Source organism: Flavobacterium aureirubrum (assembly GCF_038739835.1).
Classification (GTDB): Bacteria; Bacteroidota; Bacteroidia; order Flavobacteriales; family Flavobacteriaceae; genus Flavobacterium; species Flavobacterium aureirubrum.
Genome location: NZ_JBCGDO010000021.1, coordinates 1 through 55,242 on the forward strand (window position 1 = coordinate 1; position 55,242 = coordinate 55,242).

Below are 55,242 nucleotides of genomic sequence, written 5' to 3' on the forward strand. Positions count from 1 at the left end.
GGGTTTTAAAACTAGAATTTTAGCAAAAATAACAGCATTAACATTGGTTCAATATATCAATAAATTTATCTTTGACAGACCAATAAATAACATCAAAAATCAATTAATTTAATTTCACCCAACGGGTAACTTAGATAGTATATTTTTATTTTCTATAAATAATGAGCGATATGTTGTGGCAATATATTTTAGTTTTTGTTGGTGCATTTTTATTTGATGTAGTTCCTTTTCCTTTTCCGCCTGCATTCACTATAATGGTTTTTTTACAAATAGTATTCAAGCTAAATGTATGGATTGTTATTTTAGTTGGTGTGGCAGGATCAATATTAGGCCGCTATGTGCTCACACTTTATATTCCGAAAATTGCGGGAAATATTTTTAATCCCGATAAAAATGAAGATGTACACTATTTAGGAACTATTTTAAAAGAAAAGGGCTGGAAAAGTCAGTTAGTCATTATAGCTTATTCGTTATTACCATTGCCAACTACACCATTATTCATTGCTGCAGGAATGGCTAAACTGCGACCGATTTATATTATTCCAGCATTTTTTGTTGGAAAATTTACGAGTGATACAGTCTTGGTTTTTTTAGGGAAATACGGAACAGAAAACACTGAAAAAATGTTACAAGGTGCTTTTTCGTGGCAATCTTTTATCAGTTTGGCTATTGGAATACTACTTTTAAGTGCATTACTTTTTATTGATTGGCGTTCGCTTATTCAAAAAAAAGAATTTAGTTTGAATTTCAGGATTTGGAAATAGACGATTTAAAAATCAAAAATCATTTACTCTATACTTTATTGAGTTTACTATTTCGATAACCATAGATAAAGTAAAATACCAAACCAATTGCTAGCCATAATCCAAACCATTGCCAATTAGAAATTGCCATTCCAGTTAATAAATAACAACAAGAGATAAGACCGAGTAAAGGAATTAAAGACAGGTTTTTAAGAAAAGACAAAATTGCCATAACAATACAGAATATGATAAAAATCAACATTTGTATGTTGGTCGTAAAAAAGTCATCAGAATAACTAAAAGTATCAGAGAAAAAAGTAGGTAAATAATATTGAACCATACCATATGCTCCTAAGCAAAGCAGTGGAAATATATACTTAGAATTGATGTAAGGAATTCTGAATTTTCCTTTGGTTGCACGTTCAGCCAATTCACTTTCACTTTGAGGTGAAAGCATTAAAACACCGCCGCAAACTAGCACAAAAGCAAACAAAGTTCCAATACTGGTAAAGTCTAAGACAAAGTTTTCATCCGTGAAGAAAATGGGTAAGCCAACAACTAATCCGGTAACGATAGTGGCGAAACCTGGTGTTTTGTGTTTTTTATGTATTTCTGAAAACTTCTTTGGCATTAAACCATCACGGCTCATGGTCATCCAAATTCGTGGTTGTCCCATTTGGAAAACTAATAGTACACTAGTCATAGCAACAACCGCAGCGATAGATACAATAAATAACATCCATTTTACACCTTTTAATGCAAAAATTTCTGCTAATGGATCACTAACGCCAAGTTGCGTGTAAGAAACCATTCCCGTGATAACCAAAGCTAAAATAATGTAAATTATTGTGCATATCACCAATGAATAGATCATTCCTTTAGGTAAGTCGCGTTGCGGGTTTTTACTTTCTTCTGCTAAAGTTGAAACGGCATCAAAGCCAATGTATGCAAAAAACACTGCCGAAACACCACCCATAACACCACCAAAACCGTTTGGCATAAACGGTGTCCAATTATCAATGTCGATATAAAAAGCACCAACTACAATAACTAAAACAATGATCGCTAATTTAATGTAAACCATTATGTTACTGAAGTTTCTTGATTCCTTTGTACCGCGATAAACTAAGTAGGTGATCAAAATGTTTATCATTACAGCAGGTAAATCAAAAATAATACGCAATCCACTAATTACTGGCGCAGTGTTCCAAGCCGTAAAACCTTCGCCAACTTGATTGGCTACAATTGCATCGTGGGCAGATTGGTAATTAATTGTCAGCCATGCAGGCAAATGAATACCAAAGGTTTCCAATAAGTTTGTAAAATATCCACTCCATGAAAATGCAATATAAATGTTTCCAATAGAATATTCCATGATCAATGCCCAACCAATAATCCAAGCAAATAATTCTCCAAAGGAAACATAAGCATAAGTGTAAGCACTTCCAGAAACTGGCACACGCGAAGCGAATTCAGCATAACACATTGCCGTAAATCCGCAAGCAATAGCACAAATTATGTACAAAAGTATTACGCCTGGTCCACCAGAATAGCATGCATTTCCAATAGCACTAAAAGTACCACCACCAATTATGGCTGCAATTCCAAAAAAGGTTAAATCTTTAACCGTTAAAACTTTGCTTAATCCCGAATGTTCTCCATCACCGCCATCATGCAATAGGGTAGTTTTCGATTTTTTTCTGAAAAGATTGGTTAGTAACATGGTTTAGGTTTTAGTTTAGTTGGAAACAAATATATAAAACCAATCGGAATTTACTCGAATTGTGTTGGTTTTTACTACCGATTCAGATTTTGTTTAACTTTTTTACAAAATAGATAAACACTATGATGAAATAGGAAAATAGAATGAAATTTTCGCACCAAAACAAGTAGTATTAGACTACTTTTGCACAAAAATTAACTTAAAATAGAAACTATGTCATTAGTAGGAAAAAAATTCCCAAACATTACTGTAGATGCTATCTCTTTTATGGGAGATAATTTAAAAATTAACGTATTAGATGAGGCTGTTAAAAATGAGAAAAAGGTTATTCTGTTTTGGTATCCAAAAGATTTTACTTTTGTTTGCCCAACTGAATTACACGCTTTTCAAGCGGCTTTACAAGATTTTGAAAACAGAAATACTATGGTTATCGGCGCATCATGTGACACCAATGAAGTGCATTTTGCATGGTTAAACACACCGAAAGATAACGGCGGAATAGAAGGTGTTACTTATCCAATTCTTGCTGACACAACAAGAAATCTATCAACAACATTAGGTATTTTAGACTCAGAATGGGTTTATGACGAAGCTTTAAATGACGAGATTTTGGAAGGATCAAACGTTACTTACAGAGCCACGTATTTAATTGATGAAACAGGTAAAATATTTCACGAAAGCGTTAATGATATGCCTTTAGGTAGAAATGTAAATGAGTTTTTGCGTTTGATTGATGCTTATACTCATGTGCAAATTAAAGGAGAAGTTTGCCCTGCCAATTGGGAAGAAGGAAAAGAAGCGATGACCGCTGATAGAAATAGTACTGCTTCTTATTTGGCTTCACACTAAAATTTATTTTATATGTTTCAAGAATTAGGTCAAGATAATTTAGCCGAAATAATTAAGCAAAACGAAAAAGTAGTAGTACAATATTCTGCATCATGGTGTGGAAACTGTAGAATTATGAAACCAAAATTTAAACTATTTTCTTCTCAAAATGAAAATATACCTTTTATAATGGTTGATGCGGAGCAGTTTCCAGAGTCACGAAAATTAGCTAAAGTGGATAACTTACCCACTTTTGCAACTTTTAAAAATGGTGTTTTATTAAATCAAACCCAAACTAACAAAACCGAAGTATTGGCACAGTTAGTAAATGAAATACTATAACTATGAAATTGCCAGTTATAAAACAGTTAACTCAATTTATTGAAGAAAATGATTCCGATTATATCACAGAAACCATCGAAGTTTTGGAAGCACTTACAGAAGTTCCATCGCTCAAAGATGAAGAGCTCGATGTGATTGGCGAATTAATTTCAAATATGTATGGCGCGCTTGAAGTGCATAAAATGGTGAAAGAAGGGAAAGATAAAAAAGAAGCACTGAACGATTTTATGAAGCGAGTATTGGGCGCAATTGATAAATAATTCTATTCATAAATGAAAAATCCCAAAAAGCAGCCAGCTTTTTGGGATTTTTTTTTACACTTTTTTTACTTCCTTAAATACTTTTTGTAAATAAAAAGTGCTGCAAGTAATAGCAATATAATGGACCATAGTTGTAGCGCAAATGCAATTATAGTTTCAAAGATAAACCAACCTGTTTTCAGACTGTCTAGTATTTGTAAACCAATATGAGGTCGATACCTATTTATACTTTTTTCATTGGTAACTAATTCTTGCTTAATGGCTTCTCTTTGATACAAATACAACGTAACAGTACTGAAATTGACTTGATCTTCTAGGGTTAAATTGTTAATCACTGAATTATCACTCTCGGTTTCCTTGTTTAAAAGATTGTCTTCAGCTTCAGTAATTTCTTTTAACTTTCTACCTTTGGTGTCAATATCTTTTTCTAAACGTTTTTGATGGTTGTTAAGCCGCTTTTGAGCTAGTTTATTGGACAATAATTGCAACGCAACATCATCTGCTTTTATCAATCGACTATCTAAAAAATCAATTTCCTTTGTCAATAATTTTAAAACAGTATCTAATTGTGTGTTCGGTACACGAAGCGTAATGGTATTATCAACCGTGTAATGTGTGGTTTCCAAGATATTATCTTGACTTACTTGAGTTTCATCATGTTGATTGACGTTACTTTTTAAATCAGTAAAGGCAATAAAACCTCCATTTTTACTCACTATGTTTTCAATAGCGTAAGTTGATTTGGCTACGTTCTTTACTTTAAATTTTAAATCGGCGGTTCGCACAAACTTCCGATTGTTCACTTTTTTTTCAGTTGTGGCATTTGAGGAAATAATTTCAGTACTAGTAGTGTCACTAGTTGATAATGCATTGACTTCTTCTGAAGCTTCAGCTTGTTTACATGCAAAGGCAATTCCAAGTAGGAGTAATGCCAAACCCAATTTTGATACTAGTTTCATTTTACATTCATTTTAAATAGTTAGTAATAGATTACAATTCTGGTATTTATTTTATTCTTAATAAGTACAGCGTAATTTTCTATCAATACTATTCAAATGAATTTTGGGTTACATGCTTTCTTTCCTCGTATTAAAAAGCGTGCCAAAATTTTCAGCTTTCTTCTTTCGTAGTTAGAGTTATTTTTGTCGTAATTTTGAATACCAAAAAAATCAACTACTTGAGAACTATTATTTCTAAAAAATTAGAAAATCCTGAACAGATTAAAAACCAATTATTACATTGGTCGCAACAGTTTCGCGAAGTAGTTTTACTCGATTCTAATAATTATCCGTCAAAGTACTCAAGCTTTGATTTTATTGTTGCTATAGACGCGTTTACAGCCATTAAAACTGATTTCCATAATGCTTTTGAGGATTTACAACAATACCAGCAGCAAACCAAGGATTGGTTATTTGGCTATTTGTCTTATGATTTAAAAAATGATACCGAAGATTTACAATCATCTAATTTCGATGGTTTAGGTTTCCCTGATTTATTTTTTTTCCAACCTAAAAAGTTATTTTTATTAAAAGGAAACGAACTCGAAATCCACTACTTATTTTTATGTGATGATGAGCTCGAAACTGATTTTCTTGATATTCAGAATAATTGTAATCCTGAAAGCAGTCACGAAAAACCACAAATTCAGCAAAGAATTTCCAGAGATGATTATCTTGCAAAAACGCACACAATGCTCGAACACATTCATCGTGGCGATATCTATGAAGCCAATTTTTGTATGGAATTTTATGCTGAAAATGCTAGTATAAATCCGATAGATATTTACCAAAAATTAAACAATATTTCCAAACCACCTTTGGCAACTTTCTTTAAAAACAATCACCATTATCTGCTTTGCGCTTCTCCCGAACGTTATTTAAGAAAAGAAGGAAATAAGGTGATTTCTCAACCAATAAAAGGAACAGCCAAGCGTTACTCAGATGCTATTTTGGATGAAAACTCCAAAAAGGAATTAGCAGCAAACCCAAAAGAACGTTCAGAAAACATTATGATTGTAGATTTAGTTCGTAATGATTTATCGCACACTGCTTTGAAAGGTTCTGTGGAAGTAGAAGAGTTATGTGAAATTTTTTCTTTTGAACAAGTGCATCAAATGATTTCGACTGTAACTTCTAAAGTAGAAAACTCAACTTCTCCAATAGAAATTATCAGAACCACTTTCCCAATGGGAAGCATGACTGGCGCGCCAAAAATTTCGGCAATGAAGATTATTGAAGAGTTAGAAGAAACCAAGCGAGGATTGTATAGCGGAGCTGTGGGCTATTTTACACCCGTTGGAGATTTCGATTTCAATGTGGTTATCCGAAGTATTTTGTATAATGCTCAAAATCAATATCTATCATTTTCTGTTGGAAGCGCTATTACATCCGAAGCTATTCCCGAACAGGAATATGAAGAGTGCTTGTTGAAAGCAAAAGCCATGTTTGAGGTTTTGAATTAAAGGGAAAAGGGATAAGTAAAAAGTATTAAGTTTAAAATTATTAAATATGACAAGTTATAGAGATTTAATTGTTTGGCAAAAGTCAATGAGTTTAGTTGCTTTTGTTTACAAAATGACTATGCAGTTTCCAACAGATGAAAAATTTGGATTAATTTCACAAATTAGAAGAAGTGCAATTTCAATTCCATCCAATATTGCAGAAGGTTATGGTAGAAATTATAGAAAAGATTATTCAAGATTTTTACAAATAGCAAGAGGTTCATTATTTGAAAACCAAACGCAGTTAGAAATAGCAGTAAACTTAGAATATATTAAAGTTGAAAATTTAGAAGAAATAAAAGAACTTTCTATTGAAGTCGAAAAAATGTTAAATTCGTTGATTAAAAAGCTAGAGGAATAACTAATCCCTTTTCACTTTTCCCTTTTGACTTAAAATATGACTTCAAAATTCCAAAATCATATCAACACTAACCTTCCTTTTCTCAAAGAAAAGAAACTGCTTCTTGCTGTTAGCGGCGGAATTGACAGTATGGTTTTAGTGCATTTGTGTCATCAATTACAATTAGATTTTGTAGTTGCACATTGCAATTTTCAGTTGCGCGGCGATGAAAGTGAGGAAGATGAAAACTTCGTCAAATCTCAAATGGAAATATTACAAATCCCCATTTTCGTCCAAAAATTCGATACAATAGCATTTGCCAAACAACAAAAACTTCCAATTCAAGTAGTGGCAAGAAACCTGCGTTATGAATGGTTTAACTCGCTGCTATCAAATCATAGTTTTGATTATATCTTGACAGCACATCATCTCGACGATAGTTTGGAAACTTTTTTAATCAATTTTACACGCGGTTCAGGAATTGAAGGCTTAACCGGAATTCCAGCGCAAAACGGAACTGTTATTCGCCCGTTATTGCCTTTTTCACGATATGAAATCGAAACGTTTGCCAATGAAAATTCAATCGCATGGAGAGAAGACAGTAGTAATACTTCAGATAAATATTTGAGAAATAAGCTACGACACCATGTTATTCCGGTGTTAAAAGAGCTCAATCGTAGTTTGCTTACTTCGTTTGAAAGTACGATAAGCCATTTGAAACAGACTGAATCATTAGCGATTGATGCTTCTAAAAGTTTGTATTCAAAAGTGGTAAGTGAAGACGAAAATCATACTGCGATTGACTTAGTGAAGTTACTTGAATATCAAAATTCTCAAGCCTATTTGTATCATTGGCTACAACCTTTTGGCTTTTCTGATTGGACAGCAGTTGCTGATTTAATCCATGCACAATCGGGGAAACAAGTCTTTTCTGAAACTCATATTCTTTTAAAAAACCGTGATACTTTACTCTTATTTGCAAAACAACAACCATTTCATGAAGCAATTTTTTGGATAGAAAAGGAGCAAAGTGAAGTTAAATTTCCCTTAAAACTATCGTTTTGTAACGCAGGTTACATTTCAAATCCTTCAAGTCACACTATATTTGTCGACGAAGATAAATTGCAGTTTCCGTTAACTATTCGTCGTTGGAGTGAAGGCGATTTTTTTTATCCTTTGGGGATGAATGGTAAGAAGAAATTAAGTAAGTTTTTTAAAGATGAAAAATTTTCATTACTTGATAAATCAACTGTTTGGTTACTCTGTTCTAATGAAAAAATAGTCTGGATTATCGGTAAACGCCAAGATGATAGATTTAAAGTAGCGGAGAATACCGCTAAAATTTTAAAAATAAATTATACAACATAATGAGAAAAGCACTTTTTTTTCTTTGCACTATTTTGGCTTTCGCCAATGTTAATGCACAGATTATAAAACCAGTAAAATGGTCAACCAAGATAGAGCAACTTTCTGAAACAGAATTTTATCTAATTATGGAAGGAAAGATTGACGAAGGTTGGCACGTTTATTCTCAATTTACTCCCGAAAATGGGCCATTACCAGCGGTTTTTAGTTTTGAAAATACCAAAGGAAACTACGAATTAGTGGGTAAAACAAAAGAAAGTCCGTATAAAAAACAATACAACGATATTTTTGAAGTTGACGAATATTACTTTGAAAAGAAAGTAACGTTTACCCAAAAGGTAAAGATTACTAATCCAAGTTTAACGGTTATAAAAGCCAAATTGGATTACCAAGTATGTTTAAATTCTTGTATTAACGACAATGCTAATTTCACTTTTCAATTACCGAAAACTACGGCTATTAATTCAGTTTTACCTATGGCAAACAGTGATACAATTCCTGTTGACACTGAAGCGATGGCACAAACCAAGGTCAAATCAGAACCTATCGCAGCTACTTCTAGCAAAGAAAAACCAGACGATAGAGGATTGTGGACTATTTTCTTTTTGGCATTTTTAGGCGGTTTTGCCGCTTTGTTGACACCATGTGTTTTCCCGATGATACCGATGACTGTTAGCTTTTTTACCAAACAAAGTAAAAATCCAGCACAAGGAAAGCGCAATGCTATTCTGTATGGAATTTCAATCATTGCCATTTATGTGGTTTTGGGATTAGCTATAACAGGAATTTTTGGTGCTGATGCTTTAAACGCGCTATCAACTAATGCTTATTTCAATGTTTTCTTCTTTTTGCTTTTAGTGGTTTTTGCAGTATCATTTTTAGGTGCTTTTGAAATCATGTTACCCAATTCTTGGGCTAATAAAGTGGATAAACAAGCCGATAAAGGTGGCATTATCGGCATACTTTTTATGGCATTGGCATTAGCTATAGTTTCGTTTTCATGCACAGGTCCAATTGTGGGAACGCTTTTAGTAGAATCAGCTTCCAAAGGTGGCATTGCGCCAATTGTAGGAATGCTTGGTTTTTCAACTGCTTTGGCCTTGCCATTTATGTTATTTGCTATGTTTCCGAGTTGGATGCAGTCCTTGCCAAAATCAGGTGGATGGCTTAACACGGTTAAAGTTTCGTTAGGATTTTTGGAATTGGCTTTGGCTTTTAAGTTTTTATCCAATGCTGATTTGGTCTTTCAATTACATCTTTTGGAGAGAGAGGTTTTCTTAGCGATTTGGATTGCCATTTTTGGTATTTGGGCACTGTATTTATTCGGAAAAATTACAACCCCACATGATAGTCCGTTACCACATATATCAGTCGGTAGATTGTCATTAGGAATGTTAGTATTTGCTTTTACAATCTACATGATACCAGGACTGTTTGGAGCACCGCTAAAATTAATCAGTGCATTTCCGCCACCACAAACCTACAGTGAAAGTCCAACTGGATTTTTTGGCAGCACAGCTCCAGTAAAGCAAAATTTACCTGATGGTGCAAAAATTGGAGAACACGGCATTGTAACTTTCACCGATTATGAAAAAGGGTTGGCTTATGCCAAAGAAGTAAACAAACCTATACTGCTTGATTTTACAGGTTTTGCCTGCGTGAATTGTCGTAAAATGGAAATCAATGTTTGGTCGGATGAAAAAGTACTAAGTCACCTTAAAAATGATGTAGTTCTAATTTCGCTGTATGTTGACGACAAAAGAGAACTGCCTAAAAACGAGCAAAAAGTTTCGAAAGTAACAGGAAACGATATTACAACCATTGGCGATAAATGGACTGAATTTATAATTACACGTTATAAAACCAACACCCAACCTTTTTATGTTTTGATAGATTTGAAGGAACAAAAATTAAACGAACCTATCAGTTATACACCTGACATTAATGAGTATGAGGCGTGGTTGAAAGATGGAATTAGTAAGTTTACAAAATAGACTATTGCTAATCTTTGTCAAACATTTTCAATCTTTCGTGGTTCTTTAAACGGAATTTCTTTGATTATTTTTTCAATAGCGTGAGCCAGTCGGATGTCTTTTGTGGTAACACCATTGCTATCATGTGTGGTTAATCGAATGGCTAGTTTGTTGTAAACATTGGACCATTCTGGGTGATGGTTCATTTCATCGGCAGCGGTAGCTATCTTTGTAATAACTTCCATGGTTTCATTAAAATCAACAAATACAAATTGTTTTACTATTCCATTGTTGGTAAAAACCCAGCCTGGAACATGTGCTAACGCTTCATCAAGAAGTTCATCGGTTAAAATTGACATAACTCTGCATTTTAAGTGAACCGTAAAGTTACGAGTTATAGCCTATTGATAGTGAATTTTGGCCTTTTTTATCGAAAAAAAAACTAGTAGCAAAATTAGGGTTATCAAGATTTTTAACGCGCAATTACTAGATTTTTATCCTAAAACTTCTGAAACTTCACTTTTCAAAAATGCCAATGCCACATTGGTAGCCACATCATCCTGAAGCATATTACTTAGAATTTTTTCTCTCACTTGATCGGCATTGATTATGTTTTCATCAAGTGCTGTTTTTCGGATATTTTGGATAATAGTATTTTTTGCAGTTAAAAGCATCGTCCAAAGTTCATTAGTAACATAAACTTGCTGTGTAAGGTTATGTTCATACTCTTGCTCAATATGTTGTATCAATAATCTAACATAGTCATTTTTATCAGTAGACAAAGGCGAAACTCTAATTAACAATTTGGCAGGATTGATACGCTCTAAAAACAAAGCCAATCGCTCATAAGCTTGCAAACGTAAAGGCAACGAATGTTTTTGATTTTCTTTTTGCAATAACCACCGTCTTGTATTTTGTTGGTCTTTAAAGTAACTGTCAAATAAATAATAAGCTACCGCACCGGTAATAATTGCTGGAACAGTATACATCAATAATTCTAAAAATTTATCTGCGTTCATGAGTTTTTTTCATCTAAAAATTGTTGACAAATATAATAGAATAACCCAAAAATTGCAGTTATAAAACCCAATTTTGATGTAATGAACCCCAAATTATAGGTTGCGAAATCAAATTTTTAGGTTAACAACCCCAAAATATAGGTAACGAACCCCAAATTATAGGTAACGAACCCCAAATTATAGGTTAGGAACCGCAAAATATCTATTAAGAACCCCAAATTATTGGTTATGAACACCAATTTTACATAAACTACCTAAATTTAGATGTTATTAACTGTTAATAAGTAGCCATAAATTGGGTTGCAAGTCACCTTAAGTAACGTTAAATTTGTCCAATACGATTATAAACTCAGCGTCTTAGCAACTTAGCCAATTAAATAAATGCAACAATACATTTCCCAACTCAACGAAGCCCAACAAGCGCCAGTTCTTCAAAAAGATGGTCCAATGATTATCATTGCTGGTGCAGGTTCGGGAAAAACACGAGTGCTAACCGTTAGAATTGCCTATTTGATGAGTTTGGGTGTGGATGCATTTAATATTTTGGCATTGACATTTACCAATAAAGCCGCACGTGAAATGAAAAAGCGTATCGGTGATATTGTTGGCGCTGCAGAAGCCAAAAACCTTTGGATGGGAACTTTTCATTCCGTTTTTGCTCGAATTCTCAGAAGCGAATCCGACAAACTAGGTTATCCATCAAATTTCACCATTTATGACACGCAAGATAGTGTTCGATTGATTTCGGCCATTATCAAAGAAATGCAATTAGACAAAGACATTTATAAGCCAAAACAAATTTTAGGTAGAATATCATCCTATAAAAACTCTTTAATTACCGTAAAAGCCTATTTCAATAATCCCGAATTGCAAGAAGCTGATGCCATGAGCAAAAAACCGCGTTTGGGCGAAATTTATGCCAATTACGTAGAAAGATGTTTCAAAGCAGGTGCCATGGATTTTGATGATTTATTGTTAAAAACCAATGAATTGCTCAATCGTTTTCCGGACGTATTGGCAAAATACCAAGACCGTTTTAGATACATTTTGGTAGATGAGTATCAAGATACCAATCATTCGCAGTATTTAATCGTTCGTGCTTTGAGTGATCGATTTCAAAATATCTGTGTTGTTGGCGATGATGCGCAGAGTATTTATGCTTTCCGTGGTGCAAACATCAATAACATTCTCAATTTCCAAAAGGATTATGAAAATGTACAAACCTATAGACTAGAACAAAATTATCGTTCTACCAAAAATATAGTAGAAGCAGCCAATTCCATCATTGATAAAAACAAAACCAAACTCGATAAAATAGTATGGACTGCTAATGATTTAGGACCAAAAGTAAAAGTACATCGCAGCATAACCGATGGTGAAGAAGGACGTTTTGTTGCTAGTGAAATTTTTGAACAAAAAATGCGCAATCAAATGTTGAACGGTCAGTTTGCTATTTTATATCGAACCAATGCGCAGTCTCGTGCTATGGAAGATGCATTGCGAAAACGTGATATTCCTTATCGAATTTATGGCGGTTTGTCTTTCTATCAAAGAAAAGAAATCAAAGATGTGTTATGTTATTTGCGATTAGTCATTAATCCAAAAGACGAAGAAGCTTTGGTTCGTGTTATCAATTATCCGGCAAGAGGAATTGGAGACACGACGGTTGAAAAATTAACCATAGCTGCCAATCATTATAAGCGTTCTATTTTTGAAGTGATGGAAAACATCGATAAAATTGATTTGAAACTCAACGCTGGAACCAAACAAAAATTGGAAGATTTTGTCACCATGATTAAGAGTTTTCAAGTGATTAACGAACAGCAAGATGCTTTTGTTTTAACCGAACATGTAACCAAAAAAACAGGCTTGGTTCAGGAACTGAAAAAAGATGCCACACCCGAAGGAATTGCGCGTATAGAAAACATAGAAACTTTGATGGGAGGAATCAAAGACTTTATCGAAGGACAAAGAGAAATTGACGGTGCTCGAGGTTCATTATCAGAATTTTTAGAAGATGTTGCTTTAGCTACTGATTTAGACAAAGACACTGGCGATGACGACAGAGTGGCATTAATGACTATTCACTTAGCCAAAGGATTGGAATTTCCCTATGTTTTTGTAGTGGGTTTAGAAGAAGATTTATTCCCAAGTGCGATGAGTTTAAACACTCGAAGCGAATTAGAAGAAGAACGTCGATTATTTTATGTGGCTTTAACTCGTGCCGAACATCAGGCGTATTTGACTTATGCTCAATCACGTTATCGTTGGGGAAAATTAGTAGATAGCGAACCATCACGTTTTATTGAAGAGATAAAAGACGACTATTTAGAGTATATAAATCCTTCCGATGCTGGAGGTTATCGATATAAACCAACGATGGATTTAGATATTTTTGGTGATATTGATAAATCTAAATTGAGATTAACAAAACCTGTTGCAGGAACACCACCAAAAAAATATGGAGAAGAACCTGTTTCTTCTGCTACTATTCGTAAATTAAAACCTATTGGTAGCAATTCAAATACAAGTAATTTATTTGACAACAAACTTACTGTTGGAAATATAGTCATGCACGAACGTTTTGGAAAAGGTGAAATTATAAATCTAGAAGGCGCTGGAGCTGATAAAAAAGCAGAAATCAAATTTGAAGTAGGAGGAATTAAAAAATTGTTATTGCGATTTGCTAAGTTGGATGTGATTGGATAAGAAATAATAGTTTAAAGTTGTTTAAAATGGTTTAAAACCGGTTAATAAAACAACTTTAAACGATTAAACAACTTTAAACTTTTAAACTATTAAATGTCAGAATTCATAAAAATATACGAAGATAAGCCTAACGAAGCTGCCATTAAAAAAGTAGTTGAAGTTTTGCGTAACGGCGGTTTGATAATTTATCCAACCGATACAGTTTATGGTATGGGTTGTGATATAACTAATACAAAAGCTTTAGAACGTATTGCCAAAATAAAAGGTATAAAGTTAGAAAAAGCCAACTTCTCATTTATTTGTCACGATTTAAGTAACTTATCTGATTATGTGAAACAAATTGATACAGCTACTTTCAAAATATTAAAAAGAGCTCTGCCTGGACCATACACTTTTATTTTGCCAGGTAATAATGATTTGCCGAAAGAATTCCGCAAGAAGAAAACCGTTGGAATTCGTGTTCCTGATAACAATATTGCACTAGAAATTGTCCGAATGCTTGGCAACCCAATTGTGTCCACTTCTATTTATGATGAAGACGAGGTTTTAGAGTATTCTACTGACCCGGAATTGATTTTTGAGAAATGGCAAAACAAAGTAGATTTAGTTATTGATGGCGGTTATGGCGATAATATTGGTTCTACTATTATTGATTTAACGGCTTTTGAACCTGTCGTCGTTCGTGAAGGAAAAGGCGATCCCAACATAATTTAGATCATGAAAAGTACTGTTTTGCTGCTATTTTTTGGTTTACTAAATAGTATTGCATTTTCACAAAACTTAAAAGGTAGAGTTGTCGATGATTTAAACCTACCAATTCCTGGTGCGTCAGTGTATTACGACGGAACAACAATTGCAACTTCAACTGATGAAAATGGAGCGTTTACCATTCGTTATGATAGCGCAATAAAACGACCACTTGTAGTAAGTTACATCGGATATCAAACTGTTTTTATAGAAGATTATGCTCCAAGTCAGCAATTGCTAATTGCGATGGAAGCATCTGTTACAAAGCTTAAAGAAGTTGTGGTTAAAAAACAGCGTTTTTCAAGAAAAGAAATGATGCGATTATTTAAAGATCGTTTCCTTGGTTCAACACGTTTTGGACTAAAATCAATCATAAAAAATGAAGCCGACATTGATTTTGATTACGACGAAAAAAGTTTGATTTTAAAAGCGTCATCAGATAAACCTTTACTAATAATCAATCCTCTATTGGGTTATCAAGTAACTTACGAATTAGTAGATTTTGAAGCAACTTTTACTCATTTGAGCTTAAGTGTAGAGACGTTGCAAAGCAGTTACTATGCTGGATTATCGCAATTTGAAGATATTGTGAGTAACCCAAAGATTACTAAAAATAGAGATAATGCCTATCAAGGTTCGACTGTTAATTTTTTCAGGAATTTGATTAATGGCACTTGGAGTAAAAGTGAATTTCAAATTTTTTCTAAAGGTTTTTTGGTAAATCCATCCGATTTTTTTGAAGTTTCTTTTGAAAATGATAAATACAAAGTTTCCATTAAAAAGCAAGAAAAAGCAGTTGGCTATATTGCATCGGTTGGACTCTTATACAATGGTAAAGAACAGTCGCAAGTTAAATTTTTATCGGATACAATTTATATAGATCAATTTGGTAATAACTTGAGTATACGGGATGTTTATTTTTCTGGTCCTATATCTCTAAAAAGAGTTGGAGACATGTTACCATTAAATTATACATTTACAAAAAACTAAAAACGCCCTGAATAATCAGGACGTTTTTTATCGGATTGATATCGATGTCTATTATTACTTATTTCCTAGGATTTTTCATTTCTTTTTCAATCATTTCATAAAACTCGTCAATCTTAGGAAGTACAACGATGCGGGTTCTTCTATTTTTAGATCTATTATCAGCAGAAGTATTTTCTACTAAAGGAATAAATTCGCCACGACCAGCGGCAATTAATTGTGATGGTTTAACACCTAAATCATTAACTAGAACTCTAATAATAGCTGTGGAACGTTTAACACTTAAATCCCAATTGTCTAATAAAACACCATTTCCTGTATAAGGAACATTGTCTGTGTGACCCTCAACCATGCACTCAAAAGTAGGTTTGTCGTTAACCACTTTAGCCACTTTGGCCAATACTTCCCTAGCTCTATCACTCACGTTATAACTACCACTTTTAAATAATAATTTATCAGCAATTGAAATAAAAACTACTCCTTTTTCGACATTTACTTCAATATCTGGATCAGAAATTCCTACGGAACTTTTTAAACTGGTAACAAGTGCAAGCGTAACACTATCTTTTTTAGTCAAAGCATCTTGCATTCTCGAAATTTTTAGATCTTTTTCTTTAATAGTTTCCAATGCTTTCTCAATATTTTGTGCACCTTTAGCAGATAAAACAGTCATTTCTTTAGAACTGTTGATCAAGTCTGAATTAGTTTGTTTTAAATACTCTGCTTGTTTCAAAAGCGCTTCCTTTTCGGATAAACAAACGTTTAATTTTACCGTAGCAGAATTTAGTAAATCTTGACACTCTTTATTTTTTGCCTCAAGTGCAGCAAACTCTTTCTTTGAGACACAAGAAGTCAACGTAAATGAAATTAATGACAGGACAACAATTACTTTTTTCATAAGTTGTTAGATTTAAAATTTTAACAAAAATACGGTGACATTAATTTTAAATACAAATTTAGAATTATAAAATCTTGTTAATATTTGATTTTAAAAGTTGCTTCATTTTTTAAGAAGTAATGGTAAACAATGGATTTAACATGAAAATAATTATCAGTGTAGCAACCATTTCTTTTCTTTAGTACTTTGTTTATCATTCCATAAAATGAAAAATGAGCTCGAATTATCGCAAAACAATGCACAAATTTTCCTGTAAAAAGAAACTGTATTCCAGCTAAACCGTCTAAACAAAGCCTTACAAAGATAATGGGAAATAATTGCTTTGCAGGTAAGTTTTTGGTAAGCATCAACAAGGAGTTTCTAAAGTTTAGGAATGTTTTTTTAGGATTACTTTCTTGTAAAGTGGCAGCACCTATATGATATACTGCTGATTTTGAAGTATATTTTGATATGTAACCTAAATTAAAAGCACGCCAACACAAATCAATTTCTTCTTGATGGGCAAAAAAATCACCGTCAAAACCATTTAGCTTTCTGAAAATGTCTTTTCTAATAAAAAAACAAGCACCACTTGCCCAGAATATTTCTGTTTCATCATTATATTGTCCGCTATCTCTTTCTATTGTTTCAAAAACGCGTCCACGGCAAAACGGATAGCCATATTGGTCAATGAAACCACCAGCAGCACCAGCATATTCAAAAAAATCTCTCCGTTTATAATCCAATATCTTTGGTTGGATTATTCCTACTTTGGGTGAATTATCAAAAAGCGAAAGAACTGGACTAAGCCAGCCTTCAGTCACTTCAATATCTGAGTTCACTAAGGCATAGTAATCTTCTTCAACCTGTTGTAAAGCTTTGTTATATCCTTTGGCAAAACCATAATTGTTATCATTTTGGATAATGGTTATACTTGGAAACTTTGTTTTTATAATTTCAATCGAATTATCGGTTGATGCATTATCAGCTACATAAACTGAGGCTTCTGTTGAATATCGAACTATCGAAGGTAAAAATAATTCTAATAGTGTTGAACCATTCCAATTCAATATTACGACAGCTATTTTTTTCAATGGGTATTAGGTTAGTGTTAATTTGGTTATTCAAATATTTGATAATAGATTTGCTTTATGCAAAAACTCAATTTTCCTTCTTATTCATTTCGCTTCAAAAATAGTGAAAATAAAGTGTCAATTTTTGATGATATTAGGAAAAAGTTCATCATTTTAAACGCCGAAGAATGGGTCAGACAGCATACAATACAGTTTCTTCTGCAAGAGAAGAGTTATCCAAAATCACATCTTAATGTCGAAAAAATAGTTAAACTTAATGATTTGACGAAACGCTATGATATTGTTGTTTTTCAGCCCAATGGAGAACTATTTTTATTGGTAGAATGTAAAGCAACAAATGTAAAAATAACACAAGAAACTTTTGATCAAATAGCACGTTACAATTTAAAATTGAAAGCCAAGTACTTAATGGTAACTAATGGTCTAAATCATTACTTTTGCCAAATGGATTTTGAGAATGAAAAATACATTTTTTTACCCGAACTTCCAAGTTTTAGTAGCCATTAACACAATCAAATTATTTTGGACGAAGTACTTAAAATCATTAACGATATCAAAGCAGGTAATATCAAACCTATTTATTTTTTGATGGGTGAAGAACCGTATTATATTGATAAAATCACGGAATATTTGGAGCACAATTTGTTGACAGATGACGAAAAAGGGTTTAACCAAATGGTACTTTATGGCGTTGATACTACTATAGAAGATATTGTTGCCAATGCAAAACGTTATCCCATGATGGCCGAACGTCAAGTTGTGATTGTAAAGGAAGCACAAAATTTAGTTAAAACTATTGATAAATTAGAATCGTACGCCGAAAATCCTCAACCTACAACAGTTTTGGTTATGGCTTATAAATATAAAACACTCGACAAACGCAAAAAAATTACTAAAACCTTGACTAAGCACGGTTTGGTTTTTGAAAGCAAAAAAATGTATGAAAACCAGGTAGGACAGTGGATTAATCGCGTTTTACAAGGACGAGGTTTATCAATTGAGCCTAAAGCAAATGCTATGTTAGTCGCCTTTATGGGAACTGATTTGAGCAGAATTTCTAATGAGCTAACAAAACTAGAAATTATTTTACCAAAAGGAAGTACGATAACACCTCATCATATTGAAGAAAACATCGGTTTTAGTAAAGATTATAATGCGTTTGAATTCCGAAATGCGATTGGTGTTAAAAATCAACTAAAAGCCTATCAAATTGCAGAGTATTTTGCTCAAAACCAAAAAGAAAATCCGCTAGTTTTAGTAAATGGTCAAGTGTTTTCTTTTTTCTCGAGTTTGCTACAATATCACGGATTAAAAGATAAATCGCCCAGCAACGTGGCCAAAGTGCTCCGGGTTAATCCCTTTTTTGTGAACGATTATATCGTGGCTGCAAAAAATTACCCGATGAAAAAAGTAAGTAGTGTTATTGCCGCTATTCGTGATTTAGATGTCAAAAGCAAAGGTGTTGGCGCCAACGCACTACCTGTTAGTGATTTACTAAAAGAATTATTGGTGAAAATATTTAACTAGAAAAATGAAGACTTTAATTAAAACCTGAAGCAACTTAAATCAGCTAAGATTAATATTTTCCACTCAGTAATTCGCCACCAATAGCTGATTTTGCTTCAATTCCTAACTTTTTCATCATTTCAAAGGTAGTACAAACTGCGGCAGAGGTAACAGGAATTCCACATTCAGCTTGAATTAAATCAATTGCTTCCAAAGACGGCATTTGAACACAAGCCGAAACTACTAAAACATCGACATCAGTTAAATCCAATTGCTTGTAAATTTCCAATAAATTCAACGGATTTTGAGCCGCCACTTCCAAATTATCTGGAATTTCCAAAGCAATACTTTCTTTTACTTTGATGCCTTGATGTTCAATGTAATCTACAACCATATCGGTTAAAGGTCTCATATACGGTGTAATTATCGAAATTTGTTTCGCACCCAAAACTTTTAATCCATTAATTAAAGCGCCAGCCGAAGTTACAATTGGAGTAGGAAAGTCGTTGGCAACCGTTTCTTGGTGTAAATTTACTTCAGAAACGCAATGATAACCTCTTCCCATGCTCATAATAGCAACCAAACACGCATAACCCATAACGTCAACATGTGCGTCAGAAAGTTCTTGAGCACATTTCAAACTCATGGCATCCATGGCTTCGAGTTCTTCTTTAGTTACTTTTTTCATTCGCATTCTACTTGAATGAAAAGTAAAACGTTCTGGCAAAATGGTTTCACGAGAACGAAAAATAGCTGGTATTTCGGTTTCCATCGTTACATTTGAAGATGGAACTATTTGTCCTATTCTAAATTTCATTGTTTAAAAGTTTAAGGTTTAAAAGTTTATAAGTTGCTCAAAAAACTGAACACTAAAAACTGTTTACTGAACACTAATTTTAAATCTCTTTAACCGTATTCACAATCGTTCCAATGCCTTCTACAGATGCTTCAACCACATCGCCATCATATAACCATTCTTGCGGATTTCTTCCTGCGCCAACGCCTGATGGAGTTCCGGTTGCAATGATATCGCCTGGTTCTAGAGTGAAAACAATACTTAAATCTTCAATTAAATCATTGATGTTGAAAAGTAGAAATTTGGTATTGGAGTTTTGCTTTTCAACACCGTTTACTTTTAGTGATAAATTCAAATTGTGTGGGTTTTCGATTTCGTCTTTGGTAACTAAAATTGGTCCCATTGGTGCAAAAGTGTCTTGTCCTTTTGAAACAATCCATTGACCTTCACGACGACAATCGCGAGCCGAAATATCGTTGATTACAGTATATCCAAAAACATAATCCATTGCATCTTCTTTAGCAACATATTTTCCTTTTTTACCAATTACCACTGCTAATTCCACTTCCCAATCCAATTGTTCGGTTAGTTTTGTGTTTTTGATGATTTCGGTATTTGTGGATGTAACGGTTGTTGGTGGTTTTGAGAAAATGATTGGTTTTTGAGGAAGTTTTCCAGTTGTGTCTAATGTTCGAGCACTTTCTGCAACGTGTTCCGTGTAATTTAAACCTATTCCGATGATGTTTTTTCGTGGTTTCGGAATAGGAGCGAGGATGGTTACTTCGTCCATTTCATAACAGATTTCTTCGAAGAAATTTTCTGGAGTTTCTGAAATCATTTCGGTGATTTCGGCAATTATTTCATATCCCATGTCGATTAAATCCAACATATCATTTGGCAATGGGAAATTGGATATTTCGCCAAAATCCTCCATGTCAATTACTTGATTGTTATGGATGAAGCCTAATCTTGGTTCGGTGTCTTGTGTTTTGTAGGTAAGTAGTTTCATTATTTTTCAATTTTTATTGTAAAGGTAGTGTTGTCTTTTCTTAAAATTTCCATTTCATAGCTTGATTTTTCTTTAATTAATTGTCTGGTCATTAAAATATCACAAGTGTTCATTTCTCTAAAATTGTAGCTATCCAAACGTATCACTTCATCACCAAATTGAATTTTATCCAAATAATCGTTATTCCATACATGTCCTATAATTATCTTATGATTTTCATTGAATGACAATGACACTGGTGGCTGTTTATCGTTTAAATTGATTTTTTCTTCGGCTTCAAAATAGAATTTTTTGTTTTTAAAATCAATAATAACATCTCCGTATTTCAGTAAATCAAGTCCTATTCGGGAGTTATCGTCATCTGTAGTTGTCGTTATGATATTTTCAAAACTGGTCTGATTAATTTTTAGTGCATTGATTTTTACAAGATGTTGTTCTTTTGAGTCATTAACTCCAAAAAGGCCAATATCGGCGGCTCCAATATTGGAGGCTAATTTTTCAACGATATTTTCTTTTTGAAACAGTGTGTTGATGCGGTTTGAAATGTCATATAATCCGTCCATTCCCGTATCTAAAAGTGCATATTCGGTTCCTATATCGCAGTTTTTTCCAGAAATTGTTAAGGCAACGAAAGGTGATTTTTGTGCGCCAACTAGTTTTAATTTTGTGGGTTTGGCGGTAGGTTTAAGTTTTTTAACATCATTAGTAATAACTATTTTTTTATCTTTTAAACTTATTTTAAGCACTGAGTTTTGTAATAAATTACTACCAATAAAACCGTCAATTCCATAACATTTTAAAAGGAAATGATTGTTTAAATCAGATACGATAGCTGCTGAGTTTCGAAAATCTAAATCATTTATTTTAATAGACTTTACAAGTACAAGATTCATCTCTTGCTGCTTATTATTAGCATCTGAAACTGAAATATTTTTTTGATTTTCAATTTCTAACTCTTTTAAAACGGTATTAGAAATTATATTTGGCGCACCAGTATCCAATAAGAATTTATAGGTTTTATTATTTATCGTTACGGGAATTATAATTTTCTTTAAAACTAGTTCAAAATCCAACTCTTGATAATAATCCTTTTGATTTATTGTAATGCTAGTAAAATCAACCTTTTGTGCTTGGTTTACACTTGAAATTAATAGTAAAATAAAAAACAAAAATGTTTTAAATGCTTTGTAGGTAAGTAGTTTCATATTTTTTTTTAGCTGCAAAGAACGCTAAGTTTGACGCGAAGTTCGCAAAGTTTTTTTTAGTGATTATGCAATGTCTATTTTCTTTATTCTTTTCTCTTTATTCTTTTCTCTTTATTCTATTTTCTGATTTCCATTATTTTCTTCTAATTCTCGAGACTGATACAATCCTAATTTTTCAATAACTGGTAAGTCGTTGAACGAGAACAAACATGCATCTTCCGTTTTGGATAAATTATGATGTTCGTGCCATGCCCAACTTGGAACGCAGAAAATATCCCGTTCTTTCCAGTCAAATCGTTTTCCGTTGATGATGGAATAGCCGATTCCTTTGGCACATTGGTACACAAACGAACCTGTATGTTTATGCGCTTTTCCTTTGAAATTGGCTGGTAATAATTGCATCGATGCGCCCATTGTTTGCATAACGTGTCCACCAGTTAACGGATTGGAATAATGCATTAAAATTCCGTCAAAAGGATTGATTTCATTCACTTTTACAGCTTCCAATAATGCTGGATAAACGGTTTTCCAAGAATATTTGAATAAAGGAGAATAGGGTTTGTCCCAGACTTTATCGGCTGGAATAAATCCCGAAGTTCCGTAAGTTATTGGCGAATAATTTACTGGAAAATCTAATGGTTGTTTGCCATCATAAACTGCATAATCATTGGCCTCTAAAGCATTTACCAACGGAATATCCAATCCGTCTTGCCAGATGCAGGTTTTTCCGTTTGCATCAACGCCGTGTTCGTGCCAAGTGGAATTTGGAGTAATCACAAAATCGTTGACTTCAAATGTGATTTTGTTTCCATCAACAACGGTATATCCGCCTTCGCCTTCCATAATGAAACGTAATGCTGACGCTTTGTGTTTGTGTGCCGATGTGCTTTCGCCTGGACGAGTAACTTGAATTCCTGTGTACAACCAACCAACGGCTGCAGAAACGTCTTTTCGTTTGTCGTTTACTAAATAAACAACGCGTCTTCCTGCTTGTTCTGGCGTAACTAATTCGGATGATTTTAGTACTAATTCACGTAAATCATCGTATTTCCAAAGCATTGGAACTGATGAACTTCTTGGTTCCCAAGGTTCGATATCGTTAGCAACGGTCCATAAGGCACCAGCTCCAAGAGTTTCTAATTCTTTGTAATAGGCCTCTAGTTCGGGTGTGTCTTGCACTCGAGCTCTTCCTATTTGATTGTCTGAATGATTTTCGTTCATAATTATTATTTTTTTTAACCATTAAGATAGTTAAGAAAATTAAGTTATCTCTTAATGAAACTTAATTCCTTAATGGTTTAATTGCTATCTTTTATTAAATTCTTCATGGTTATCAATAAACGTGATTTTTCGAGTAGGAGCAATGTTTACTCGCAAATCAAAAATATCAAATCTATTGTAATGTCCGAGAATATCGTGCATTTGTTTGGGTTGGATGCATTTCTGCAAATCGATATCGGCATAGACAATTCCTTCATCGTCGATTAAAGGTTCACCAATTACAGCACCATTGGGACCAATAAATCCTGAAAATGCAGAATTTTTTCTAGTTAAAAGTTCATCAACATTGGGAACATCGGCACGCAAGGCATCTTTTATTTCTTGCGAAATCGTCGAACACGAAACGATAGTAAATAATTTTCCTTCGAATGAATGTGCTGCGGCACGAATTTTTATGGCTTCTGCCATATCGTAATCTGGTGGCGCAACTGGAAGCGAAATGTAGTTGGCAATGTGAATTAATTCGCCTTGTGACAACAATGTAAATCGTGCTAATGTATTGGTGTTTTCACCACAAGCTAATGTTCCTATCGGACCGATTTCTGTGTTATAAACTTTTAAAGAAGAACCATCGCCTGATGTCCAAGTGAGTTTTTCTGCCCAAGTTGGCACTAATTTTCTATGTTTTCCAATCAGATTTCCGTGATTGTCAATAATAAGATTGGTGTTGTAAATTTCGCCATAACTGTCCCCACGTTCGTTGATTCCGATAACGATATGACAATTAAAATCTTTTGCCGCTTGAAATAACGGTTTCAATGAATTATCGGTAATTTTTACAGATGATTTATATAATTCTTCGTACCATTTGCTGCCTTGTACGGGTGTCATAATCCAGTTCCAATAGGGATAACCAGCCACAAACACTTCGGGAAACGCAATGAGTTGTGCGCCATTACTGCTAGCTTCTTTCACAAAAGAAATCGCTTTGGCTATTGTTTTTTCTACATTGAGAAAAATAGGTGACGTTTGTACGGTGGCGGCTTTGAATTTTTTGAATTCCATTTGGGAGTATTAAGATTGGAGTATTAAGTATTAAGACTGAATATAATTTAAAATATTATTTTTCATTTTCTCATTGAACGCTTCGGTTTTGATGCTTTGTCGGTCTTCTTGAATGGCTACGTTTACTAGCGTTACTTCGCCTTCGAGTACGGTTTTTTCTTGTTGGTTTATAAATTGAAATCCACAGATGATAGAGGAGTTTTTTAGTTCTTTTACCCAAAGTGATTTGGTTAGAATTTCGCCAATTCTAGCAGCGTTTTTGAATTGCACTTTCAAATCTACTGTTGGAATACCATTCGTTTCGTGCATTTTGGAGAAAGGTCTTTCTAATGCTTCCTCGAACCAATCTTCCACTAAATCGTTGAGCATTTCTAAAAATCGGGGATAGAACACTATTCCGGCGTAGTCGATGTGTTTGAAACGTATTTTTTCTTGTTTTATGAATTTCATTTGTTATTTTTTATTCGAATAGTACAAATTTGTACGAATTCTGATTATTTTATCTATTTTATTTATTTTTTGCCACGGATTAAACTGATTTTACAGATTAACACGGATTTTAAATTTGTTACTAGTCATTCCTGATGTTTTAGCCCAGATTGAAACGGAAATCCTTTTTATTTATCTTTATAAATAAAAAGATTGCAGTGTAAAGCTGGAAATAGCTCCAAAAAAACTAATTTTTCAATTTAAATCGTTGAATTTTACCGGTTTCTGTTTTGGGTAATGTTTCAACAAAATAAATTACTCTTGGATATTTGTATGGCGCAGCGACTTGCTTGAACCAATGTTGAATGTGATTTTTCATGTTTTCTGTAGCGTTTGATTGCTCTTTTAAAACAATGTGTGCACAAACTAACATACCACGTTCTTCGTCGGGCAAACCCACAACTGCACATTCTAAAATAGCTTCATGGGTTAGTAAAACACTTTCTACTTCAATCGCTGCAATATTGTATCCAGCGGAAATAATCATATCGTCGCCACGAGCTACGAACCAAAAATAGCCGTCTTCGTCTTGACGAAATATATCGCCCGTGATGTTCCAACCGTTTTCGACATATTCCTTTTGTTTTTCTTCACGATTAAGATATTTACAACCTGTAATGCCACGAACGGCCAATTTTCCGGCTTGATTTCTTGGGACTTCATTTCCGTTTGTATCAATAATTTTAGCTTCGTAACCCGTTATTGCTAAACCAGTTGCGCCAGGTTTGATGTTGGTTTCGTTGGACGATATAAAGATATGCAAAAGTTCGGTTGCGCCAATACCATCGATGATTTTCAAACCAGTAGTTTCATACCAATCTTGCCAAACTTTCAAGGGTAAAGTTTCTCCTGCTGAAACACATTTGCGTAAGCTGGAAATATCAAATTCGTTTACTTTAGTTGTTATAATTCGCCAAGCTGTTGGTGCTGTGAAACATACGGTTATTTTGTAATCTTGAATGGCTTGCAGCAAAAGGTCTGGCGAAGGTTTTTCGATTAAAAAAGTTGATGCTCCAAAATACATTGGGAACAAAACCAATCCACCTAGACCAAAGGTAAATCCAATTGGCGGACTTCCTGTAAACACATCATTTTGTTTTGGTTGTAATGAATAATTTGGAAATGCTTCGCAAATATTCAGAAGGTCTTTGTGGTAATGAGCCGTCATTTTTGGCAAACCTGTTGTTCCTGATGTAAAACCTATTAGCGCAACACTGTCAGCTTTGGAATGAAAATTATCAAAAGTTATGGGTTTGGTAGCCATTAATTGTTCCAATCCCGAATCCCCAAATTTTCGGACGGAACCATTTCTGAAGAAACTGACTTCTTGTAGAAAATCTGATTTTACTAAATTCATTTCTTCGGATAATTCGCTGTCGCAAATAGCATGACTGATTTCGGCACAATTAATTATGGTTGTTAATTCTTTGGAGCGAAGAAGTGGCATTGTTGCAACTACAATTCCGCCAGCTTTTAGAATGGCAAACCAACAAGCGACCATCATTGGATTATTGGCAGAACGAATTAAAACTCTATTTCCAGATTTTAATCCCAAATCATCCACTAAAACATGAGCAATTTGATTTGCTTTTTCATATAAATCTTGATGGGTCCAAGTTTCTGTGAATGTACGAATGCAAATGTTGTTACCGTTTCCATTTTCGATATGAAAATCCAGTAATCGATGAACGCAATTTAGTCCCGAAATTTCGGGATCTGAATGACTGAATTGAGGTAAATCCAAGAAAGTATAATCAGGTTGTAAATCCTGATTAGGAAGATTGTTGTGTGCAAAATTATCTTCGTAATGTTTCATTTGAAAAATTGTATATTGTATATTGTATAACAGTATATTGGTACAACTTTACAATATACAATCATACAATATTCAGCTTTTTACTTTTTATTACTCTTCGGTTTCAACGCTTTTTTCATTCCTTCGGTTTGTCTTCGTTCTGAAGCTTTTAATGGATATAAATGTGAAATTCCCATTTTGTATTGATTTGGAATATCTTCAGGTTGAAATTGTTCATAGGCTTGCGCGTTGCGTACAAAATTAGCATCGAGCAACAACGGTTTCCCTAAAGCCACTAAATCAGCTTTACCATTTAAAATTATGGTGTTTATTTGATCAATATCAGTTATGTTTCCAGCTGTAATTGTTGGAATATGTACTGTATTTCGAATGGTATCTGAAAACGGAACTTGCCACATTCTGCCTGTTTGTGGTTTTTGATTAGCTACAGTATTTCCAGATGATACATTTATGATATCTGCTCCAGCGTTTTTAAAAGCCGTTGCAATTGCGATTACATCTTCTTCAGAAATTCCGTTTTCTGCCCAATCTGTTGCTGAAATTCGAACCGACATGGGTTTTTCTTTTGGAAAAACGTTTCGCATTTCGGTGAAAACACGTAAAGGAAATTTTAATCGGTTTTCGATGCTTCCGCCAAATTCATCATTTCGAATATTTGTCAATGGCGATAGGAAGGAAGCCAATAAAAATCCGTGATGTGCTTGTAATTCAATCATGTCAAAATCGGCTTCGGTAGCATTTTTTGTTGCTTGGACGAATTGTGAAGTTATCAAATCCATATCTGATAACGTCACTTCTTTTGGTGTTGCAGCATTTTCATTAAACGGAATTGCTGAGGCGGAAATTAATTCCCATCCCGAAGTCTCGGGACAAGTAAATTCATTTTCCCAAGGTTTTTTTGTAGCACCTTTTCGACCTGAATGACCTAATTGAATTCCGATTTTAGTTAGTGTATTTTGATGAATGAAATTAGTTATTCTTTTCCATTCAATTATTTGATTTTCATTATAAATACCTGTACAACCTAAAGTAATACGTCCAGTTTCTGAAACAGCTGTCATTTCAGTCATTATTAATCCTAAACCGCCAATTGCTCTCGATGTATAATGTTGAAAATGCCAATCGTTTACCAGCCCATTTTTTGCTGAATATTGTCCCATGGATGACATTACAATTCGGTTTTGCAATTGTAAATCTCGAAGTCTAAAGGTTGAAAAAGCAGCCGATTGATTTTTGAAATTGATATTGCAATTGTCATTGAATTCTTCTAGAACTTTATTTGTAAAACTTTCATCTCTTAATTTTAAATTTTCGAAAGTTACTTTTTTAGAACGTGTCATGCATCCGAATGCAAATTGGTAAAATGGATGTTGGTTATTTCTATCCATATTTTCAAACCAATCAAGCGATACTAATGCTGCATGTTGTATCATCTCAACGGTATTTCTTCGGGATTTGTCATACTGTTGAAAAGCAGCTTGAACATCGTTTGGATTTGCTAAAACAGCATCAGACAGACCAATGGCGCTATCCATGGCTAATTTTGTTCCTGAACCGATGGAGTAGTGTGCAGTTGCTTTGGCATCGCCGAGAAGAACGATATTTTTATGATACCATTTTTCGTTGGTAACATGAGGAAATTGACGCCAATGTGATTTGTTTGTAATTAACGAATGACCATCTAATTCTTGCGCAAATATGTTTTCAATTCTAGCAATGGTATCGGCTTCATTGCTGATTTCAAACCCATGTTTTTCCCAAGTTTCATTACTACATTCAAAAATCCATGTGCTCATTCCAGGTTCGTATTGATAAGAATGAGCTACAATCAATCCGTGTGGCGTGTTTCTAAAAAAATAAGTAAACGCATCTAATGGTTTTGTTGAACCACACCACACAAAACGATTTTGTTTCAATACTATTTTGGTTCCAAATTGCTCCTGAAACTGCGTTCTGACCTGACTTCCGATACCATCACAAGCGACAATGATATCTGAGTTTGAAAATTGCGATAAGTCGTCTACATTTTGTTCGAAGTGCAGCTTTACGCCTTCTTCTTGGCAACGTTGGTGCAATAGTTGTAACAATTTTTTTCTGGAACAGCCACAAAATCCATTTCCTGCAATTTTTACACTTTGTCCATCTCGAGCAATTATAATGTCATCCCAATAGGCAAAATTGGAGCGAATTAATTCATAAGACTGCATATCTCTTTTTAGAAATTCGCTTAAGGTTTCATCTGAAAAAACAACTCCAAAGCCAAAGCTATCATCAGGTTTATTTCTTTCAAAGACAGTTATTTCCCAATCGGGTTTTGCTTTTTTGGTAAGTATCGAAAAGTAAAGTCCACCAGGACCGCCACCTATAACTGCTATTTTCATAATTTTATGGAACGCGGATAAATCGAATGCTTTGCAACGCGAATTATCGCTGATTTGTTTTTTTATTTTTAATTTTTTTTGAACTCAGATAAAAGAAATTTGAATAATTTTAAAAATCTGTATAATTTCTTAAATCTGAAATTCTTACTCAATTATTCTTTTTATGGAAAACAATTCTCCTAGTTTAGCATAATTAGAACCTGCTAATCGTGCAATAGGGTTGTAGTTCTCCAGATTGATTTTATAATTGTCTGCTAAAACAGTTTCATCAAAATGCATCATTACTATTCGACCAATTAGGACACAAGCTCCACCATTTTTATGGTCTTCAAGAAAATAATGATGGACTAATTCACATTCAAAATTTATGGGACTTTCCTTAACTCGCATTGGTTTTATTTTTTTGGAGGCAATTGGCGTTACACCCGCTAATTCAAATTCGTCAACATCATAAGGAACTGCTTTTGCTGTGATATTCATTTGTTCAACCAATTCTTCAGTAACCATATTGACAACAAATTGTTTGGTTGCCAGAACATTAACAAGAGTATCCTTTTGGGTACGATTACCAATTCCGGTTGAAAACATGAGATGTGGGGGATCATCGCCGAGCATGTTGAAATAAGAAAAAGGAGCAAGGTTGTTGATACCGTCTTCGCTAATGGAAGAAATCCAGCCGATAGGACGAGGAATAATTGAACCTGTCAGTAATTTATAGATTGCGGAACGTTCAAGGTTGTTTGGGTTGAATTGCATAGTGGTATTTGTTTATTACAAATTAAAACTATTTTTCTGAAATTTTTTAGAAGATTGCTAATTTCTAAATTAAGCTAATTAGCAAGATATATCTTTATTATTATTCCTCTAATGAGTTTTAAGTTGTATTTTGATAAATTTAAGCTTATTATTTTGTGGTAAATGTAATTTTTATCTAAAAAAAATATAAATATCGTTTTTACATATTTGCTAATTAAGTATATTTATGCAAAATTTATATATATGGAAATTTTAGCTTGTCCTAAATGCCAAAACGAAGCCGTAGTAAAAAGTGGTGTTATCAAAGACAGACAGCGGTTTTTATGCAAAAAATGTAATTATTATTTCACAGTAAACAAATTAGGTAAAAAGATTGATAACTACTATGTGACCAAAGCATTGCAACTCTATTTAGAAGGGGTTAGTTACCGAGAAATTGAGCGTATTTTAGGTGTTTCACATGTTACAGTTAGTAATTGGGTAAAAGAATTTAAAATCACCAAACCTAATCACACCGACTATCATCCAACCTACAAGATTTATAATCACCTGGAATTGGTAGAGTTTTTAAAAAATAAGGACATACTTAAAGGCGCAGGTATGATTATTACTGAACTTGGCGACAAGTTTATGCTTATTAAATGGGAGCGTTTTAAAGATTAGCTATAGTATTTACAAATATATATATCATAATTTTTTTCATTCACAAAAAATTAGAATTTGGTACCGTTAAACAATTACTAACCAAATTTTAAACCTTATGAATAAATTTATTATGTTGTCATTTTTGAGCTTATATTATGTCGTAAGTGGTCAATCAACAACATCAACTGTAACAGCTGAAAAACCATACAAAGTTGAAGTTTTTGGATTCGCTCGTGTGGATTACAGTTGGGATACAAGACAATCAGCACAAGTACGAGAGTATCATTTAAACTTGTGGCCATTGGACGAAAAATTAGATGCCAACGGTCAGGACATTAATCAAACTGGTGCTTCCAACTTTTTATCGGTTGTTTCAAGAATAGGAGTGAAAGCGACTGGTCCTGATGTTTGGGGCGCAAAAGTTTATGGTATAGTTGAGGGTGATTTTTTTGGTAACACACAACAGTCGATAGCTTTGCTTCGATTACGTCATGCGTATGCAAAATTAGAGTGGAAAAATAATTCTATAACCTTTGGTCAAACTTGGTATCCTACATTTATTCCTGAAGTTTTTCCAGGTGTAGCAAACTTCTCGACAGGAATTCCGTTTAATCCTTTTGGATGGGCTACTCAATTTAGATTTGATCAAAATTTAAATGACAAATTTAAGTTTTCGTTTATAGCTTATAAAGACCGCGAATTTGGTGCATTTCCTGCCGATGGAAATCAAAATTCTCCTGTTTATAATAGTATAATTCCCGCAATGCATGGTAAAATTGAATACCGTAGCAAAACAATCTTAGCGGGTTTTGGGGCTGAATTTTACCCAAACAAACCGTTAATTGAGTCTGTTATTACACCAGCAATTCCTATAAATGGAACAAATCCCGCAGTTCCTGCTGTAATTTTAAAATCGAATGAAACTTTAAATTCAACATCTTTAGTAGCATACCTGAAATATAATAATGAAAAATTTCATGTTAAATTATATGGTATTAGCGGAGAAAATTTGCATCACCTGGTTATGTTAGGTGGCTATGCTAGTTATGCAAATGGTTCTAATCCTGTAACTTATGAAGGAATTAAAACCAATGCTGCTTGGATTGATATCGCAAGTAATAATAAAAAAACAGCTCCTGGTTTTTTCTTTGGTTATACAAATCAAGAAGGAACTTCTTCAACAGTTGCACCAGTAAATATCTATGCAAGAGGAATTACAGCAACTCGTGGAGTAAAGGATATGTGGAGAGCTTCTGCGAGAGTCGATTTTAAACAAAATAAATTTAGATTGACACCAGAATTTGAGTACACTTCAGCTACTCACGGAAAAACAAAAAGTGATTTGTCTATTTCTGGTGATGAGAATGTAGTAGGCAATTTTAGGGCTACTGTTTCAGCAGTATATTCATTTTAATTATTTAAAACTTTAAACTATATAAATATGAGCGACAAAAAATCAACAAAAGGAATTTGGAAAGTGATTTCCGCTTCTTCAATGGGAACTATGATTGAATGGTATGACTTTTACATCTTTGGAAGTTTAGCCGTTGTTTTATCAACTAAATTTTTTCCTTCGGATAATCCGACAGCAGCGTTTTTATCAACGTTGGCAACATTTGCAGCTGGCTTTGTAGTACGTCCGTTTGGAGCATTGTTTTTTGGAAGATTAGGCGATTTAATCGGAAGAAAATATACCTTTATGGTAACGTTGATGCTTATGGGTGGTGCCACATTTGTAATTGGTTGTATTCCAACTTACGAAACAATAGGATTTATTGCACCAGTTTTAGTTTTAATTCTGCGTTTACTGCAAGGACTAGCACTAGGAGGTGAATATGGTGGAGCAGCAACTTATGTTGCTGAACATGCACCAAAAGGAGAAAAAGGATATTGGACATCGTGGATACAAACTACAGCTACTGTTGGTTTGTTTATCTCATTGATGGTAATATTAATAACCAAAAGTGTTTTATCAAAAGAAGCATTTGATGATTGGGGTTGGAGAGTTCCATTTTGGGTTTCAATTCTAATGGTTTTAGTTTCTTATTTAATTCGTAAAAACATGGACGAGTCTCCTGTTTTTGCCAAAGCAAAATCAGAAGGAAAAACATCGACAAATCCGCTAAAAGAGAGTTTTGGTAACAAGTACAATTTAAAGTTTGTTCTTCTGGCATTATTTGGAGCTACAATGGGTCAAGGCGTTGTTTGGTATACAGGACAATTTTATGCCATGAATTTTTTGAAAACGGTGCAAAGTATCGACTCTTCACAAGTCGATATGCTTTTGGGAGTTGCATTAATTTTGGGAACACCATTTTTCGTGTTTTTTGGTTGGTTGAGTGACAAATGGGGACGAAAATCAATTATGATGACAGGCATGCTTTTAGCCATTTTTCTGTATCGACCAATTTACAGAGCAATGTATAATTCAACAGATTTATCTCAGAAAACAGAAATTGCAGCGAATACAAAAGTTGTTCCATCATTAAAAGAAGTTGATGCCACAAAAGTGGACTCTATTTATACAACAACAAAAGCTTATACCGATGGAACGACAGTTGAAGAAATCAAAACTATTCATTTTGAAGCAGGAAAAGTAATGGTTGACGATAAAGGAAAAGATAAAATTGAAACTAAAGTAACCAAAATGATTAATGACAGTGACAAAATGTTCTTGATCTTTATGGTCTTCATTCAAGTAATCTTTGTAACTATGGTTTATGGTCCGATTGCAGCTTTTCTGGTAGAAATGTTCCCAGTGAAAATAAGATACACGTCGATGTCGTTGCCATATCACGTTGGAAATGGTATATTTGGTGGACTGCTTCCTGCTATTTCGACCTATTTTGTAACCAATGCCAAAGAAGCTGGTGATGCAGAATTTTATTTGGAAGGCTTATGGTACCCAATAGGAATTGCTGCCGTCTGTTTCGTAATTGGAATGATATATATCGATAGAAAAATTAATACACTTCACGACTAAAATTGTAAACTATGAACACTTTAAAAAAATATTTAGGAATTGTATGGATTGCATTAGCAATTCTGGTTGCCTATCTTTCAATTGGTATTTTTGGATACAAATTGACCACAGGAAAACAAGATGATTTGGTTTTTGGAATAATTGTATTCTTTATTCTTTTACCAATGGTAGTAACGGGTTTAACCATTTTTGGGTGGTATGCTATAACCGATGAGTATGAAGATTAATGTTTAAGTTAATTGATTAGCCTTGAGCTCTTAATTCATTGAGGGCTTTTGGTTTTTTATTTACATATAAATGAAACAAAGACACCAACAAAAATTAGTATTTATTTCAATAGTATTACTACTTGGATTTAACATTCCACTACTGCTATTATTTGATAGTGCCAGTAGTTTCTTGGGATTTCCAGTTATTTACATTTACATTTTTTCGGCATGGTTATTTTCGGTATTGTTATCTTTTATCATCATAAAACGCTACCATGAATAGTATAGTTTTATTAGTCATACTAGCACTTTATTTGGGAATCCTTTTTGGTATTGCGCATTGGGCAGAAAAAAAAGGGAATTCAAAGTGGACTAATAACGCTTATGTTTATTCGCTTTCCCTGGCAGTATATTGTACGGCTTGGACTTACTATGGTAGTATCGGTGTTGCAGCTAATTCCGGATTGAGTTATTTAGCAGTATATATTGGACCAATTATTATTGCGCCAGCTTGGATTATAATTCTTAAGAAAATTATTCGCATTTCAAGAGTTAACAAGATTTCCAGCATAGCCGATTTTATTTCTTTACGTTATGGCAATAGTAGATTTTTGGGTGCGGTGGTAACTATTGTTTGTTTGTTTGGAATTTTGCCTTACATCGCTTTGCAACTAAAATCTATTTCAGAAACATTTCACTTAGTAACTAATACCAAATCGAGTTCCTATGTTTTTGATGACAGCACCACTTATGTGGCTTTTGCCTTGGCGATTTTCTCGTCTATTTATGGAACACGCTATGTAGATGCTTCTGAAAAAAGAAAAGGAATTGTAACAGCAGTAGCATTAGAAAGTATTTTGAAATTAGTATTTTTTATCGTCGTTGGGGTTTATGTTACCTTCTTTGTTTTTGATGGTTTTGATGATATTTATGCCAAAGCTTCTTTATTGGATAACTTTAAACAAAAGAATACCATCGGTGGATTGGCACAAGGCATCAACTGGTTTTTCTTGTGCTTTCTTTCCATGTTTGCTATTTTCTTATTACCACGACAATTTCAAGTATCGGTAATCGAAAACAATAGAGAAAACCATGTTAATACTGCGATTTGGTTGTTTCCATTGTACTTGTTGTTGTTTAATTTTTTTGTGTATCCTATTGCTTGGGGTGGAAACATTTTGTTTGACGGTCAAACTGTTAATGCCGATACTTATTCTTTATTAATTCCCCAGTTTTTCAACAATAAAACGTTAACAGTGCTTGTGTTTCTGGGCGGATTTTCAGCTGCAATTTCCATGATAGTGGTTTCGAGTATCGGACTTTCTACTATGGTGAGTAACAACTTGATTATTCCATACGGTTTATTGGGAAGATTAAAACACAACGAGCAATCTACCATCAACAAAAAGATTGTTAACATCCGAAAGATTGGAATTTTCTGCTTGATAATTACTGCCTATTTCATATACCGTTTCTTTGCGTTGGATTACAGTCTATTTTCTATTGGATTAATCGCTTTTGTAATTATTGCACAATTAGGACCTGCTTTTTTTGGTGCTTTGTTCTGGCGAAGAGGTTCAAAAAAAGGAGCGCTATCCGCAATAATAGTTGGTTTTATAATTTGCTTGTATACATTGGTAATACCATATGCTGTGGGAATTACAGATTTAAACACGTCATTTATTAGCGATGGTTTGTTTGGTATTAAATTATTGAAACCGTTACAACTGTTCGGGTTAGATTATTTAGAACCGGTGCAACATGCTTTCTTTTGGAGTTTGCTTTTCAACTTGATGACTTATATTGCCGTTTCAGTGAGTTTCAAAGGTAATTATCGGGAACGAAACTACGCTGAAATGTTTTTGGATATCAATAAATACATCACCATGCACGAAAATGCCTTTGTATGGAAAGGAACCGCTTATCGATTGGATATTGAAAAAGTACTACTTAAATTTTTGGGAGAAGATAGAACCAAGCGTGCCATGAATATTTTTAATCTAAAATATAATGTGGACAAAGATGAAAAACTAGCCGATGCACGATTAATTAAATTTTCCGAAAACTTATTGACCGGTCACATCGGAACGGCATCTGCCAAAATCTTAATTTCCAGCGTAGTCAAAGAAGAAAAGATTTCATTACCCGAAGTGTTGAAAATTTTAGAAGAGTCAAAAGAGAATATCATCATCAATAAAAAGTTGACAGAAACCTCCAACGAGCTCAAAGAAATTTCAGCTAAATTGCATGATGCCAATGTATCTTTGATGAGAAAAGACAAACAAAAAGACGAATTTCTAGATACGGTAACCCACGAATTGAGAACACCAATCACCGCTATTCGTGCTTCGAGTGAGATACTGTATGACGATGATGAAATTCCAGAGGAATTAAGAAAACAGTTTTTGCAAAACATCATTTCAGAATCGGATAGATTGAACCGTTTGATTGATAAAATACTCGATTTAGAGAAATTTGAAACCGGAAAACAAAAAGTATATTTGGCAACGCATAGTATTGTCGAAACCATTGAAAATGCGATTGAACCTTTACAACAGTTGGTAAACAACAAGAGTATTCATGTGCATGTAGAAGGCAATAGCAATTTAAAAGTAGATTATGATGAAGACAGAATAGTACAAGTAATTACTAATTTGATTTCGAATGCCATTAAGTTTTGTCCTGAACAAGAAGGATTAATTACCGTAGCCGTTTATGACAAATTTGATTATGTGCAAGTAGAAGTACGTGACAACGGAAAAGGAATCGCTCCAAGCGATTTTGATACTATCTTTGATAAGTTTTATCAATCCACCAATCAGAATTTTAAAAAACCTATTGGTAGCGGATTAGGATTGGCCATTTGCAAACAGATTATTGAACACCACAAAGGAAAAATTTGGGCAACCAATAATGCCACTGGTGGTGCTTGTTTACATTTTACATTACCCAAAAAACAACAAGAATGAAATCGCCACTAACAAAAAGTTTGCGTAAGCAAACACAAGTGAATAAAAAGGCGATTCCGTAAATGACAACTAGAAAATAAATTTCACATTTATGAAAAAGATTTTAATTGTAGACGACGAACCCAATATTGTCATGACACTAGAGTACACTTTCAAGAAGAACAACTTCGAAGTGTTTATTGCTCGCGATGGTCAGGAAGCCTTAGATATTTTGAAAACACAATTACCCGATGTGATTATTTTGGATATCATGATGCCATTGGTAGATGGATTTGAAACGATGGAGCAAATAAAAAAGAATGAAAAACTGAAGCACTGCAAAGTCATTTTTCTCACGGCCAAAAACAAAGAAAACGATATTGAAAAAGGATTAGCATTGGGTGCTGATGCCTATTTAACCAAACCCTTTTCCATTAAAAAAGTAGTCGAACAAGTAAACGAATTACTAGAAATTTAAGAAGCAACAAACTCCTTTACTGACCCATTTTTGTCCTTTTCATTTCGAATAAGGAAGCATAACATATTTGTCACCCTGAGCGCAGTCGAAGGGCTAACTACATTTATAACTCAACAAAACGAAACAAATGACTTATCAAGAATTATACAACCAAAGCATCCAAAATCCAGAAAAGTTTTGGACAGAACAAGCTAGTGAAATTGATTGGTTTACCAAACCACAACAGATATTATCTTCAGATGAAACAGGTTATCCATTGTGGTACAAAGACGGTTCGCTCAACGCTTGTTATTTAGCATTAGACAAACACATCAATGACGGTTATGGCGACCAAATCGCTATCATTTACGACTCGCCTGTAACCCAAACAGTAAAGAAATACACCTACAATGAAGTCAAATCGGAAGTGGCACGATTGGCTGGTGGTTTGGTTTCTTTAGGATTAATAAAAGGACATACGGCCATCATTTACATGCCAATGATTCCACAAGCCACTTTTGCCATGTTAGCTTGTGCCCGAATTGGTGTAACACATTCTGTAGTTTTCGGAGGTTTCGCGCCACATGAATTAGCCATTCGAATTGACGATTGCAGACCGAGAGTAATCCTAACGGCTTCCTCTGGAATAGAAATTGACCGATTGATTGCTTATAAACCTTTAGTAGATGAAGCTATTGAACTTGCGGAACATAAACCAAAGAAAGTAGTGGTTTTCAATAGAAAACTCGGTGCTAGAATTCCATTCAAAAAATACGATGTCGATTATGATGCTTTAGTGTATGGTTCCGAAGAAGCCGATTGTGTTCCTGTAGAAACTACCCATCCGTTGTATGTTTTATACACTTCGGGAACGACAGGGAAACCCAAAGGAATTGTTCGTGATACTGGTGGTTATGCTGTAGCGCTAAAGTTTTCTATGCAAAACATTTATGGAGTACAACCGGGAGAAGTCTTTTGGGCAGCTTCCGATGTGGGTTGGGTTGTAGGTCATAGTTTTATTGTTTATGGACCATTATTTAATAGAAATACTACTGTCATTTTTGAAGGCAAACCTATCAAAACTCCCGATTCCAGTACGTTTTGGAGGGTGATTGAAGAGCATAAAGTGAGCGTTATGTTTACGGCACCAACAGCCATTCGTGCCATCAAAAAAGAAGATCCTAATGGCGAATTTATTAAGCAATACGACTTATCGAGTTTGAGAACACAGTTTTTGGCAGGTGAACGTTGCGATGTAGCTACTTTGGAATGGTATCGCGCACATATTCCTATTGCAGTTATTGATCATTGGTGGCAAACAGAATCGGGTTGGCCAATGGTGTGTAACATGATGGGTGTAGAATATTTGCCAATCAAACCGGGTTCTTCGGGCAAAGCGGTTACAGGTTATAACATTAAAATACTTGGAGAAGACGGACAAGAATTAGGCCCAAATGAAGAAGGCTATGTGGTTATCAAATTGCCCTTACCGCCAGGAACATTATTGGATATTTGGAATGATAATCATCGGTTTCAAGCGGGTTATTTGAATAAATATCCAGGCTATTATTTCTCGGGAGATGGCGGTTTTAAAGACGAAGACGATTATATTTTTATCACGGGTAGAGTAGATGATGTGATTAATGTGGCAGGACATCGTTTGTCCACAGCCGAAATGGAAGAAATTGTAGCTTCACATGCTGCAGTAGCCGAATGTGCTGTGATTGGGATTAATGATGAATTGAAAGGACAAATTCCATTAGCGTTAGTAGTGAATAAACATGGGGAAGCAATAGAACATTTCCAATTACAATATGAAATTGTGCAATTAGTAAGAGAACAAATTGGTGCGGTGGCTTCGTTAAGAGATGTTGTGATAGTAGAACGATTGCCCAAAACTCGCTCTGGTAAAATATTGCGCAAATTATTACGAAGCATAGCCGATGGTGAACAATTCCAAATTCCGTCGACTATTGATGATGAAGCGATTATTGATGAGGTCCGAGAAGTACTAATATTGGGGACTATTGGAACGTTTAAAAAGCTATAGCAATTTTGCAACTAAAATCTTTCCTAAACGGATAGATTACTTATATTTACAAAACAAACAGCTAATCACTGTTCACTTATAACTAATTACTTAGAAAAATGAGTTACTATAAAATAAACAACCTAGAACATTATTTTAAAATGTATAACAAATCTGTCCGAGAACCACGTAAGTTTTGGGATAAGATAGCTGATGAAAATTTTACTTGGTACCAAAAATGGGAGAAAGTTTTTGAAATGAATTTTCAAGAAGCCAAGTTCAAATGGTTTCTCGACGCCAAAGTTAATATTACCAAAAACTGTATCGATAGACACTTAGCACGAAGAGGCGAAAAAACTGCCATTATCTTTGAGCCCAATAATCCTGATGAACCAGCATTACACATCACCTACAATGAATTGTATGCCAGAGTTTCAAAAATGGCAAATGTACTAAGAGAGCAAGGTGTTGAAAAAGGTGACAGAGTATGTATTTATTTACCAATGATACCCGAATTAGCAGTAGCCGTTTTGGCATGCGCCCGAATTGGAGCCATACATTCTGTGGTATTTGCAGGTTTTTCTGCTTCGGCAGTGGCAGCTCGTATCAATGATTGCGAATGCAAATGGGTGATTACTTCTGATGGAAGCTATAGAGGAAATAAATCCATCGACTTAAAAGGAATTATAGACGAAGCTTTAGAAAAAACACCTTGTGTAGAAAAAGTTTTTGTGGTAAAAAGAACCAACACAGCAGTAAACATGAAAGAAGGACGCGACCTTTGGTTGCAACCTTTATTAGATAAAGCGATTCCTAATAACGTTGCCGAAATCATGGATGCCGAAGATCCATTGTTTATTTTGTATACTTCGGGTTCTACAGGAAAGCCAAAAGGAATGGTGCACACCACAGCAGGATATATGGTTTATACGGCTTATACCTTCAAGAACGTATTCAATTACGAAGAAAACGACATCTTCTGGTGTACTGCCGATATCGGTTGGATTACCGGACATTCCTATATTCTTTACGGTCCATTATTAAACGGAGCAACCACTGTAATATTTGAAGGTGTTCCTTCTTATCCTAATCACAGTCGTTTTTGGGAAGTCATCGAAAAACATAAAATAACACAATTCTATACAGCGCCAACTGCTATTCGTGCTTTGGCCAAAGAAAGTTTAGACTATGTACAAAAATATCCTTTGAGTTCGCTACGAGTTATTGGCTCAGTGGGCGAACCTATTAACGAAGAAGCATGGCACTGGTACAATGACCATGTTGGAGGAAAACGCTGTCCGCTGGTGGATACTTGGTGGCAAACCGAAACAGGAGGCATTATGATTTCTCCAGTTCCTTTTGTAACGCCTACAAAACCAACGTATGCTTCGTTACCATTACCAGGAATACAACCTGTTTTAATGGATGAATTGCGCAACGAAATAGAAGGCAATCAAGTAACAGGAAGTTTGTGTATCAAGTTTCCGTGGCCATCCATTGCGAGAACCATTTGGGGTGATCACCAACGCTATAAAGAAACTTATTTCACCGCTTTTCCGGGTAAATATTTCACAGGCGATGGCGCTTTGCGCGATGAAGTTGGGTATTACAGAATTACAGGAAGAGTAGATGATGTAATCATTGTTTCAGGACATAATCTAGGCACAGCACCTATTGAAGATGCTATCAACGAACATCCAGCCGTTGCCGAAAGTGCTATTGTTGGTTTCCCTCATGACATCAAAGGAAATGCCTTGTATGGTTTTGTTATTTTGAAAGAAATAGGACAAACTCGTGATAAAGACAATTTGTCTAAAGAAATCAACCAATTAATCTCAGATCAAATAGGACCAATCGCTAAACTCGATAAAATTCAATTCGTTTCTGGTTTACCTAAGACACGTTCGGGTAAAATCATGCGTAGGATATTAAGAAAAATTGCCGAAGGTGATTACTCTAACTTTGGCGATATCACCACATTATTAAATCCCGAGATTGTGGAGGAAATAAAGAACGCTAAAGTGTAAAATGTACATCGCCAATTCCATCGAGTTGGCGATTTTTTTTATTTTTAATACTATGGAATTACTTTAACAGAATTATGTAACAATACTTTCATTCCTTTTCCTAAATTTACTTTTTATGAAGGAAAACGAAGTTATAATTATTGGTGGAGGTTTGGCAGGCTTAACGGCAGCCATACATCTGCGCAAACTAGATATACCAGTTACAATCATCGAGAAAAACAGTTATCCTAAACATAAAGTCTGCGGCGAATACATCTCCAATGAAGTCTTGCCTTATCTCAATTGGTTAAACATTTCAGTTGATGAATTACAACCTACACACATCAATAAGTTGCAATTTTCCACTAGTTCAGGAAAAACAATTCATACTACATTGCCTTTGGGTGGTTTCGGAATCAGTCGCTACACTTTAGATAATTATTTATATAATAAAGCACTTAAAAACGGTGTTACAGTCCTTCAAGATGCCGTAACAAACATCCATTTTGATAACAATACATTCGCCATCATTACTGCTAATGGAACTACTATAAAAGCAACGTGGGTTATTGGTGCTTTTGGTAAACGTTCCAATATCGATATTCAATTAAACCGAGACTTTATTCAACAAAAATCACCTTGGCTGGCAGTCAAAGCACACTACGAGGGCAATTTTTCAAATGATGTAGTAGGTTTACATAATTTCAACGGTGGCTATTGTGGCGTTTCTAAAGTGGAAGATGACAAAATCAATATTTGTTATTTAGCCAGTTTCGAGAGTTTTAAAGTATGTAAAAGCAGTAGCGAATACCAAGAAAAAGTACTGGAACAAAATCCACATTTGAAGACTATCTTTCAAAACTCAAAACAGTTGTTTGAAAAACCACTAACTATAAGTCAGATTTCATTTGAACAAAAACAACCAGTCGAACAACATATTCTCATGATAGGAGATACCGCCGGATTAATTCATCCGCTCTGTGGTAACGGAATGGCAATGGCTATTCATAGCGCCAAGATAGTTTCCGAAGTTATAGCTGACTTCAGTAATGGAAAAATAAAAACAAGAGCAGCAATGGAAGAAACCTATACCAAGCAATGGAACAAAACCTTCAGCACTCGATTGAAAACCGGACGACTATTGGCAAACATTCTATTGCAACCAAAACTGTCGGGTTTCTTATTTCGTATAATTTTAGTAGCACCGTTTTTATTGCCAATGATCATAAAAAAAACGCATGGAAAACCCATCATTATCAATAACTAAATGGTAATAAACACAAAATACCGCACCGACGAACCCGAAATCATGGATGATTTTGCCATGGAAGGCGAAGAATTGCGTGATGCCTTAGATAAAATTGCTAAAATCAACCAACTTTTAGGTGGTAACCAACTAACTTTACAAGGTATTCAAAGTTTACTAAAACCCATTTCAAAAGAAAAGGAAGTAACGATAGTTGATATTGGTTGTGGCGGTGGTGATATGCTAAGAAAATTGGCAGAATTTGGAAAACAAAATGGTTATAATTTTAAGTTAATAGGCATTGATGCCAACGCTTATACGATTAGTCACGCTGAACAATTGTCAAAAGAATATACAAACATCAGTTACCGTTGTGAAGATATTTTTGATGGTAATTTCAAAGAGTTACATTATGATATAGTTTTGTGTACGCTAACACTGCATCATTTTAAAGACGAGGAAATACTCCGTTTGATGCAACTGTTTTATGAAAATGCCAGTATTGGTATTGTAATAAATGATTTGCATAGAAGTGCGATAGCGTATCGATTATTCCAAGGATTATGTTTTGTATTCCGATTAAATGCTATGTCGCGAAAAGATGGATTAACATCGATACTAAGAGGTTTTAAAAGAAAAGAATTAGAACAATTCTCTGTAGCATTACAAGTAGAAAACCATAGTATCAAATGGAAATGGGCTTTTAGATATCAATGGATTATTAGACGGGTTTAATAGTTTAACAGTTTAAAGGTTTTAAGTTGTTTAAAGGTTTTAAGTTGTTTAAAAGTTTAAGGTTGATTGATATTGAATTTGATATTGTAATTGAAATTGCCATTGATATTGGCATTGAAAAAATATGAGCGTAAAAATAAAAACAGTTGCCAAGCAATTACCTAAGTATTCTAGAACTACGGATGAAATTCTCCCGTTTCTAGACACGTGGCTTCATGGTCAAGACGATCGCTTTATCCGGAAAGTGAAAAAGATTTTTGAAGGTGCGATGGTCGATAAACGGTATTCTATCATGGATCCAATAGAAGTGTTTACCAATACTTCCTTTGAGTCTCGAAACGATATTTATGTTCGGGAGATGATTGATTTGGGTGAAAAGGTTTTAGTGAAAGCATTAGAAAAAGTAAATTGGAACCCAACCGATTTAGATTATATCATCACGGTGAGTTGTACCGGAATTATGATTCCGTCGCTTGATGCTTATTTAATTAACAAAGTACAGTTACGTCAAGATATTGTGCGATTACCTGTTACCGAAATGGGTTGCGTTGCGGGAATATCGGGGATGATTTATGCTAAAAACTTTCTGAAAGCCAATCCCGGAAAAAGAGCGGCGGTTATTGCTGTAGAAAGTCCAACGGCTACGTTTCAACTTAATGATTATTCGATGGCGAATATTGTCAGTGCAGCAATCTTTGGCGATGGCGCAGCGTGTGTTTTGCTTTCTTCATGTGAAGAAGATGAAGGTCCAGAAATTGTGGATGAAGCGATGTATCACTTTTATGACAACATTCACATGATGGGTTTTAAACTCACCAATATGGGGTTACAAATGGTTTTGGATATTGAAGTGCCTGAGACGATTGCATCTCATTTTCCCGATATCATTCATCCATTTTTGGAAATGAATAATTTGAGTATAAAAGATATCGACCATTTAATCTTTCATCCTGGTGGCAAAAAGATTGTCCAAACGGTAGAAGATTTGTTTGGCGATTTAGGAAAAAATATTGACGATACAAAAGAAGTACTTCGATTGTATGGCAATATGTCGAGTGCAACGGTGCTCTATGTATTAGAACGTATCATGGATAATCAACCCGCAAAAGGAGAAAAAGGATTGATGCTTAGTTTCGGTCCTGGATTTTCGGCCCAACGGATATTGTTGCATTTTTAAACACATTGTTTGTTGTTAGTTTTTTATTTTCAACCACATAGAAACATAGATTTAATAACTTAAAAAAAGACGTTTCACTTTACTATAGTAAATTCATAGCTATGTGCAACCAAGAATTGGTCTATCTAAACCTTTTTTTCTATGTTTCTATGTGGTTAATTTTTGAGTTTATTTTGATTACTTTTAGCATTGATAAAAAAAATGAATAAGGAAGAGATCATAGCATTATTACCATACTCCAAACCCTTTTTGTTTGTTGATGAAATAAGCAGCATCACCGAAAATGGATTGGTTGGTCATTTTACATTTGATGAAAGTTTAGATTTTTATAAAGGGCATTTTAAAGACAATCCTATAACGCCAGGTGTTATCTTGACAGAAACCATGGCGCAAATAGGCGTAGTGTGTTTGGGGATTTATCTATTGAATGATACATTTACTACTGATACTGTAATTGCTTTAACCTCAAGTGAAATAGAATTTTTAAAACCAGTGTTTCCAAACGAAACTGTAACGGTGATTTCACAAAAAATCTATTTCCGTTTTGGTAAACTGAAATGTAAAGTAACGATGATTAATAAGAACGGAGAAGAAGTTTGTCACGGAACCATTGCTGGAATAATTAAATGAGAATGACAGATTTACAGCATAAAATTTTAAATTTTTATTTAAACACATAGATACATAGATTTGATGGTTTTATAAAAGTCGCTTCGCTTTATTGTAGTAAAATATAGCTATGTTTGACCAAGCATTGGTCTATCAAGCCCTTTTTTCTATGTGGCTATGTGTTTAAAATTTTTTGAGTTTGATTTTTGAATTAAATTGAAATGAAAAAAAGAGTCGTCATAACAGGTCTTGGTATTGTTGCTCCCAATGGAGTTGGACTTGCTGCGTTTACTCATGCGATACAAAATGGTGTGTCGGGAATAAAACACGATGCCGAGTTGGAACGCTTACAATTCTCCTGTCAAATTGCTGGTAAACCGGAAATCTCTACCGAACATTCATTACAATACTTCACTGAATTAGAACTTCGTAATTTTAATTCCTCTGGAATATTATATGGCGTTATTGCTGGAATGGAAGCGTGGAATGATGCTGGTTTATCTTTAGCCATTCAAGATGAACCCGATTGGGATAGCGGAACTATTTTTGGAACAGGAACTTCAGGTATTGATAAATTTCGCGAAAGCATTTATAAAATTGATGATTTTCAAACTAGACGATTAGGAAGCACCGCTGTAGCGCAAACTATGAATAGTGGTGTGAGTGCTTATTTGGGTGGAAAACTAGGATTAGGCAATCAAGTTACTACCAATTCCTCTGCTTGTACAACTGGAACCGAAAGTATCCTTATGGGATATGAACGCATTAAATTAGGTCAAGCCAAAAGAATGCTGGTAGGAAGCACGAGTGATTCTGGACCTTATATTTGGGGTGGATTTGATGCTATGAAAGTATGTACTTTCAAACACAATGATTCACCTGAAAAAGGTTCGCGACCAATGTCAGTATCAGCTTCTGGATTTGTGCCAAGTAGTGGTGCTGGTGCTTTGGTGTTGGAAGATTTAGAAAGTGCTTTGGCTCGAGGAGCTAAAATTTATGCTGAGGTTTTAGGTGGAAACAGCAACTCGGGTGGACAACGTGGTGGTGGAACGATGACAGCGCCCAATGCCACTGCCGTAAAGCGTTGTATCACCGATGCTTTAGCCAATGCCAACGTTTCTTCAAATGAAATTGATACCATAAACGGTCATTTAACCGCCACAGCCAAAGACGGTTTGGAAATACAAAATTGGAGTGAAGCATTACAACTCAAAGGAAAAGAATTTCCGTATATCAATTCGTTGAAATCGATGGTAGGGCATTGTTTGTCGGGTTCGGGTAGTGTTGAAAGTGTGGCTTCGGTGTTGCAATTGTATTATGGATTTATTTTTCCGAATAGCAATTGTGAAGATTTGCATCCTGAGATTACAGCCATTATTGATGAAAGTTGTATTCCACAACAACTTATAGAAAAAGAGCTGAATATAGTAGTTAAAGCTAGTTTTGGTTTTGGTGATGTAAACGCTTGTGTACTTTTTAAAAAATACCTACCTTAGTACAATGCCTAAAAGAAACTCACCTAAAGATATTAAAGAATTAGACGATCTTAATCGGTTGAATGATATCATTAAAGACAAAAGAAATGCCAAGCGAGCGACCGATAAAAAAGTGCGTCGCGACCGGCATTATGAAAAACAATTTATAAAAAACACCATTACTTCTCACACTGTTACCCCATTTATCATGACAAAATCTGAAATTATTGAACAATTAAAAACCATTGTAAAACCCTTTGTTAAAAACGAAGAGGCTTTTAATAACCTTACTGAAGATACTGATTTTATTACCGATTTACAGATTAACTCCGCCAATTTGGTCGATGTGGTGCTAGATGTAGAAGATGCTTTTGGCATTGCTATCGATAATGAGTCGATGGAAAAGATGTTGAGCATTAAAGCGGCTTTAGAAATTATCGAAACTAAATTGGCCGAAAAGTGATAGGCAACGACATCGTTGATTTAAAATTAGCACACCAAGAAAGCAATTGGCAGCGCAAAGGTTTTTTGGCTAAACTCTTTACAGCTCATGAGCAGCAACTTATACTCTCGTCTTGTACTCCAGAAAGTATGGTTTGGAACCTGTGGAGTAGGAAAGAGGCAGCTTATAAAATCTATAATCGACTTAGTGGTCAACGGGTTTTTAATCCCAAATCATTTGAATGTATGGATAACAAGGTTTGTTTTTATAACACTATTTTTTATACACAAACGCAAGTTACCTCTGATTTTGTTTACACCATTGCAGCCACTTGTACTTCCAATTTTGATACAATCCAACATCAAACGTCTCGAAATGAAATTCATAAAATAAAGGGTATTCCTCATTTTTTTGACGATCGCAATTCTCTTTTTCTTCCAGCGTCTATTAGTCATCATGGGCGCTTTATACGTGTGGCAGTTTTATCGTTATACTGAAAGCGAATTACTTAGTTTGGTTTCCTGACTGTTGTTATTTGGCTTGAAATGCTACTTGAATTCGCCTATTTTTTTCATTAGCTTACTAAAAATTTAACATAATTTATACCATTGTTTAATGAATACTGTTATTTTTGGCGTTTTATAACATGCTACTACCAACTACAAGTATCAATTTAATATTTAGCCTTCTATGAAAAGTCATTGGACACCTACTTACATCTTTAACAGAATAACATCGGGGATTTACTGGAAACTCAATCAAGACAAGCCTTGGTTAACAAAACAAGCGAATGACTATCTTGAAAAAGCATTAACGAAACAAATGATTGGATTAGAATTTGGTTCGGGTAGAAGTACCGTTTTCTTTTCAAAGAAGTTAAACAAACTAGTTAGTGTTGAAAATCATAAAGAATGGTACCTGAAAGTAAAGTAGATGTTAGTTGATAACAAAATTGATAATGTCGACTACTATTGGCATGAAGTAGACGATAACCATCCCGAACAATCTGAGTACCATATAATCACGGAAAAGTATGAGGATAATTATTTTGATTTTATATTGATTGATGGCAGAAATAGGGATTTGTGTGCTCTTGGCGCTATTCCTAAATTGAAATCGAAAGGCCTATTCGTTATTGATAATGTAAATCGTTATATTCCTAATAATTCTATCGCACCTGAGTCGCTTTCTAGAAATAGTGCTCCACTTAGTGAAGAATGGGCCACTGTTATCAACATCCTTCAAGACTGGGACACTAAATGGAGTTCTAATGGTGTTACTGATACCGCTATTTTTATTAAACCATAAAGCTTAGTGTTGGGAGTTCTGGTTTAGGATTTAAACCCTATATATACTTGCCTCACTATAAATAAATAACAGAGACTCCTACTTTTGGAAAACAAAACATTATCTATATAAGAGATTTAAAATTTGTGGAAAAGAGGTTGAATAATTCAAAAAGGAATAAAGTAGGGAGAACTCTTCAAGAAGTTTGATAAATATTGGGTATATTCTAATACGGGTATTTTTTTCAAGCTTCTGTGACACATCATGGAAGGTTTAAAAAAGTAATTTATATCGAAAAGTAAAAGCCAATTCATTGAATTGGCTTTTTATTAAAAAAAAGATTTCTACTTTTCTAGTTCATCAGTGTCACTTTGTTTTTCGGTTTCTTCTTCTTTTGTGATGGTCTCACCTTTTAAATAGGTAGGTAAATTTAGTCCAGCCATATTAAACAAATCATTCAACGGTGGAACGGTTTTCATCATTCCTGAGACAAAATTGGCTGTGGAACCATTTCCGTCGGCATTGTTACCCGAGTCCCAAACGGTAATTTTATCAATTTTAATGTTTTTAACTGCTTCAACCTGGGTTTTAACCAACTCTGGTAGTTTTTCAATTAAAAGCAATTGGAAGGCTTTTGTTGGATCGCCACCGGCTGCACTCACCACTTCTTTATAACCTTCAGCTTGCTTGGTTAATATTTCGTATAGACCTTTTGCTTCGGCTTCCATTTTTGCAAAAATTGCATCAGCTTCACCTTTTGCTTGCTCACGAATTCTTTCGGCTTCGGCTTGTGCATCAATAATGGCCTTTTGTTTAGCAATTTCTGCAGGAATTACAATGTTGGCATTTTGTGTTGAACGCTCTCTTTCAGCACGAGCTTCTTCCGCTTTTTGTTCTGCTACATATGATTCTTCCAATGCTTTTGCACTTTGTACTTTTTCTGATGCTAAGGCAATTCGTAACGCTTCTGCTTCTTTTTCACGCCTTGCTGCTTCTGATTGTGCAATGGCAATTTTAGCCTCGTTTTCTCCTTGAATTGCAACTGCATTTGCTTCTGATGTTGCTACACGTGTATCTCTTTGGGCTTCTGCTTTACCAATACTTTCGTCTTTAAAAGCAGCCGCAATGCTTACTTCTCTATCTTTATTGGTGATGGCTATTTTCACATCGCGATCACGATGCGTTTCTGCTATTTGTACATCTTTTTCTCTATCGGCCATAGCTTTTCCCGTTTCACCGATTTTTTCTTGCTCAGCAACAGATATTTTTGCTTCGTTAATTGCTTTGGCAGCAGCTTCTTTTCCTAATGCTTCAATATAGCCTGACTCGTCTTTGATATCGGTAACGTTTACGTTAATTAATTTCAAGCCTATTTTTTTTAATTCAGAGTCTACGTTTTTAGAAATATTATCTAGGAATTTATCTCTGTCGGAGTTAATTTCTTCAATAGTCATTGTGGCGATAACCAAACGTAACTGACCAAAAAGAATGTCTTTTGCCAATTCCTGAATTTGTTCTGGGACGAGACCAAGCAAACGTTCAGCGGCTGTATTCATACTATCAGCCTCGGTAGAAATGGCAATTGTAAATCGGCAAGGAACATCAACTCGAATGTTTTGTCGGGAAAGTGCATTGGTTAAATTAGCTTCAATAGAAATGGGTTTTAAATCTAAAAAAGCAAAGTCTTGAATCACGGGCCAAATAAAAGCACCACCTCCGTGAACACATTTGGCAGAAGTTCCGCCTGTTTTTCCGTAAATGACCAATATTTTATCTGAGGGACAACGTTTATAACGCGAAATAAGTGCCGTTATGGTTACAAATAGTACGACAACTAGGACAACGATGATAATGATTTGTGACATATATAAAAGATTAAATTTTTTCTACAATAATGATATTATTTTCAATTTTTGCAACTTTAACCACCGCACCGGTTTCTATTGCATCATTTTCAGTGATTGCTTCTAGTTCATGAAAGGAACCGTTGATACTAATTTGGATTTTGCCAGTACCCGATTTTTTTTCGGGAATTGTAATATAAACAGTTGCTGTTTTATTTAGTGTTTTTTCTGTAGAAAAGGAGTTGTTTTCGTTAAGTTTCATCATTTGTTTAATAATGAAGAAAAATAACGCGACAAATACTGCTCCGATTATAGTTGCAATAAGTATTACTATTGCTTTGTTTTCAAATGTGGTGTAGAATGAAATTCCACTCCAACTGAAACCTAAAAGAAAGTTGATTAGATTTCGAAGCGTAAATAGTTCAAAAGGTGTGTCTCCAAAGTCATTACTTTCCCCTTCGATAGTAGTTTCCATATCACTTCCGCCAAAACCCACAAAGGTCATTATGGTTTGAAGTAAAAAAAATAAACTGACTGGTAAAGCAATGTACCAAAAAGCACGTAACAATGGTTCAAGGTTTTCGAGGAATGTCATAATGAAAAATTAGGTTGCTTAAATTATACGCACTTTTTATTAAAAGGTTACAAATAACAAAAAAGAATGCATTTTGATTGTATGCTTAAAAAATAATACTTCAAATTTATTTTATAATAAACTTTTTTGGAATGAGTGGTTGTATGGACGATTTTTAAAGGTCGTGGTTTTGAAATAATTCCTTTATTTGACGTTTTTACTAGTTGTATTCTTATTCTTTTTTTGATTTAAAATTTGTTCTAAACTACTATTATTTTGATATGCTATAAAATAAATTGCTTTATATAAAGTAACTATTAAGTTGTTGTAAGTAAATGCTTTGTATGATATTTGTCATGTTTTGTTTTTTGTAATATGGTTAACTTTATATCGTGAATAAAAAATATGTTTAACCTTTAAATTCAAACAAAATGTCACTAGTTGTTTCTAAAAAAAGAAATGGAAGAACACTGCCAACTATGACAGAAGATTTCTTCAACTTAAACCCATTTTTTGGGTCATCGCTCTTGGATTTTAATGGTGGTTTTTTCAACGAGAAAGAGTTTACTCTTGTTCCTGATGCCAACATCATTGAAAATGAAAACGAATATAAGATTGAATTGGCTGTGCCTGGTTTAGAGCGTAAAGATTTCAACGTTGAAATTGAAGACAATATGTTAGTAGTAAGCGCAGAAAAAGAAACGGAAACCAAACATGAAGATAAAAACTATCGTACGAGAGAGTTCTCGTATAATTCTTTTTACCGTTCGTTTGTTTTACCTAAAAATTTAGTTCTCGATAAAATCGATGCTAAATACCACAATGGCGTCCTCGCTATTATGCTTCCTAAAAAAGAAGTTGCCGTTGAAACAGCGGTTAAAAAAATAAAAGTCGAGTAAGCCTTCTGAATTTATTAACCAAAATAACCGAACACTTCCAGAACGCAATTTTTGGAGGTGTTTTTTTGTACGCTTATTATTTTAAAAGCGTTTAAGATTAGGGTATTTTATAAATACATCTTGTAGATAACAGTAAGATTGGTATTTATTGCTTGTAGTTAATGACATCAACCTGTGTTTTTTAAACCGCTGGAAAGTGAATTGATCAAACTCAATAATTTTTTGAGCAGCATTTCTTTTTCTGTGCTGTTTTCATCGGGGGTTGTGCGCCATTTTTTTATAAAATCGATGTGCAAGAGGTGAAGCACTTTTAATTTATCGTTGCGCCATTGCAGGTTGTCTAGTTGTCCTTGTCGTCTGCTGGTTGCTTTTTCATCAAAAAGTTCCTCAATCATTATTCGTCCGTTTTGAAAATCGGTCAGGATTTTAGTCATGAACACTTTTCTTTCCTGATCGTTATTGTCTAACTGGGCGTAGCGTTCCATTATTTCGGTATTGGCAAGTATCAGGTTTGTTTCTGTTTGTATCATTAAAAACTTGCTGAATGTCCATGTGTTGATGTTGCTTTTAAAGTTTTGAAATTCGGTAGGTTTTTCATCTTTTAGCTTCTTTAATGCTTCGCCTAGTCCATACCAACCGGTGAGGGCTATTCGTGATAGGTTCCAACTGAAAACCCATGGAATGGCTCTTAAATCGGCTAGTGTTCTTGTTCCGGTTCTTCGTGCTGGGCGGGAGCCAATTTTACTTTTTTCTAATACATCGATGCATGTGACTTTGCTATAAAAGTCGATGAAACCGGGTGTTTCGATTAAATCCTTGTAGTGTTCGAATGATTTTTGGGATAAAAATTCCATTGTTTCGTAGAGCGCGTCATCTTCTTTGACTTTTGTTTTACTAGCTACTACTTGTTTTGCAACTCCCGATGATAGTGCGTTGATATTGTAGGTAGCGGTGAGTGGATTTCCGAAGAGTTGTGCGATGGACTCGCCTTGAACGGTAATTTTAATAGTGCCGTTTACCGTATTTGTTGGCATGCTTTCTAGAAAGCGATGGTATTTTCCGCCACCTCTGCTTATTGTTCCACCTGTGCCATGAAAAAAGAAGATTGCGGTGTTGTTTATTTGACCGATTTCTGATAGTTCTTTTTCGGCTTTATATAAATTCCATTTACTGGCAATGGTTCCACCGTCTTTATTACTATCGCTGTAACCTAGCATTACTTCTTGTGTGTGATTCAATTTAGCGGCTCGCTCTTTTGTGATAGGATGTTGTAAAAATTTTGTGAGAATAGATGGCCCGTTATGTAAATCGCTAATGGTTTCTAGTAATGGTACTACTCTTATATTAGTGGCTAGTAGTTGTGTTTCTTTCATTAGGAGATAGACAACTAAAAGGTCGCTGAGATTGCGTGTCATGCTTACAATAAAGGAACCAATTCCTTCGGAACCGTATTCATCAACGTGGTGTCGAACTACTCTGAAGCAATCTAAAACGTTGTCGGCTTCTGAGCCATAAGTAGCAGTTACATCGGTAATTAGATTGTGGTTTTGTAGTAAGGTGTTTATTGTTGTAACTCGTTTTTCTTCTTCCCAGTTTTCGAAATCGTACTCTGTTGCTCCATTTGCTTTTAGGATTTGGCTGATGGCTTTGTCGTGAAAACTGCTGTTTTGTCGTATGTCTAATTTGGCTAGATGAAATTTGAAGCATTTTACTGTTCTTTCGACTGGAAAAAGTACATCTTCGGCTATTCCTTGTAGGCCATTTTCAGTAAGTATTTTTCGGAGGAAGTAGAGGTCTTCTTCTAGACTGGTGCTTGATTTGTAATAGCAATTGGTGTCGGTATTCTTGTTGCTTATTGTATTTTCTAACTTTGCTAGTAACAGGCTTACATATTGTCTATATGGTTCGTGGGGGTTTCTAAGGATTGCTTTGTTGCCTATTTCTGCTAGCGCTTTTGTTTTTTGTTCTATAGCTTGCTGTAACGCGGCAGGTGTTGGGTTGCTGATGGCGGAAATGGATAGTCTTTTTAGTAACTTTATGAGTTGTGATTGTATGAGCGCGAGCGCTGTTTTTCGATGGAGCAGTAGTGTTTCTTGTGTGATTGTAGGTGTTACAAAGGGATGACCGTCGCGGTCGCCACCGACCCAACTTCCGAAATTTATTTTTGGGAATATATCTGGATTATTTAAGCTTTCGGGGTTTAGACCTGTTTCTATCCAAGAGCTTTTTAGTTGTTCGTCGCTTTTTTCTATTACTGAGGGAAACACGTTGCTGAGATAATACACGATATTGGCTCTTTCATCAGTGATGTCGGGTTTTTCGAGGTATATTTCGCCAGTTCGCCACCATCTTTCTAGGAGGTTGATTATTTTTTGTTGGATACTGTTTTGTTCGAGTTTACTTAGATAGGTATTTTCTCTTTGTACTAGTAGCAAATATAGTTCGCGGTGGATTTCTATTACTGTTACTCTTTTTGCTTCGGTTGGGTGTGCTGTGAGGACGGGTATAACGGTTGTTTGAGCGATGGCAGCGAGCATTTTTTCCTCGCTGATGTTTTGTTTTTTCCAAGTTGAAAATGCTTCTCCCCATGAACCTCTGATGGCTGCGATGCTTTGTTGGGTTTCTATATTTCGGCGGTATTGGGTGGCGGCATTTTCTTCAACTAAAGTCATTAATTGAAAGTAGATGCTTAGTGCTTGTATTATTTTTTCGGGGGCGATGGACTGGGTATCGACTACGGTATGGTCGATTGGGTGGTTGTCTATTAATGGAATGAGTGGTGTTTCATCAATATTGGTGAGCATTTGTTTGTAGCAATTGATGATAAAGTTTCTGTTGGTATTTATTTTTTGATAGGTGTTTTCTTTGGTTTTCATGGTGGTTGTATTGGCTTTAGACAAAAATATGAAAAGTTGGTGAGGAATGGGTGTTTTTTTTGGGAGTTGGGAGTTGGGAGTTTGGAGTTGGGAGTTTGGGAGTAATTATTATTTTAATTGTTGATGGATTAAAAATGTTTAATTTTGTGGATGATTATGTGAAATAAACAATTAGACTATGTTATTTACATTTAAAAAGCGATGAACTATAGTATAGCGTTTTTACTGTTTAATTTGGCTGCAAGCTCACTTTTTGTTACATCGGTGAGAAAGCCGCATAACCATTGTTTACGAAGTATTGATGCTGGTACTACTGTTGTTAAAATGAATGTTTACTGTACCAATTCAAGAAAATACTATCAAATATGCGGGATTGAAAAAAATGATCTTGTTTATAGTAAGGGCAAAAAAGTTAAGAATAGTAAAAAGTTTCATTTGACTACTGTTGGTCATGCTGAAACGGAGCGATTTTTATCTACGATAGCAAGTAATTTAGGTTTTCATAAAAATAGGATTAATGATACTGTATTTTTAAAGATTGTTAAACAGGATTCGACCATTTACCAGTATAAGTTTGTTTATTCGGATATTGAAGATAACAAGTAGTTGAGAGTTGGGAGTTGAGAGTTGGGAGATGGGAGTTTGTAGATGTGCAGTTTATTTTTTTTTTTATTTTATTTACAAAGGCACTTTGATTGAAGTGCTTTTTTTTTGATGTAAAATCCCAAGTAATTTGGTTTTATGCGACATCTTGTGCGGATTGATTGCGTTGCATGGTGACGTCGAGTTGTATTTTTTTCCTGATATGATACCGACTTGACGGTTTGTGGTTTCAAAATCTACTCAAGAGAAGATAAGGTTGTACAGGCTGCTTTTTAAACTTGTCAGGTCAAGTGCAAAAATTCATCAGGACGAATTGCTTGTTTTACCGCGGTAAATTAGATAAGTTACGGCGGTAAATTGAATAAATTACCGCGGTAAATTTCTATCTTTGTTCTGACAAGTATTAATAGTAACTCTTATCCATTAAAAATATGGCCATACTCATTA

General features: G+C 34.6%; 51 protein-coding genes and 1 pseudogene. 34 read left to right on the plus strand and 18 right to left on the minus strand.

The window, feature by feature from the left end:
* Together WFZ85_RS13145 and WFZ85_RS13150 are read left to right on the plus strand one after the other, a co-directional pair.
* Window positions 1–112, plus strand: a pseudogene (locus tag WFZ85_RS13145) (IS982 family transposase); the annotation flags it as partial.
* Between the two features lie 49 nt (window positions 113–161).
* A complete protein-coding gene (locus WFZ85_RS13150; RefSeq protein WP_342696757.1) occupies window positions 162–764 on the plus strand; it encodes a hypothetical protein in 603 nt (200 codons plus the stop codon).
* Window positions 765–792: 28 nt separating this feature from the next.
* On the opposite strand, the gene WFZ85_RS13155 is transcribed toward WFZ85_RS13150, so the two are convergent.
* Window positions 793–2,466, minus strand: coding sequence for an amino acid permease (locus tag WFZ85_RS13155; protein WP_342696758.1), 1,674 nt, complete (start codon window positions 2,464–2,466; stop codon window positions 793–795).
* A gap of 213 nt (window positions 2,467–2,679) precedes the next feature.
* On the opposite strand from WFZ85_RS13155, the gene WFZ85_RS13160 reads away from it, so the two are divergent.
* The 3 genes from WFZ85_RS13160 to WFZ85_RS13170 are packed head-to-tail and all read left to right on the plus strand — an operon-like array spanning window position 2,680 to window position 3,896.
* Window positions 2,680–3,315, plus strand: a complete 636-nt coding sequence (locus WFZ85_RS13160; RefSeq protein WP_342696759.1) for a peroxiredoxin — start codon at window positions 2,680–2,682, stop codon at window positions 3,313–3,315.
* A 12-nt stretch (window positions 3,316–3,327) separates the two neighbouring features.
* Window positions 3,328–3,636: a thioredoxin family protein gene (locus WFZ85_RS13165; RefSeq protein WP_342696760.1), complete on the plus strand. Its 309-nt coding sequence runs from the start codon at window positions 3,328–3,330 to the stop codon at window positions 3,634–3,636.
* A gap of 2 nt (window positions 3,637–3,638) precedes the next feature.
* A complete protein-coding gene (locus WFZ85_RS13170) occupies window positions 3,639–3,896 on the plus strand; it encodes a DUF6952 family protein (RefSeq protein ID WP_342696761.1) in 258 nt (85 codons plus the stop codon).
* Window positions 3,897–3,961: 65 nt separating this feature from the next.
* Here the strand turns inward: WFZ85_RS13170 and WFZ85_RS13175 are convergent, their stop codons facing one another.
* Window positions 3,962–4,855 carry a DUF4349 domain-containing protein gene (locus WFZ85_RS13175; protein ID WP_342696762.1) on the minus strand — a complete coding sequence of 298 codons (894 nt, stop codon included), beginning with the start codon at window positions 4,853–4,855 and terminating at the stop codon, window positions 3,962–3,964.
* Window positions 4,856–5,073: 218 nt separating this feature from the next.
* On the opposite strand from WFZ85_RS13175, the gene WFZ85_RS13180 reads away from it, so the two are divergent.
* The 4 genes from WFZ85_RS13180 to WFZ85_RS13195 are packed head-to-tail and all read left to right on the plus strand — an operon-like array spanning window position 5,074 to window position 10,095.
* On the plus strand, window positions 5,074–6,357 hold the full coding sequence (locus tag WFZ85_RS13180) for an anthranilate synthase component I family protein (RefSeq protein WP_342696763.1): 1,284 nt from the start codon (window positions 5,074–5,076) through the stop codon (window positions 6,355–6,357).
* 46 nt (window positions 6,358–6,403) lie between these two features.
* A complete protein-coding gene (locus WFZ85_RS13185; protein ID WP_342696764.1) occupies window positions 6,404–6,757 on the plus strand; it encodes a four helix bundle protein in 354 nt (117 codons plus the stop codon).
* 36 nt (window positions 6,758–6,793) lie between these two features.
* A complete protein-coding gene (gene tilS, locus WFZ85_RS13190; RefSeq protein ID WP_342696765.1) occupies window positions 6,794–8,104 on the plus strand; it encodes a tRNA lysidine(34) synthetase TilS in 1,311 nt (436 codons plus the stop codon).
* Window positions 8,104–10,095: a protein-disulfide reductase DsbD family protein gene (locus WFZ85_RS13195; RefSeq protein ID WP_342696766.1), complete on the plus strand. Its 1,992-nt coding sequence runs from the start codon at window positions 8,104–8,106 to the stop codon at window positions 10,093–10,095. The genes tilS and WFZ85_RS13195 overlap by 1 nt, the downstream gene beginning before the upstream one ends.
* A gap of 17 nt (window positions 10,096–10,112) precedes the next feature.
* Here WFZ85_RS13195 and WFZ85_RS13200 read toward each other — a convergent pair whose 3' ends face one another.
* Both WFZ85_RS13200 and WFZ85_RS13205 read right to left on the minus strand, forming a co-directional pair.
* On the minus strand, window positions 10,113–10,433 hold the full coding sequence (locus WFZ85_RS13200) for a 4a-hydroxytetrahydrobiopterin dehydratase (RefSeq protein ID WP_342696767.1): 321 nt from the start codon (window positions 10,431–10,433) through the stop codon (window positions 10,113–10,115).
* Window positions 10,434–10,568: 135 nt separating this feature from the next.
* Complete coding sequence (locus WFZ85_RS13205; protein WP_342696768.1) at window positions 10,569–11,093, minus strand: DUF7935 family protein; 525 nt, start codon at window positions 11,091–11,093, stop codon at window positions 10,569–10,571.
* A gap of 381 nt (window positions 11,094–11,474) precedes the next feature.
* On the opposite strand from WFZ85_RS13205, the gene WFZ85_RS13210 reads away from it, so the two are divergent.
* The 3 genes from WFZ85_RS13210 (at window position 11,475) to WFZ85_RS13220 (ending at window position 15,539) form a co-directional block, all read left to right on the plus strand.
* A complete protein-coding gene (locus WFZ85_RS13210) occupies window positions 11,475–13,802 on the plus strand; it encodes an ATP-dependent helicase (protein WP_342696769.1) in 2,328 nt (775 codons plus the stop codon).
* A 93-nt stretch (window positions 13,803–13,895) separates the two neighbouring features.
* Window positions 13,896–14,516 (plus strand): L-threonylcarbamoyladenylate synthase, encoded by a 621-nt coding sequence (locus tag WFZ85_RS13215; protein ID WP_342696770.1) that lies wholly within the window; start codon window positions 13,896–13,898, stop codon window positions 14,514–14,516.
* A gap of 3 nt (window positions 14,517–14,519) precedes the next feature.
* Entirely contained in the window at window positions 14,520–15,539 is a 1,020-nt protein-coding gene (locus WFZ85_RS13220; protein ID WP_342696771.1) for a carboxypeptidase-like regulatory domain-containing protein, read from the plus strand.
* A gap of 58 nt (window positions 15,540–15,597) precedes the next feature.
* On the opposite strand, the gene WFZ85_RS13225 is transcribed toward WFZ85_RS13220, so the two are convergent.
* Together WFZ85_RS13225 and WFZ85_RS13230 are read right to left on the minus strand one after the other, a co-directional pair.
* Window positions 15,598–16,434 carry an OmpA/MotB family protein gene (locus WFZ85_RS13225; protein ID WP_342696772.1) on the minus strand — a complete coding sequence of 279 codons (837 nt, stop codon included), beginning with the start codon at window positions 16,432–16,434 and terminating at the stop codon, window positions 15,598–15,600.
* Between the two features lie 77 nt (window positions 16,435–16,511).
* Window positions 16,512–17,507, minus strand: a complete 996-nt coding sequence (locus WFZ85_RS13230; RefSeq protein WP_342696773.1) for a glycosyltransferase family 2 protein — start codon at window positions 17,505–17,507, stop codon at window positions 16,512–16,514.
* 57 nt (window positions 17,508–17,564) lie between these two features.
* Between WFZ85_RS13230 and WFZ85_RS13235 the strand changes: the two genes are divergently transcribed.
* On the plus strand, window positions 17,565–18,014 hold the full coding sequence (locus WFZ85_RS13235) for a type I restriction enzyme HsdR N-terminal domain-containing protein (protein ID WP_342696774.1): 450 nt from the start codon (window positions 17,565–17,567) through the stop codon (window positions 18,012–18,014).
* A 15-nt stretch (window positions 18,015–18,029) separates the two neighbouring features.
* Window positions 18,030–19,034, plus strand: coding sequence for a DNA polymerase III subunit delta (holA, locus tag WFZ85_RS13240; protein WP_342696775.1), 1,005 nt, complete (start codon window positions 18,030–18,032; stop codon window positions 19,032–19,034).
* 49 nt (window positions 19,035–19,083) lie between these two features.
* Here the strand turns inward: holA and WFZ85_RS13245 are convergent, their stop codons facing one another.
* The 9 genes from WFZ85_RS13245 to WFZ85_RS13285 all read right to left on the minus strand — a co-directional run bounded on the left by WFZ85_RS13245 (window position 19,084) and on the right by WFZ85_RS13285 (window position 29,751).
* Complete coding sequence (locus WFZ85_RS13245; RefSeq protein WP_342696776.1) at window positions 19,084–19,830, minus strand: maleate cis-trans isomerase family protein; 747 nt, start codon at window positions 19,828–19,830, stop codon at window positions 19,084–19,086.
* 79 nt (window positions 19,831–19,909) lie between these two features.
* A complete protein-coding gene (locus WFZ85_RS13250; protein ID WP_342696777.1) occupies window positions 19,910–20,818 on the minus strand; it encodes a fumarylacetoacetate hydrolase family protein in 909 nt (302 codons plus the stop codon).
* The gene (locus WFZ85_RS13255) at window positions 20,818–22,023 is read right to left on the minus strand and encodes a retropepsin-like aspartic protease (protein ID WP_342696778.1); all 1,206 of its coding nucleotides are present in this window, start codon (window positions 22,021–22,023) and stop codon (window positions 20,818–20,820) included. Before WFZ85_RS13255 ends, WFZ85_RS13250 begins: the two co-directional genes overlap by 1 nt.
* Before the next feature lie 111 nt (window positions 22,024–22,134).
* Window positions 22,135–23,244 carry a cupin domain-containing protein gene (locus WFZ85_RS13260; RefSeq protein ID WP_342696779.1) on the minus strand — a complete coding sequence of 370 codons (1,110 nt, stop codon included), beginning with the start codon at window positions 23,242–23,244 and terminating at the stop codon, window positions 22,135–22,137.
* A gap of 84 nt (window positions 23,245–23,328) precedes the next feature.
* A complete protein-coding gene (locus WFZ85_RS13265; protein ID WP_342696780.1) occupies window positions 23,329–24,309 on the minus strand; it encodes a carbon-nitrogen hydrolase family protein in 981 nt (326 codons plus the stop codon).
* Between the two features lie 30 nt (window positions 24,310–24,339).
* Entirely contained in the window at window positions 24,340–24,759 is a 420-nt protein-coding gene (locus WFZ85_RS13270) for an acyl-CoA thioesterase (protein ID WP_342696781.1), read from the minus strand.
* A gap of 226 nt (window positions 24,760–24,985) precedes the next feature.
* Complete coding sequence (locus WFZ85_RS13275) at window positions 24,986–26,614, minus strand: AMP-binding protein (RefSeq protein ID WP_342696782.1); 1,629 nt, start codon at window positions 26,612–26,614, stop codon at window positions 24,986–24,988.
* 80 nt (window positions 26,615–26,694) lie between these two features.
* Window positions 26,695–28,995: an oxidoreductase gene (locus WFZ85_RS13280; RefSeq protein WP_342696783.1), complete on the minus strand. Its 2,301-nt coding sequence runs from the start codon at window positions 28,993–28,995 to the stop codon at window positions 26,695–26,697.
* 144 nt (window positions 28,996–29,139) lie between these two features.
* Window positions 29,140–29,751 carry a flavin reductase family protein gene (locus WFZ85_RS13285; RefSeq protein WP_342696784.1) on the minus strand — a complete coding sequence of 204 codons (612 nt, stop codon included), beginning with the start codon at window positions 29,749–29,751 and terminating at the stop codon, window positions 29,140–29,142.
* A gap of 243 nt (window positions 29,752–29,994) precedes the next feature.
* Here WFZ85_RS13285 and WFZ85_RS13290 point away from each other — a divergent pair, with 243 nt between their 5' ends.
* The 18 genes from WFZ85_RS13290 to WFZ85_RS13375 all read left to right on the plus strand — a co-directional run bounded on the left by WFZ85_RS13290 (window position 29,995) and on the right by WFZ85_RS13375 (window position 48,020).
* Entirely contained in the window at window positions 29,995–30,414 is a 420-nt protein-coding gene (locus WFZ85_RS13290) for an IS1/IS1595 family N-terminal zinc-binding domain-containing protein (RefSeq protein ID WP_342696785.1), read from the plus strand.
* Window positions 30,415–30,511: 97 nt separating this feature from the next.
* Window positions 30,512–31,810 carry a hypothetical protein gene (locus tag WFZ85_RS13295; RefSeq protein WP_342696786.1) on the plus strand — a complete coding sequence of 433 codons (1,299 nt, stop codon included), beginning with the start codon at window positions 30,512–30,514 and terminating at the stop codon, window positions 31,808–31,810.
* Window positions 31,811–31,837: 27 nt separating this feature from the next.
* On the plus strand, window positions 31,838–33,379 hold the full coding sequence (locus tag WFZ85_RS13300; protein WP_342696787.1) for an MFS transporter: 1,542 nt from the start codon (window positions 31,838–31,840) through the stop codon (window positions 33,377–33,379).
* Between the two features lie 11 nt (window positions 33,380–33,390).
* Window positions 33,391–33,606 carry a DUF6814 family protein gene (locus tag WFZ85_RS13305; protein ID WP_342696788.1) on the plus strand — a complete coding sequence of 72 codons (216 nt, stop codon included), beginning with the start codon at window positions 33,391–33,393 and terminating at the stop codon, window positions 33,604–33,606.
* Window positions 33,607–33,676: 70 nt separating this feature from the next.
* Entirely contained in the window at window positions 33,677–33,871 is a 195-nt protein-coding gene (locus WFZ85_RS13310) for a hypothetical protein (protein WP_342696789.1), read from the plus strand.
* On the plus strand, window positions 33,864–36,557 hold the full coding sequence (locus WFZ85_RS13315) for an ATP-binding protein (protein ID WP_342696790.1): 2,694 nt from the start codon (window positions 33,864–33,866) through the stop codon (window positions 36,555–36,557). The genes WFZ85_RS13310 and WFZ85_RS13315 overlap by 8 nt, the downstream gene beginning before the upstream one ends.
* Before the next feature lie 91 nt (window positions 36,558–36,648).
* On the plus strand, window positions 36,649–37,014 hold the full coding sequence (locus WFZ85_RS13320; RefSeq protein WP_342696791.1) for a response regulator transcription factor: 366 nt from the start codon (window positions 36,649–36,651) through the stop codon (window positions 37,012–37,014).
* A 127-nt stretch (window positions 37,015–37,141) separates the two neighbouring features.
* Window positions 37,142–39,043 (plus strand): acetate--CoA ligase, encoded by a 1,902-nt coding sequence (locus WFZ85_RS13325; RefSeq protein ID WP_342696792.1) that lies wholly within the window; start codon window positions 37,142–37,144, stop codon window positions 39,041–39,043.
* 98 nt (window positions 39,044–39,141) lie between these two features.
* The gene (gene acs, locus WFZ85_RS13330) at window positions 39,142–41,049 is read left to right on the plus strand and encodes an acetate--CoA ligase (protein WP_342696793.1); all 1,908 of its coding nucleotides are present in this window, start codon (window positions 39,142–39,144) and stop codon (window positions 41,047–41,049) included.
* 115 nt (window positions 41,050–41,164) lie between these two features.
* The gene (locus WFZ85_RS13335; protein WP_342696794.1) at window positions 41,165–42,295 is read left to right on the plus strand and encodes an NAD(P)/FAD-dependent oxidoreductase; all 1,131 of its coding nucleotides are present in this window, start codon (window positions 41,165–41,167) and stop codon (window positions 42,293–42,295) included.
* Complete coding sequence (locus WFZ85_RS13340; protein ID WP_342696795.1) at window positions 42,296–43,009, plus strand: methyltransferase domain-containing protein; 714 nt, start codon at window positions 42,296–42,298, stop codon at window positions 43,007–43,009. It abuts the gene before it with no gap.
* Window positions 43,010–43,133: 124 nt separating this feature from the next.
* Window positions 43,134–44,186 carry a type III polyketide synthase gene (locus WFZ85_RS13345; RefSeq protein ID WP_342696796.1) on the plus strand — a complete coding sequence of 351 codons (1,053 nt, stop codon included), beginning with the start codon at window positions 43,134–43,136 and terminating at the stop codon, window positions 44,184–44,186.
* A 201-nt stretch (window positions 44,187–44,387) separates the two neighbouring features.
* Window positions 44,388–44,816 carry a 3-hydroxyacyl-ACP dehydratase FabZ family protein gene (locus WFZ85_RS13350; RefSeq protein WP_342696797.1) on the plus strand — a complete coding sequence of 143 codons (429 nt, stop codon included), beginning with the start codon at window positions 44,388–44,390 and terminating at the stop codon, window positions 44,814–44,816.
* 200 nt (window positions 44,817–45,016) lie between these two features.
* On the plus strand, window positions 45,017–46,291 hold the full coding sequence (locus WFZ85_RS13355; RefSeq protein ID WP_342696798.1) for a beta-ketoacyl-[acyl-carrier-protein] synthase family protein: 1,275 nt from the start codon (window positions 45,017–45,019) through the stop codon (window positions 46,289–46,291).
* A gap of 187 nt (window positions 46,292–46,478) precedes the next feature.
* Complete coding sequence (locus tag WFZ85_RS13360) at window positions 46,479–46,733, plus strand: acyl carrier protein (protein ID WP_342696807.1); 255 nt, start codon at window positions 46,479–46,481, stop codon at window positions 46,731–46,733.
* A complete protein-coding gene (locus WFZ85_RS13365; protein ID WP_342696799.1) occupies window positions 46,730–47,209 on the plus strand; it encodes a 4'-phosphopantetheinyl transferase family protein in 480 nt (159 codons plus the stop codon). The genes WFZ85_RS13360 and WFZ85_RS13365 overlap by 4 nt, the downstream gene beginning before the upstream one ends.
* 193 nt (window positions 47,210–47,402) lie before the next feature.
* Window positions 47,403–47,645 (plus strand): hypothetical protein, encoded by a 243-nt coding sequence (locus WFZ85_RS13370; RefSeq protein ID WP_342696800.1) that lies wholly within the window; start codon window positions 47,403–47,405, stop codon window positions 47,643–47,645.
* Window positions 47,646–48,020 carry an O-methyltransferase gene (locus WFZ85_RS13375; protein ID WP_342696801.1) on the plus strand — a complete coding sequence of 125 codons (375 nt, stop codon included), beginning with the start codon at window positions 47,646–47,648 and terminating at the stop codon, window positions 48,018–48,020.
* A gap of 323 nt (window positions 48,021–48,343) precedes the next feature.
* Here the strand turns inward: WFZ85_RS13375 and WFZ85_RS13380 are convergent, their stop codons facing one another.
* Entirely contained in the window at window positions 48,344–49,864 is a 1,521-nt protein-coding gene (locus WFZ85_RS13380; RefSeq protein WP_342696802.1) for a flotillin family protein, read from the minus strand.
* Between the two features lie 10 nt (window positions 49,865–49,874).
* Window positions 49,875–50,438 carry an NfeD family protein gene (locus WFZ85_RS13385; RefSeq protein ID WP_342696803.1) on the minus strand — a complete coding sequence of 188 codons (564 nt, stop codon included), beginning with the start codon at window positions 50,436–50,438 and terminating at the stop codon, window positions 49,875–49,877.
* Window positions 50,439–50,848: 410 nt separating this feature from the next.
* Here WFZ85_RS13385 and WFZ85_RS13390 point away from each other — a divergent pair, with 410 nt between their 5' ends.
* Window positions 50,849–51,316, plus strand: a complete 468-nt coding sequence (locus WFZ85_RS13390) for an Hsp20/alpha crystallin family protein (RefSeq protein ID WP_342696804.1) — start codon at window positions 50,849–50,851, stop codon at window positions 51,314–51,316.
* 167 nt (window positions 51,317–51,483) lie between these two features.
* On the opposite strand, the gene WFZ85_RS13395 is transcribed toward WFZ85_RS13390, so the two are convergent.
* The gene (locus WFZ85_RS13395; RefSeq protein ID WP_342696805.1) at window positions 51,484–54,192 is read right to left on the minus strand and encodes a phosphoenolpyruvate carboxylase; all 2,709 of its coding nucleotides are present in this window, start codon (window positions 54,190–54,192) and stop codon (window positions 51,484–51,486) included.
* A 201-nt stretch (window positions 54,193–54,393) separates the two neighbouring features.
* Between WFZ85_RS13395 and WFZ85_RS13400 the strand changes: the two genes are divergently transcribed.
* Window positions 54,394–54,798, plus strand: a complete 405-nt coding sequence (locus WFZ85_RS13400) for a hypothetical protein (RefSeq protein ID WP_342696806.1) — start codon at window positions 54,394–54,396, stop codon at window positions 54,796–54,798.
* The last annotated feature ends 444 nt before the right edge of the window (window positions 54,799–55,242 follow it).

What these genes read in the sequence shown, in the direction of transcription:
- WFZ85_RS13150 (WP_342696757.1), top strand. Translation starts at nt 162, where the DNA reads ATGAGCGATATGTTGTGGCAATATATTTTAGTTTTTGTTGGTGCATTT.
- WFZ85_RS13155 (WP_342696758.1), bottom strand. Translation starts at nt 2,466, where the DNA reads ATGTTACTAACCAATCTTTTCAGAAAAAAATCGAAAACTACCCTATTG.
- WFZ85_RS13160 (WP_342696759.1), top strand. Translation starts at nt 2,680, where the DNA reads ATGTCATTAGTAGGAAAAAAATTCCCAAACATTACTGTAGATGCTATC.
- WFZ85_RS13165 (WP_342696760.1), top strand. Translation starts at nt 3,328, where the DNA reads ATGTTTCAAGAATTAGGTCAAGATAATTTAGCCGAAATAATTAAGCAA.
- WFZ85_RS13170 (WP_342696761.1), top strand. Translation starts at nt 3,639, where the DNA reads ATGAAATTGCCAGTTATAAAACAGTTAACTCAATTTATTGAAGAAAAT.
- WFZ85_RS13175 (WP_342696762.1), bottom strand. Translation starts at nt 4,855, where the DNA reads ATGAAACTAGTATCAAAATTGGGTTTGGCATTACTCCTACTTGGAATT.
- WFZ85_RS13185 (WP_342696764.1), top strand. Translation starts at nt 6,404, where the DNA reads ATGACAAGTTATAGAGATTTAATTGTTTGGCAAAAGTCAATGAGTTTA.
- tilS (WP_342696765.1), top strand. Translation starts at nt 6,794, where the DNA reads ATGACTTCAAAATTCCAAAATCATATCAACACTAACCTTCCTTTTCTC.
- WFZ85_RS13195 (WP_342696766.1), top strand. Translation starts at nt 8,104, where the DNA reads ATGAGAAAAGCACTTTTTTTTCTTTGCACTATTTTGGCTTTCGCCAAT.
- WFZ85_RS13200 (WP_342696767.1), bottom strand. Translation starts at nt 10,433, where the DNA reads ATGTCAATTTTAACCGATGAACTTCTTGATGAAGCGTTAGCACATGTT.
- WFZ85_RS13205 (WP_342696768.1), bottom strand. Translation starts at nt 11,093, where the DNA reads ATGAACGCAGATAAATTTTTAGAATTATTGATGTATACTGTTCCAGCA.
- WFZ85_RS13210 (WP_342696769.1), top strand. Translation starts at nt 11,475, where the DNA reads ATGCAACAATACATTTCCCAACTCAACGAAGCCCAACAAGCGCCAGTT.
- WFZ85_RS13215 (WP_342696770.1), top strand. Translation starts at nt 13,896, where the DNA reads ATGTCAGAATTCATAAAAATATACGAAGATAAGCCTAACGAAGCTGCC.
- WFZ85_RS13220 (WP_342696771.1), top strand. Translation starts at nt 14,520, where the DNA reads ATGAAAAGTACTGTTTTGCTGCTATTTTTTGGTTTACTAAATAGTATT.
- WFZ85_RS13225 (WP_342696772.1), bottom strand. Translation starts at nt 16,434, where the DNA reads ATGAAAAAAGTAATTGTTGTCCTGTCATTAATTTCATTTACGTTGACT.
- WFZ85_RS13235 (WP_342696774.1), top strand. Translation starts at nt 17,565, where the DNA reads ATGCAAAAACTCAATTTTCCTTCTTATTCATTTCGCTTCAAAAATAGT.
- WFZ85_RS13245 (WP_342696776.1), bottom strand. Translation starts at nt 19,830, where the DNA reads ATGAAATTTAGAATAGGACAAATAGTTCCATCTTCAAATGTAACGATG.
- WFZ85_RS13250 (WP_342696777.1), bottom strand. Translation starts at nt 20,818, where the DNA reads ATGAAACTACTTACCTACAAAACACAAGACACCGAACCAAGATTAGGC.
- WFZ85_RS13255 (WP_342696778.1), bottom strand. Translation starts at nt 22,023, where the DNA reads ATGAAACTACTTACCTACAAAGCATTTAAAACATTTTTGTTTTTTATT.
- WFZ85_RS13260 (WP_342696779.1), bottom strand. Translation starts at nt 23,244, where the DNA reads ATGAACGAAAATCATTCAGACAATCAAATAGGAAGAGCTCGAGTGCAA.
- WFZ85_RS13265 (WP_342696780.1), bottom strand. Translation starts at nt 24,309, where the DNA reads ATGGAATTCAAAAAATTCAAAGCCGCCACCGTACAAACGTCACCTATT.
- WFZ85_RS13270 (WP_342696781.1), bottom strand. Translation starts at nt 24,759, where the DNA reads ATGAAATTCATAAAACAAGAAAAAATACGTTTCAAACACATCGACTAC.
- WFZ85_RS13275 (WP_342696782.1), bottom strand. Translation starts at nt 26,614, where the DNA reads ATGAAACATTACGAAGATAATTTTGCACACAACAATCTTCCTAATCAG.
- WFZ85_RS13280 (WP_342696783.1), bottom strand. Translation starts at nt 28,995, where the DNA reads ATGAAAATAGCAGTTATAGGTGGCGGTCCTGGTGGACTTTACTTTTCG.
- WFZ85_RS13285 (WP_342696784.1), bottom strand. Translation starts at nt 29,751, where the DNA reads ATGCAATTCAACCCAAACAACCTTGAACGTTCCGCAATCTATAAATTA.
- WFZ85_RS13290 (WP_342696785.1), top strand. Translation starts at nt 29,995, where the DNA reads ATGGAAATTTTAGCTTGTCCTAAATGCCAAAACGAAGCCGTAGTAAAA.
- WFZ85_RS13295 (WP_342696786.1), top strand. Translation starts at nt 30,512, where the DNA reads ATGAATAAATTTATTATGTTGTCATTTTTGAGCTTATATTATGTCGTA.
- WFZ85_RS13300 (WP_342696787.1), top strand. Translation starts at nt 31,838, where the DNA reads ATGAGCGACAAAAAATCAACAAAAGGAATTTGGAAAGTGATTTCCGCT.
- WFZ85_RS13305 (WP_342696788.1), top strand. Translation starts at nt 33,391, where the DNA reads ATGAACACTTTAAAAAAATATTTAGGAATTGTATGGATTGCATTAGCA.
- WFZ85_RS13310 (WP_342696789.1), top strand. Translation starts at nt 33,677, where the DNA reads ATGAAACAAAGACACCAACAAAAATTAGTATTTATTTCAATAGTATTA.
- WFZ85_RS13315 (WP_342696790.1), top strand. Translation starts at nt 33,864, where the DNA reads ATGAATAGTATAGTTTTATTAGTCATACTAGCACTTTATTTGGGAATC.
- WFZ85_RS13320 (WP_342696791.1), top strand. Translation starts at nt 36,649, where the DNA reads ATGAAAAAGATTTTAATTGTAGACGACGAACCCAATATTGTCATGACA.
- WFZ85_RS13325 (WP_342696792.1), top strand. Translation starts at nt 37,142, where the DNA reads ATGACTTATCAAGAATTATACAACCAAAGCATCCAAAATCCAGAAAAG.
- acs (WP_342696793.1), top strand. Translation starts at nt 39,142, where the DNA reads ATGAGTTACTATAAAATAAACAACCTAGAACATTATTTTAAAATGTAT.
- WFZ85_RS13335 (WP_342696794.1), top strand. Translation starts at nt 41,165, where the DNA reads ATGAAGGAAAACGAAGTTATAATTATTGGTGGAGGTTTGGCAGGCTTA.
- WFZ85_RS13340 (WP_342696795.1), top strand. Translation starts at nt 42,296, where the DNA reads ATGGTAATAAACACAAAATACCGCACCGACGAACCCGAAATCATGGAT.
- WFZ85_RS13345 (WP_342696796.1), top strand. Translation starts at nt 43,134, where the DNA reads ATGAGCGTAAAAATAAAAACAGTTGCCAAGCAATTACCTAAGTATTCT.
- WFZ85_RS13350 (WP_342696797.1), top strand. Translation starts at nt 44,388, where the DNA reads ATGAATAAGGAAGAGATCATAGCATTATTACCATACTCCAAACCCTTT.
- WFZ85_RS13355 (WP_342696798.1), top strand. Translation starts at nt 45,017, where the DNA reads ATGAAAAAAAGAGTCGTCATAACAGGTCTTGGTATTGTTGCTCCCAAT.
- WFZ85_RS13360 (WP_342696807.1), top strand. Translation starts at nt 46,479, where the DNA reads ATGACAAAATCTGAAATTATTGAACAATTAAAAACCATTGTAAAACCC.
- WFZ85_RS13370 (WP_342696800.1), top strand. Translation starts at nt 47,403, where the DNA reads ATGAAAAGTCATTGGACACCTACTTACATCTTTAACAGAATAACATCG.
- WFZ85_RS13375 (WP_342696801.1), top strand. Translation starts at nt 47,646, where the DNA reads ATGTTAGTTGATAACAAAATTGATAATGTCGACTACTATTGGCATGAA.
- WFZ85_RS13380 (WP_342696802.1), bottom strand. Translation starts at nt 49,864, where the DNA reads ATGTCACAAATCATTATCATCGTTGTCCTAGTTGTCGTACTATTTGTA.
- WFZ85_RS13385 (WP_342696803.1), bottom strand. Translation starts at nt 50,438, where the DNA reads ATGACATTCCTCGAAAACCTTGAACCATTGTTACGTGCTTTTTGGTAC.
- WFZ85_RS13390 (WP_342696804.1), top strand. Translation starts at nt 50,849, where the DNA reads ATGTCACTAGTTGTTTCTAAAAAAAGAAATGGAAGAACACTGCCAACT.
- WFZ85_RS13395 (WP_342696805.1), bottom strand. Translation starts at nt 54,192, where the DNA reads ATGAAAACCAAAGAAAACACCTATCAAAAAATAAATACCAACAGAAAC.
- WFZ85_RS13400 (WP_342696806.1), top strand. Translation starts at nt 54,394, where the DNA reads ATGAACTATAGTATAGCGTTTTTACTGTTTAATTTGGCTGCAAGCTCA.